The sequence below is a fragment of the Morganella morganii H1r genome (assembly GCF_000633515.1).
GTDB classification, from domain to species: Bacteria; Pseudomonadota; Gammaproteobacteria; order Enterobacterales; family Enterobacteriaceae; genus Morganella; species Morganella morganii_B.
Window position 1 is genome coordinate 1 of record NZ_AYMP01000069.1, and the last position, 56,361, is coordinate 56,361.

Consider the following 56,361-nt stretch of genomic DNA (forward strand, 5'->3'; position numbering starts at 1 on the left):
AAAAATTTTTTAAAAATTATAAAATATTTTTATTTTTTATTTTTTATTTAATTAAAGTAAAAAATAAGGTTAATTTGTCGGGTTTGTGTTACTTAAAACGAACAAATTAACCTAATATTTACGTTTATGGCTGTTTATGATGATTAAAACGCATTTTTATCTTTTTGCCAAAAATGCGTTTTTGCTTTTTGCAATTTTTCATAAGCCGCCAGCAGTGCCTGATGCGCAGGAAATGCGGTTAAATTATTATCTGATGCGCATAACCCGAAGAAACAGTTTTTGTCGTTCAGGGCATCCAGGGCCGCATTCAGGGTTTCCTGACCATACATACGGGCAAACGCCGGCAGGTACTGTTCTGTGTTGCGCTCCGGCTCCTGCGTCAGTAATAACAGGGTATGCAGGCAGCGGTAATAATTTGCCCGCTCAGCACTGAGGACACTGGCGTTGAAGTCCTGTGTCCACTCCACCCAGGCCAGCGCCTGATCGGTATCGCCGCCTGCCAGTGCCAGCATGGATTTCAGTTCACCGATGCGCAGGGTGGACCAGCCGTTATCTTTCCCGGCGGCAATGCCCAGCAATTCACGGACACGGGTAAAGTCGTCATGGCCTTCTTCATCCAGCTGTGCCAGCAGAGAGAGATAATCTTCCGCGCTGTAACGGCTTTCCGGCAGTGCGAGAATGGTTTCACGCAGATGAATACCCATGGCGTTATTCGCCATATGCAAATCTTCCGCCGGATAGATATCTGACATGCCCGGCACCAGAATACGGCAGGCATATACACCGAGATGTTCATAATCGGCGATATACACTTCATGGCCGGATGCCGCGAACTGTCCCATCAGTGTGGTGAATTCTTCTTCGGTGGTGCCGCGGAACTGCCAGTCAGCGAAATCATAATCCGCATCCTGTTTAAACAGATCCCAGCTGATCAGACCGCTTGAATCGATAAAGTGGGTTTCCAGGTTGGTCTGATCCGCCACTTCTTCATCATCAAAGGTCGGTGCGGTGAAGACGTCGAGGTCTTTCAGGCTGCGTCCCTGTAACAGCTCAGTGACAGTCCGCTCCAGAGCAACACCGAAATCAGGATGAGCACCGAAAGAGGCGAAACAGGTACCGTTGGCCGGGTTAAACAGCACCACACAGATGACCGGGTACTGACCGCCGAGTGAGGCATCAAAGCAGAAGATCGGGAAGCCTTCGCTTTCCAGGGTGCGGATTGACTCAACAACCTGCGGATAACGCGCCAGCACCGCTTCCGGGATCGCCGGTAAGCTGATGCGCTCAGCAATAATGCGGTTTTTCACATAACGTTCAAAGACTTCTGATAATCCCTGCACGCGGGCTTCATTGCGGGTGTTCCCGGCGGACATGCCGTTGGACACATACAGGTTGGCGACGATATTCATCGGAATATAAACCGTTTTGCCGTCAGACTGCCGGGTAAACGGCAGGGCGCAGATACCGCGCTCCTCATTGGAGGATTGCAGATCAATCAGCTGGCTGCCCTGCAAATCATTTTCCGGATCGTAATAGTCGCGCAGATACTGATCGAGAATACCGTCCGGCAGCGAGTCATCTTCTGTCAGCGGGAACCACTTCTCATCCGGATAGTGAACAAACTCCCCGCTGGCAATGGTTTCGCCCAGCCAGAAATCGGCAAAAAAGTAGTTGGTGGACAGACGCTCAAAATACTCGCCCAGCGCGGAGGCCAGCGCGGCTTTTTTCGTGGCGCCTTTACCGTTGGTAAAACAGAGCGGACAATCAGTATCACGGATATGCACAGACCAGACGTTTGGTACCGGGTTGAGCCACGAGGCTTCTTCAATATTGAAACCCAGCTGCTGCAATTTCTGCTGAAAACGGCTGATGGAATCTTCAAGGGCGGCATCTTTGCCGGGAATAAAAGTATGTGTTTGCGTCATGGGATCCACAATTGCTGTAACGGCCCGCTGTACGCGGACTCAGGAATACCGGGGAAGAAAGGCGCACATAATACGGATTTTTCGTGTCAGCGGCTACCTTTGTGAATGTAAAGTTACCGCCGGGTTATTCCGCTGTATTTCCGTTGTCCGTCATGTATCGCCGGAAATGCATTATATAATATTCCGGTCTGCGGGTCAGATGTGGTCAGATATTCTGCCGGACGATAAAAAGGGTTTAGCGCCCATCATGCAATAAGCATTGCAGCGAAGGGTGGGGAGTGATAAAACCGACAGACAAGGCATATTCATACGATGGATATACAGGGCGTTAATTTACAGATAGGGTGAGGTCAATGAGTCAGGTATACAACTTTAGTGCCGGTCCGGCTATGCTGCCGGTTGAAGTGCTGCGCCGTGCTGAGCAGGAACTGTGCAACTGGCGCGGGCTCGGCACCTCAATCATGGAAATCAGCCACCGCAGCAAAGAGTTTATGTCGGTGGCAAAGGAAGCGGAAAATAATCTGCGCCAGATCCTCGCGGTGCCGGATAACTATAAAGTGCTGTTTTGTCACGGCGGCGCACGCGGACATTTTGCCGCACTGCCGATGAACCTGCTGGGTGAGAAAACCAAAGCGGATTATGTGGTGGGCGGATACTGGGCGGAATGTGCGGCAGAAGAAGCAAAAAAATACTGCACACCGAACATTATTAATGTCAGAACCGAATCGGAAGACGGCATCGGCGTGAAGCCGATGAGCGAATGGCAGCTCAGTGATGATGCAGCCTATGTTCACTACTGCCCGAATGAAACCATTGATGGTATTGCCATTCATGAAGAGCCGGACTTCGGCGATAAAATCGTGATTGCGGATTACTCCTCTGCCATTCTGTCAAAACCGCTGGATGTCAGCCGTTTCGGGGTGATTTATGCGGGCGCGCAGAAAAATATCGGCCCGGCCGGGCTGACCCTGGTGATTATCCGTGAGGATCTGCTGGGCAAAGCGCGCAGAGAAACCCCGTCCATCCTCGATTATACCGTGCTGAGCGGTTGTGATTCCATGTTCAATACCCCGCCGACCTTTGCCTGGTATCTCTCCGGCATGGTCTTTAAATGGCTGATTGAACAGGGTGGTTTACAGGAAATCGCCCGGATCAACTATGACAAAGCACAACTGCTTTATTCTGCGGTGGATCACAGTGATTTCTATATTAACCGTGTGGCGGCAGCCAACCGTTCACTGATGAACGTACCGTTCCAGATGTCTGATCCGTCACTGGACAGCAAATTCCTCGCCGAAGCACAGGCACAGGGACTGGTCTCCCTGAAAGGGCACAAAGTCGCCGGCGGGATGCGCGCCTCCATTTATAATGCGATGCCGTATGAAGGCGTGCGCGCACTGGCTGAGTTTATGGCGGAGTTTGAAAGCCGTCACAGCTGATTTGTTGCAGATACTTTTCCGGGACCGGGTAAGCATCCGGCCCCGTTTTTCGTTTTTATGTTTACACACCGGAGAATAACTTCGTATGGATTCCCTGACGTTACAACCCATCGCCCGCATTAACGGGACGATTAACCTGCCCGGCTCCAAGAGTGTCTCCAACCGGGCACTGCTGCTGGCGGCACAGGCAGCGGGCACAACACGCCTTATCAACCTGCTCGACAGTGATGATATCCGCCATATGCTCAGTGCACTGCGGGAACTGGGGATCCGTTATCAGCTTTCTGACGATAAAACTGAATGCATTGTGGAAGGTCAGGGCAAACCGATCAGCGGGTTTAAAGGTATTGAATTGTTCCTGGGCAATGCCGGAACGGCGATGCGCCCGCTGACGGCGGCACTGTGTCTCGGGGATAATGACATTATCCTGACCGGCGAACCGCGTATGAAAGAGCGTCCGATTGGCCATCTGACCGATGCACTGCGTCAGGGCGGCGCACAGATTGATTTCCCTGAGAATGACGGTTATCCGCCGTTGCGGATCCGCGGTGGTTTTACCGGCGGGCGTATCAGTGTGGACGGTTCCGTATCCAGCCAGTTCCTGACTGCGCTGCTGATGGCAGCACCACCGGCGGAGAATGACACCGAAATTACCATCTCCGGCGAGCTGGTCTCCAAACCGTATATCGATATCACGCTGGCAATGATGTCCGTGTTTGGTATCACGGTGGTGAATGAAGATTACCGGCGTTTCCTGATCAAAGGAAAACAGCAGTATCAGTCCCCGGGAGAATATCTGGTGGAGGGGGATGCCTCATCCGCCTCCTATTTCCTTGCAGCGGCAGCCATTAAAGGCGGCACGGTGCGGGTTACCGGTATCGGGCGTAACAGTCTGCAGGGGGACACCCAATTTGCCGCAGTGCTGGAAAAAATGGGTGCGAAAGTGACGTTTGCGGACACGTACATTGAATGCACCCGCGATACTCTGCACGGCATCGATATGGACATGAACGCTATCCCGGATGCGGCGATGACGATTGCCACCACCGCGCTGTTCGCCGAAGGGACAACCACTATCCGCAATATCTATAACTGGCGGGTGAAAGAGACGGATCGTCTCAGCGCAATGGCCACTGAACTGCGTAAAGTCGGTGCACAGGTGGAAGAAGGACATGATTACATTCAGGTCACCCCGCCGGCAAAATTGCAGCATGCGGACATTGAAACCTATAACGATCACCGTATCGCCATGTGTTTCTCGCTGGTGGCACTGTCAGACACCCCGGTCACGATCCTCGATCCGGGCTGTACGGCAAAAACCTTCCCCGGCTACTTCAGTGAGCTGGCGGCACTGTCAGAATAAAAAAACGCCGTTCTGCGTGCAGGGCGTTTCCTCTGCTGTCACAGATGCGTATAATACGGGCATCTTTTTTCAGGCGGCCGTTGTCACGGCCGCCGGACTGCGACAGGAGAGCGCGCATGGCAGTATATGTTCCGATCATTACCATTGACGGCCCGAGCGGCGCGGGCAAAGGCACCCTTTGTCACGCACTGGCAAACGAAATGGGATGGCATTTACTGGACTCCGGCGCAATTTACCGCGTTCTGGCACTGGCGGCACTGCATCATCATGTGGATATCACCTCGGAAGATGCACTGGTTCCGCTGGCGGCTAATCTGGATGTGAAATTCCTGGCAAAAGACACCGGCCCTGAGACCATTCTGGAAGGTGAGGATGTCAGCCGGGCTATCCGTCAGGAAGAAGTGGGGATGACGGCCTCACAAATCGCGGCATTTCCGCGTGTCCGTGAAGCGCTGCTGCGCCGCCAGCGCGCATTCCGTGTGGCGCCGGGCCTGATTGCCGACGGCCGCGACATGGGCACGGTGGTGTTCCCGGATGCTCCGGTGAAAATTTTTCTTGACGCGAGTGCGCAGGAGCGCGCCCACCGCCGGATGAAGCAGTTGCAGGACAAAGGCTTTAGTGTTAATTTTGACCGCCTTCTTGCTGAGATAGAAGAGCGCGATTTCCGCGACCGCAACCGTGCGGTTGCCCCGCTGGTGGCTGCCGGTGATGCGCTGATTCTGGACTCAACAACCATGTCAATTGATGACGTTATTGCCGAAGCCCTCCGGTATACGAAGGCAAAACTGGCAGAAACGGCGGAATGATAAACAATATTTGCGGAAAATCTGACTGAAAACGTGTTTTTTAGTAGGTTTCTGTATTCGTTTTTGTTTATAATGTTAAGTTGAAGTTTTTTACCGGCAGAGAACAAGGCAAAGAAGCAGTTTTCTGCCACCCCTTTGTGACAAGGAATGTTGCAAGGTATGTGAAACAACCCCATTCGGCCGGATGCTAAATGGACGTTAATACTTAAACACTTGAAGATCAAACATGACTGAATCTTTTGCTCAACTCTTTGAAGAATCCCTGCAGGCTATCGAAACCCGTCCGGGCGCTATCGTCCGTGGTACTGTTGTCGCTATCGATAAAGACGTAGTTCTGGTTGACGCAGGTCTGAAATCAGAATCTGCTATCCCGGTAGAACAGTTCAAAAATGCTCAGGGCGAGCTGGAAATCCAGGTTGGCGACGAAGTTGATGTTGCTCTGGACGCAGTAGAAGACGGTTTCGGTGAAACTGTTCTGTCCCGCGAGAAAGCAAAACGCCACGAAGCATGGCTGATGCTGGAAAAAGCATACGAAGAAGCTGAGACTGTTACCGGTGTTATCAACGGTAAAGTTAAAGGCGGTTTCACTGTCGAACTGAACGGCATCCGTGCGTTCCTGCCGGGTTCACTGGTTGATGTGCGTCCTGTTCGTGACACCACGCATCTGGAAGGCAAAGAGCTTGAGTTCAAAGTAATCAAGCTGGATCAGAAACGCAACAACGTGGTTGTTTCCCGTCGTGCAGTTATCGAGTCAGAAAACAGCGCAGAGCGCGATCAGCTGCTGGAAAACCTGCAGGAAGGCATGGAAGTTAAAGGTATCGTTAAGAACCTCACTGACTACGGTGCATTCGTTGATCTGGGCGGCGTTGATGGTCTGCTGCATATCACTGATATGGCGTGGAAACGTGTTAAACACCCAAGCGAAATCGTGAATGTCGGCGACGAAATCACTGTTAAGGTGCTGAAATTCGACCGCGAACGTACCCGCGTATCTCTGGGCCTGAAACAGCTGGGCGAAGATCCTTGGGTCGCAATCGCTAAGCGTTACCCTGAGAACACCCGTCTGACCGGTCGCGTGACCAACCTGACTGACTACGGCTGCTTCGTTGAAATCGAAGAAGGCGTTGAAGGTCTGGTACACGTTTCTGAAATGGACTGGACCAACAAAAACATCCACCCATCTAAAGTTGTAAACGTGGGCGACGTTGTTGAAGTTATGGTTCTGGACATCGACGAAGAACGCCGTCGTATCTCCCTGGGCCTGAAGCAGTGCAAATCTAACCCATGGCAGCAGTTCGCGGAAACCCATAACAAAGGTGACCGCGTTGAAGGTAAAATCAAGTCAATCACTGACTTCGGTATCTTCATTGGTTTAGATGGCGGCATCGACGGTCTGGTTCACCTGTCTGACATCTCCTGGAACGTTGCAGGCGAAGAAGCAGTACGTGAATACAAAAAAGGCGACGAAATCGCAGCTGTTGTTCTGCAGGTTGATGCAGAGCGCGAGCGTATCTCTCTGGGCGTTAAGCAGTTAGCTGAAGATCCGTTCAACAACTACACCGCTGTTACCAAGAAAGGTGCTATCGTCACCGGTAAAGTAACTGCAGTAGACGCTAAAGGCGCAACTGTTGAGCTGATGGATGGCGTTGAAGGTTACCTGCGTGCATCAGAAGCTTCACGCGATCGCGTTGAAGATGCTACTCTGGTTCTGAGCGTTGGTGATGAAGTTGAAGCTAAATACACCGGTGTTGATCGTAAAAACCGTGTAATCAATCTGTCTGTACGTGCAAAAGACGAAGCGGATGAGAAAGACGCTATCGCGACTGTGAACAAGCAGGAAGAAGCCGGCTTCTCTAACAACGCAATGGCAGAAGCTTTCAAAGCAGCTAAAGGCGAGTAATTAAGCAACGGCAGGCCGCGCAAGCGGTCTGCTTTTATGATAACCAGGGTAGTCCAGGAGGTTATATGACCAAATCTGAACTGATTGAGAAGCTGGCAGGCCAACAATCTCATCTTCCGGCTAAAGTTGTTGAAGAAGCAGTAAAAGAGATCCTTGAGCATATGGCGGATACGCTCGCTGACGGCGAACGTATTGAAATCCGTGGATTCGGCAGTTTTTCTCTGCACTACCGTGCACCGCGGGTAGGTCGTAACCCAAAAACCGGCGAACAGGTGGAACTGGAAGGTAAACACGTTCCTCACTTCAAACCGGGCAAAGAGTTACGCGACCGCGCAAATATCTATGCTTGATTATTGACAGAGATAAATAAAAATGACGCCACCGGCGTCATTTTTTTTGCAGTAAATATTCAATTATCATTATCATAAAAATGTTAACATCGTATTAATGAATTGCGGTTGTATAAGGTTCTGGTGTTGGCAAGCTGAATTTGTTTATTAATAATAGGTTACGGAAGACATCATATTCAGTTCGTCATAAAATACTATTGGAAAGTAGACTGTATTTATAATTAAGCAAATAATTGTGAGTTGACTCGCATAAAATAATTGATCATTTGTATGATTGAAATATAAATTCGTGACGACACGCATTTTTCTATTATCGTAATAACACGCTATACCCGTCATAACATAATACCGGTCTGTTTACCCTTCCGGTGAGTAATATGACTGTTATGGCTGTGCTGAACTATTTGTTTCCCCGTCCGTTACCGCTCTGGCTGGCTGCGACGGCTGTTGTGGCCGGAAACCTGCCGCTGTTGCTGATACCGCGACTGTTGTTACCGGCAGAAAGTCTGCTGTTATTCATTGGTATTTGTTTGCTTTTTCTTATCCGCAACCGGCTGAGTTTTTTTATCCGCATTGTTGTCGGCACTTTTCTCGCAGTAAATATTCATATCAGTAATACATTATCACTCTTTTCCTCTGAACCACCCGATAATATCGATATTATGATCCATGATGTTATGATTAATTCATCTGATTATTATTCCGTCAGAGGCCGGATTATTAATATAGATAGTCAGGCGTATAATGATACTGTTTTTATTAATATAAAAATAAAAGGTTCATTTAAACCGGCGTGTGCCGGTGAAATCTGGCGTATATTTCGTCCTGTATTGAGGCCGGTACACGGTCAGCTAAATGAAGGACAGTCAAACCGGCAGCAATATTTGCTGTCAGAACGGGTTCTGTTTTCTCTGACCCCGGGGCGCAGCAAAAAATTATCGTCAGACTGCAACCAGCGTCAGAAGATGATTGCGGCATACCTTCCTGCAATGGATAACCTGCCGCACAGCGGACTGATGGCGGCGCTGTTGTTTGGCGAGCGGCGCGGTATTACGGCAGAGCAGCGCAGACTGGTGCAGGAAACCGGCGTAGCGCATGTGGTGGCTATTTCCGGGCTGCATATCGGGCTGGCGGCGTTATGGGGCTGGTGGGGCGGACGGTTATTGCTGCTGCTGTTACCGCTGCGTGTGATGACTCATTTAATCCCCTCTCTGCTGTCAGTCTGTGCCGCGATTGCTTATGTCTGGCTGGCCGGGTTTGCGGTTCCGGCCTGCCGGGCACTGTCTGCACTGCTGTTATGGCATCTGCTGCGCTGGCGGCATTACCACCTGCCAGCGTATCAGTTTGTTGTGATCAGTGCGGCACTGTTACTGCTGATCGATCCGCTGACGATTTTATCAGCCGGATTCTGGCTGTCTTATACTGCGGTTACCGCATTGCTGTTCTGGCATCACACCAGTGCTTTCTCCCGCCGTCATGTCTTTACCCCGCTGACACTCTTTATCCGCCTGTGGCGCAATATCAGGCTGTTCCTTTCTTATCAGTGCGGATTATTTTTACTGCTGTTACCGGTTCAGGGCTATTTCTTCGGTGGCGTGAATGTGTTGTCGTTTCTGAGTAATTTGTGGGTCGTCCCGGTGATTTCCTTTCTGACGGTGCCGCTGCTGTTTGCCGGGTTATTGATCGGACCTGCGCTGTCGCTGGCTGATTATTCTCTGGCGCTGGCATTATGGCCGCTGCCGTTTCTGGCGCAGGGCTGGGTGATGACCGGACATGTCGCCCTGATATGGACACCACTGATGTGGCTGGCGGTTTATATTATCCGGCTGGATATGTGGCGGCAGCACCCGCTGCTGCTGCCGGGAATGGTGTTCAGTTGCTGTCTGTATCTGCGGAAAACACCGCTGCCGGCATGGTCGGTCACTGTGCTGGATATCGGGCACGGACTGGCGGCGGTGGTGATAAAGGATGGCAGGGCTGTGGTGTATGATACCGGCAACCGCTTCGGGTCACGGGATGACGGGCTGCGCACGGTGCTGCCTTATCTGCATTATCACCGCCTGACCCCGGACTGGATTATGATCAGCCATGACCACCGTGACCACACCGGCGGGCTGGGCTCCCTGCGCCGTGCTTATCCTGCCGCTGTGGTTAAAGGCAACATTCCGCAGGCCGATACACCCTGTCGCCGCGGGGAGCGCTGGCGATGGCAGTCATTGTCTTTTGAGGTGTTATGGCCGGATGAAAACTATCAGCTGAGCAAAAATGACGGCTCCTGTGTTATCCGCATCAGTGACGGGAAATATCAGATTTTACTGACCGGGGATATCGAAAAACAGGCAGAGAAACAGCTGATCAGGTATAAAGATGAACTCTCTGCCACAGTACTGCAAGTTCCGCACCATGGCAGCAAAACCTCATCATCAGAATTTTTTATTCGTGCGGTAAATCCCGCTTTCGCACTGGTTTCTGTTGCACGCTATAGCCCGTGGCGTCTGCCTTCTGATAAAGTACGCCGTCGCTATCATGATCTCGGCGTGCAGTGGCATGATACTGCGCACAGCGGCCAGATTTCTGTGTCCTTTTTTGCTGATGAAATATCCGTCGCGACTTACCGTACCCATCTCTCCGCCCGCTGGTTCAGCGCATGGTTTGGAGATCAGCCGGTAAACGGGTAATATAGGCAGCTAATTTTTGGTATTGGTAAACGCAATAATGAAAGATATTGATATTTCAACCCGGCAAACATTCCGCCGGTTATGGCCGACAATCGCACCGTTTAAAACAGGTATCATCGTGGCGGCTATTGCGTTAGTCATCAATGCGGGCGGCGATGCATTTATGCTGTCGCTGCTGAAACCGCTGCTTGATGAAGGTTTCGGCACTGCCGACAATGATTTTCTCCGTATCATGCCGTTGATTATCCTCGGGCTGATGCTGTTACGCGGTATCTCCAGTTTTGTCTCAGGTTACTGCCTCTCGTGGGTGTCCGGTAAAGTGGTTATGACCATGCGCCGTAACCTGTTCCGGCATATGATGGGTATGCCGGTTTCCTTCTTTGATCAGCAATCCACCGGGACACTGCTCTCCCGTATTACCTATGATTCCGAACAGGTGGCTTCGTCTTCTTCCGGCGCACTGGTAACGGTCGTCCGTGAAGGCGCTTATATTATTGCGCTGTTCGGCCTTATGTTTTACAACAGCTGGCAGCTGTCGCTGATTCTGATTGTTATTGCCCCGATTGTGGCCTTTGTTATCCGCAAAGTCTCTGTGCGCTTCCGCGAAATCAGTAAAAACATGCAGAGTGGAATGGGGCAGGTCAGCGCCAGTGCTGAACAGATGCTGAAAGGGCATAAAGAAGTGCTGATTTTCGGCGGTCAGAAAGTGGAAAATGATCGCTTTGATAAAGTCAGCAACCATATGCGCCGCCAGGGCATGAAACTGGTGACCGCATCATCTATTGCTGACCCGATTATTCAGATCATTGCCTCCTTTGCGCTGGCATTTGTTCTGTTTGCCGCCAGTTTCCCTGAAATTAAAGAAGCGCTGAGTGCCGGTTCCATTACGGTTGTCTTCTCCTCCATGATTGCCCTGATGCGCCCGCTGAAATCCCTGACCAACGTGAACGCCCAGTTCCAGCGCGGGATGGCAGCGTGTCAGACACTGTTTGTTCTGCTTGATATGGAGCAGGAAAAAGACACCGGCACCAAAGTGCTGAAAGATGCCAAAGGTGATGTGACGTTTGAGAATGTCACTTTCCGTTATCACGGGAAAGAGAACCCGGCGCTGAAAAATGTGTCGTTCACAATTCCGTCAGGCAAAACGGTGGCGCTGGTCGGGCGTTCCGGCTCCGGGAAATCCACTATTGCCAATCTGATCACCCGCTTTTATGAAATTGAAAGCGGACATATTACGATCGACGGCAACGATATCCGTGACTACACACTGGCATCACTGCGCAGCCAGGTGGCACTGGTGTCGCAGAATGTTCACCTCTTCAATGATACGGTCGCGAATAATATCGCCTATGCCACTGAAGGGAAGTACACCCGTGAGCAGATTGAAAAAGCCGCTGAAATGGCTTACGCCATGGACTTTATCAATAAGATGGATAAGGGGCTGGATACGGAAATCGGTGAAAACGGTGTCCTGCTGTCCGGTGGCCAGCGTCAGCGTATTGCGATTGCCCGCGCACTGCTGCGTGACGCACCGATCCTGATCCTCGATGAAGCAACCTCGGCACTGGATACTGAATCTGAACGTGCGATTCAGGCCGCGCTGGATGAGTTACAGAAAAACCGTACCTGTCTGGTGATCGCACACCGCTTATCCACCATTGAGAAAGCCGATGAAATTCTCGTGGTACAGGACGGTGAAGTGCAGGAGCGTGGTACGCATGATGAACTGGTGAAACAGCCTGGTATCTATGCGCAGCTCTATAATATGCAGTTTGGTCACTAAGCGGCACCGCTGATGATCGATAAGATTTGGTCCGGCCGCTCAAAGCTTTACTGGCTGCTTCTGCCGCTCTCGTTTCTGTACGGGGCGGTCAGTGGTCTGCGGCGTCTGCTGTTCCGCTGCGGGCTGAAAAAATCCCGCCGTATGCCGGTGCCGGTGGTGGTGGTCGGTAATCTGACCGCCGGCGGTAACGGCAAAACACCGGTGGTTATCTGGCTGACAGAGCAACTGCTGGCCCGTGGCTACCGTCCCGGGGTGGTTTCCCGGGGGTATGGCGGGAAATCGGATCATTACCCGCTGCTTATCACGCAAGACACGACGACAGCACAGGCCGGTGATGAGCCGGTTCTGATTGCCCGCCGTACCGGTGTGCCGGTTGCGGTCGCACCTGACAGAGCGGCTGCGGTAGAGGCCATTTTGCAGCATGCACCGGTGGATGTGATCATCACCGATGATGGTTTACAACATTATGCGCTGCAGCGCGATATGGAAATCGTGGTGGTTGACGGTGAACGCCGTTTCGGTAACGGCTGGTGGCTGCCTGCCGGGCCGATGCGCGAACGGGCCGGACGTCTGAAACAGGTGGATGCGGTGATCGTCAATGGCGGTACCGCGCAACCCGGGGAAACCGCGATGCAGCTGGTGCCGGGAGAGGCTGTTAATCTGTCTGACGGCACCCGTAAACCGGCGGCTGAAATCGGTGAATGTGTGGCGATGGCCGGTATCGGGCACCCGCCGCGCTTTTTTGCCACGCTGAACGCCCTCGGGGTGATACCGGTACAGTGTGTTGCGTTTCCGGATCATCAGCCGTACAGCCCTGAACAGCTTTCCGCACTGATAAAACCCGGGCAGTCACTCCTGATGACAGAGAAGGATGCAGTGAAATGTTTTACCTTTTCTGCAACTGACTGGTGGTATTTACCGGTCAGTGCCGCCATTCCCGCAAAATCCGCCGATTTAATTCTGGATAAAGTCATATCTCACATAAAAAATGCATAAAGGGGCTTGCGCTTTTTATCTGAATATGGCTTAATCAAAAAGTTGTATTTCTGTGATGTATTTCATATCTCACTGTGCAACCAATCCGCGAGTTAACACATATTCTGATCCCGCTGTCATAATTTTTTCACACCACCTTGTTAATCTTGTGGTGCGGATGACCGGATCCCGCGGATAAACGGTATGTTTTGCAGCCGGTGTCTGACCGGCTGCAAATCAGAATAAAAAATAATAACTATAATGTTTTGCTCATTACCGGGTGGCTGTTCGCAAAGAGAGCACCCGTGTTGCCCGGCCGGAGCAGACATAACCAGCGATGGGGTGTATACCATTTCTGGTGATATAAAAGGAGTTAATACTATGTCTAAACAATTACAACTTGGCCGCGTTAAATGGTATGACGCGAAAGAAGGTTACGGTTTCATCTCCCCGGTTAACGGCGGCGACGATATCTGGGTAACCCGTAACGGGATCGCCAATTCCCGTAACAAATTACTGTGCGAAGGGCAGGAAGTGGAATTTTCACTGACCCGCGGCAGTTATGGTATTGCTGCGAACGATGTGATCGCGCTGTAATATGGGTAAAAACGCGACTATCTCTGTGATATCGCAACAACAGAGTTAACGGTGAGACCGGGCTTATGTTATTCTGAGCCAACGTTTTTATCTCATTGGGGGACGTATGGATCACCGTTTACTCGAAATCGTGGCCTGCCCTGTTTGCCACGGCAAACTCAGCTACGACAAACAAAATCTTGAACTCATCTGCAAAGGCTGCCGTCTGGCCTATCCCGTCCGTGACGATATCCCTGTCTTATTAGAGAATGAAGCCCGCGAATTGCCGGTCTCAGAAGGATAATCGCCATGTTTACCGTTATCATTCCCGCGCGTTATGCCTCCACACGTCTGCCCGGTAAACCGCTGGCGGATATCTGCGGCAAGCCGATGATTGTCCGTGTGATGGAGCAGGCAAAACGTTCCGGCGCTGCGAGAGTCATTGTCGCCACTGATACACAGGCGGTATTTGACGCCGTGATCGCAGAGGGCGGTGAAGCCTGCATGACGCGCGAAGATCATCAGTCCGGGACCGAGCGCCTGGCGGAAGTGATTGATCACTATCAGTTTGCTGATGATGAGATTATCGTGAATGTTCAGGGGGATGAGCCGTTAATCCCCGACAGTATTATTGCGCAGGTTGCTGAAAATCTGGCAGCCAGCGAAGCCGGTATGGCCACCCTGGCGGTAAAAATCACTTCAGCGGAAGAAGCCTTTAACCCGAATGCGGTGAAAGTGGTGATGGATAAACAGGGCTACGCGCTCTATTTCTCCCGTGCCACCATTCCGTGGGATCGCGAGCGTTTTATGCACAGCCGTGACAGCGCCGGTGATAATTTCCTGCGTCATATCGGCATTTACGCTTACCGTGCCGGGTTTATCCGCCGTTATATTCAGTGGGAAACCAGCCCGCTGGAGAAAATCGAGATGCTCGAGCAGCTGCGTGTACTCTGGTACGGTGAAAAAATTCATGTCGCGGAGGCATCCGAAGCACCGGGCACCGGTGTTGATACCCCGGAAGATCTTGAAACTGTGCGCAGATTGTTTGCCGCCCGCTGAGCGATAACAGTTATAAACAAAAACGCGGGTCACTTCTGAACCCGCGTTTTTGTTGTCTTCTATTCCTGTTCTTCATTATCTGACGTTTTCACTGACTGCCAGAGCCGCCCCAGCCCTTCATACCAGACCCGTTCACTGTGTGATAAATAGTACGCGGAAGGAATGGTTTTCTCCCAGCTGTGCAGCGGGGTGGTGACCGCCAGCTGATTGGCCGGTGCCGGGATCGGATGCAGGCCGCGCGCATCGAAGAAGGCTTTGGCGCGGGTCATATGGTTAGCGGAGGTCACCAGCAGGAACGGCGCATCACCCACCACTTTTTTCACTTCAGCGGCTTCCTCTTCAGTATCTTTCGGCAGTATCAGCGGCAGCGTGCGTTCAGCCGGGATCCCCAGTGACTGCGCAACTTGCGCTGCAGCCTCTGCGCTGCTGATACTGTTTGCGCCCGGCCCGCCGGTGAAAATCAGCGTCGCCTGCGGGTAACGCAGCGCGAGACGTACACCTTCCGTGACGCGCGGCAGACTGTTACTGATCAGGTTGGCGGACGGTGACCATTCCGGGTTATAGGTAAAGCCGCCGCCGAGCACCACGATATAACGCAGATCCTGTTGCTGAACCTCTGCCGGGGTGATGAGCTCATAGCGCTTTTCATACGGTTTTTCTGTTGTCAGCAGCAGGGCATCCGCCACCGGCTGCAGGCTGAGCAGCACCAGCCCGAGCCAGCTCACGGTGATCAGGGTTTTGCCGGTTTTCTGCCGGGGGGTAAACCACAGCAGCAGTAATCCGGCTAAAATCAGCAGGAGCATAAACGGCAGCGGCATCAGAAAACCGCCGAGGTATTTTTTCAGGGCAAACAGCATGAGCGCACCTTAAATATGATTGATTTATCACCGGTTAACGGCAGGAGTCTGCACAAATCGGGTGACATTAGACACGTCTGTGACACAATAGTTACCGACTTTGCATATTGCACTGCTCTGCCCGGCAATACAATTGAAGATAGCCGGATCGCGCGGGAAACCGCCGCAGACTGACCCGAAATATCCCCCGGAACTGAACACAGGTTTTCATGGTTGATCGTAATTTTGACGATATCGCGGAGAAATTCACCCGCAATATCTATGGCACAACAAAAGGGCAAATCCGCGAAGCGGTGGTCTGGCAGGATCTGGACGCCTTACTGACCCGGCTGAAACCGGGCCCGCTGCGTATTCTGGATGCGGGCGGCGGTGACGGTTTCTTCTCCCGCCGTCTGGCTGCACTGGGGCATCAGGTGGTATTGTGCGACCTGTCAGAAGAGATGATCGCCCGCGCACAACAGGCCGCGCTGGATGACGGTGTGGCAGAAAATATGTCCTTTATTCATTGTGCGGCACAGGATATCGCACTTCATACTGAAGGGACGTTTGATCTGGTATTATTTCATGCCGTTTTGGAGTGGATCACAGATCAAAAAGGTGCAATTGAGGCACTGACCGCTATAATAGCGGGCGGTGGTGCATTATCGTTAATGTTCTACAATGCGAACGGCCTTGTGATGCGCAATGCGATATTAGGCAACTTTCATCTGGCAACCCCGGAAATTCAGCGCCGCCGCAAGCGTTCGTTATCGCCGCAGAATCCCCTTATGCCGGAACAGGTTTATCAGTGGCTGGATGATTGCCGTCTGACGATTGAGGCAAAAACCGGCGTGCGGGTTTTCCATGATTATCTGCAGAGCCGCCAGTTACAAAACCGTGATTTTCCGGCGCTGCTGGCACTGGAGCAACGCTATTGCCGTCAGGAGCCTTATATCAGCTTAGGCCGCTATATTCACGTTATGGCACGAAAACCGATCAGAAGGATGGACAATGAGTGAGTTTACCCAAACAGTCCCGGAACTCGTGGCATGGGCGCGAAAGAATGATTTCTCCATCGCGCTGCCACCGGAACGGCTGGCTTTTTTACTGTCTGTCGCGGTGCTTAACAGTGAGCGCATCGACGGTGAAATGAGCGAGGGGGAACTGGTGGATGCCTTCCGCGAAGTCTGCAAAGGCTTTGAACAGACAACGGAATCTGTCGCGGTCCGTGCGAACAATGCCATCAATGATATGGTGCGCCAGAAAATATTTAACCGCTTTACCAGTGATATCTTTGAGGGTAATGCGATTTACCGGCTGACCCCGCTCGGGATCGGCATCAGCGATTATTATATCCGTCAGCGTGAATTTTCCTCACTGCGTTTATCCATGCAGCTCTCGATTGTGGCCGGTGAACTGAGCCGCGCGGCAGATGCCGCCGAAGAGGGCGGGGATGAATTTCACTGGCACCGTAATGTATTTGCCCCGCTGAAATATTCCGTGGCGGAGATTTTCGACAGTATTGATATGTCGCAGCGCATTATGGACGAGCAGCAAAACGGGGTAAAAGACGATATCGCCAAACTGCTGAATCAGGACTGGCAGGCCGCCATTGCCAACTGTGAGCAGTTGTTGTCCGAAACGTCTCTCACACTGCGGGAATTGCAGGATACCCTCGAAGCCGCCGGTGACAAATTACAGGCGAATCTGCTGCGCATTCAGGATGCCAATATGAGCGCAACGACCGGCTCTGAGCTGGTGGATAAACTGATTTTTGATTTGCAGGCCAAACTCGACCGTATTATCAGCTGGGGCCAGCAGTCTATCGATTTATGGATTGGTTATGACCGCCATGTCCATAAATTTATCCGTACCGCTATCGATATGGATAAAAACCGTATTTTCTCGCAGCGTCTGCGTCATTCTGTTCAGCACTATTTTGACTCGCCGTGGGCCCTTAATGTCGCCAATGCGGATCGCCTGCTGGATATGCGTGATGAAGAGATGGCACTGCGTGATGACGAAGTGACCGGGGAATTACCGCCGGATCTGGAATATGAAGAATTCAGCGAGGTCAACGAAGAGCTTGCCGTTATGATGGAAAGCGCGCTGGCCGTGTATAAAGCACAGGCGAAGCCGCTGGATCTGGGCGCTGTTCTGCGCGATTACCTCGCGAAATATCCGCGCAGCCGCCAGTTCGATGTGGCACGGATTATCGTGGATCAGGCTGTCCGCCTCGGGGTGGCTGATGCTGATTTCTCAGGCATCCCGGCGGAATGGTCAGCAATTAATGAATACGGAGCGAAGGTGCAGGCACATGTCATCGACACATATTGAACACTTTATGTCAGCAAAGCTGGCTCAGGCACTTGCCAACAACCTTTTTCCGGAACTTGACAGCCAGTTGCGCTCAGGCCGCCATATCGGCGTGGATGATCTGGATAATCATGCCTTTCTGATGGATTTCCAGGATGAACTGGAAGGCTTTTACGCCCGTTATAACGTGGAACTGGTCCGTGCCCCGGAAGGGTTCTTCTATCTGCGCCCGCGTTCCACCACGCTGATCCCGCGCTCGGTGTTATCCGAACTGGAAATGCTGGTCGGCAAAGTGCTGTGCTATCTGTATCTCAGCCCGGAACGTCTGGTCAACCAGGGCATTTTCTCCACGGCAGAACTCTATGAGGAACTGCTGTCACTGGCGGATGAAGCCAAATTACTGAAAGTGGTGAATAACCGCTCCACCGGCTCGGACCTGGACAAACAGAAATTACTGGAAAAAACCCGTGGTGCGCTGAACCGCCTGCGCCGCCTGGGCATGATCACATTTGTTGCTGCGGATAACAGCCAGTTTGTGATTGCCGAATCTGTTTTCCGCTTCGGGGCGGATGTCCGCAGCGGGGATGATCCGCGTGAGGCGCAGCTGCGTCTTATCCGCGATGGTGAGGCTCAGTCTCTTGCGGAAGAAGAAAAACACCTGCGCCCTGAGGATCAGGACGATGATAATGAAGAATCTGATAATGACAACGCGACGGATGAAGCGGAGGATGAAGAATGATTGAACGTGGTAAATTCCGCTCGCTCACGTTAGTCAACTGGAACGGCTTTTTTGCGCGCACCTTTGATCTGGATGAGCTGGTCACCACCTTATCCGGTGGTAACGGTGCCGGTAAATCCACCACCATGGCGGCCTTTATTACCGCCATGATCCCGGATTTAACCCTGCTGCACTTCCGTAACACCACTGAAGCCGGGGCAACATCCGGTTCCCGTGATAAAGGTCTGCACGGTAAACTGCGTCCGGGCGTGTGCTACGCCATGCTGGATGTGGTGAACTCCCGCCATCAGCGCGTGCTGGTGGGTGTGCGTCTTCAGCAGATTGCCGGACGTGATAAAAAAGTCGATATCAAATCCTTTATGATTCAGGGATTACCGACACAGTACTCCCCGACACAAATTGTCAGCGAACAGCTGAGTGAACGTCAGGTGCGGGTTCTGCCGCTGAATGACCTGAAAGCCCGCCTGGATGATATCGAAGGTGTGCATTTCAAACAGTTTAACTCGATTACCGATTACCACTCGGTGCTGTTCGAGCTGGGGGTTATCCCGAAACGTCTGCGTTCTGCAGGCGACCGCAGCAAATTCTACCGCCTGATCGAAGCGTCACTTTACGGTGGTATCTCCAGCGCCATCACCCGTTCCCTGCGTGACTATTTACTGCCGGAGAACAGCGGGGTACGCAAAGCCTTCCAGGATATGGAAGGGGCACTGCGTGAAAACCGTATCACACTGGAAGCTATCCGCGTTACCCAGTCTGACCGCGATCTGTTCAAACACCTGATCACCGAAGCAACCGCGTATGTTTCTGCGGATTACATGCGTCACGCCAATGAACGCCGTGTGCATATCGACCAGGCACTCTCTGTGCGCCGGGAGCTGCTCGGCAGCCGCAGGCAGCTTATCAGCGAACAGCTCCGTCAGGTGGAAATGTCCCGCGAGCTGGCGGAGCAGACGGCCTCATCCGCCGATCTGGAAACGGATTACCAGGCGGCCAGTGATCATCTGACACTGGTGCAGACGGCCATGCGTCAGCAGGAAAAAATTGACCGCTATCAGGCTGATGTCGAAGAGCTGACATTCCGCCTGGAAGAACAGACCGAAGTGGCGGAAGAAGCCGCAGAGCAGCTGGCGGAATATGAAGAACGCAACCATGTTGCGGAAGAGGAAGTGGATGAGCTGAAAAGCCAGCTGGCCGATTACCAGCAGGCACTGGACGTTCAGCAGACCCGCGCCATTCAGTATCAGCAGGCATTACAGGCACTGGAACGCGCCAAAGCGGTGTGTCAGCTGCCGCAGCTGGATATTGATTCACTGGATGAATGGCTGGAAACCTTCCGCGCCCGCGAAGAGCAGGCAACCGAATCCCTGTTAGTGCTTGAGCAGAAAATGAGTGTGGCACAGGCCGCACACAGTCAGTTCTCTCAGGCCTATGAGCTGGTGAAATCGGTGGTCGGCGAAGTCAGCCGCAGCGACGCTTACCAGACTGCCCGTGAATTACTGCGTGACCTGCCGTCACAACAGATGATGGCTGACCGCGTACAACCGCTGCGTCAGCAGTTATCCGAACTGGAACAGCGCCTGCACAGTCAGCACAATGCACAGAAATCGCTGGATGATTTCTGCAAACGCATCGGGCAGCAGATTGAGGCGGACGGGCTGGATGAGATGCTGATGACCCTTGAGGCGCAGCAGGAAAGCCTGAGTGTCAGTGTCAGCGAAAGCGGCGAACGCCGCATGGAAATGCGTCAGCAGACTGAACAGCTGAAACAGCAGATCCAGTCCCTGACCGTCAAAGCCCCGGCATGGCTGGCGGCGCAGGAAGCCCTGACGCAACTGTGTGAGCAGTCTCATGAGACGTTCACCAGCGCCAATGATGTCACGGAATACATGCAGCAGTTGCTGGAGCGTGAGCGCGAAGTGACTGTTGAGCGTGATGAAATCGCGCTGAAAAAAGCACAGCTGGAAAAAGATATTGAACGGCTCAGTCAGCCGAGCGGCGCGGAAGACAGCCGTATGCTGGGGCTGGCAGAGCGTTTCGGCGGTATATTGCTGTCGGAAATCTATGACGACATTACGATTGATGACGCACCGTATTTCTCTGCCTTATACGGCCCGGCGCGTCATGCGATTGTGGTGCCGGATCTCAGCGCCGTGCGGCCGATGCTGGATGCCCTCGATGATTGTCCGGAAGACCTCTATCTGATTGAAGGGGATCCGCAATCCTTTGATGACAGCGTCTTTACCACCGAAGAACTGGAGCGTGCGGTACTGGTGCGCAGCACCGATCGCCAGTGGCGTTACTCCCGCTTCCCGTCTGTGCCGCTGTTCGGCCGCGCGGCGCGTGAGAATCAGCTGGCAGTGCTGGAACATGAACGGGATGAGCTGGCAGAACGCCTGGCGACACTCTCTTTCGATGTCCAGAAAATGCAGCGTGCCCATCAGGCATTCAGCCGTTTTGTCGGTAAAAATATCTCGGTGGCCTTTGAGGCTGACCCGGAAGCGGAAATCCGCACACTGAATCAGCGCCGTAATGAGCTGGAGCGCGAGCTGGCACAGTTTGAGGATCAGACTGCTGTTGCCCGTCAGCAGTACGCGCAGATCAAAGAAAACCTGAGCATCCTTAACCGTCTGATCCCGAATACCGCTCTGCTGCTTGATGAAACGCTGGCAGATCGCGCGGATGAGATCCGTGACGCGCTGACCGATGCACAGGGATCCGCCCGTCATATTCAGCAGTACGGTGCGGCGCTGCGCAAACTGGAGCCGATGGTTACTGTTCTCCAGAGTGATCCGGAGCAGCACGAAGCCCTGATCCGCGATTACGAAAACGCGAAACAGGTGCAGCAGCAGGCCCGTCAGCAGGCGTTTGCCCTTGAAGAAGTCGCACAGCGCCGTCAGCACTTTAATTACGGCGAATCCGCCGGCATGCTGACAGAAAATGCCGATCTTAATGACAAACTGCGTCAGCGTCTGGAGCATGCGGAATCGGATCGTAGCCGTACACGTGAGATGCTGCGCCAGCAGCAGACCAAATGCGCGGAGTTCAATCAGGTTCTGGCCTCACTGCGCAGCTCGTATGAAACCAAATCGGACATGCTGCGTGAACTTGAGCGCGAAATGAGCGAGATTGGTGTTCAGGCGGATGCCAATGCGGAAGAGCGCGCCCGTGTGCGCCGTGATGAACTGTACAACCAGGTCAGCCATAACCGCGCCCGTATCAATCAGCTGGAAAAACAGCTGGGGATCGGTGAGTCGGAAATGGATAACCTGCAAAAACGTCTGCGCAAAGCGGAGCGCGATTACCAGCAGATCCGTGAGCAGGTCGTGACCGCCAAAGCGGGCTGGTGTGCGGTAATGCGTATGGTGAAAGAGAGTGGTGTTGAGCGCCGCCTCCACCGCCGTGAACTGGCTTATGAAGATGCGGACACACTGCGTTCCATGTCGGATAAAGCCCTCGGGGCGTTGCGCCAGGCCGTGGCAGATAACGAACATCTGCGTGATGCACTGCGTCTGTCCGAAGATCCGAAGCGTCCGGAACGCAAAGTACAGTTCTTTATCGAAGTGTACCGCCACCTGCGCGAACGTATCCGCCAGGATATTATCAAAACCGATGATCCGATCGACGCCATCGAACAGATGGAAATCGAACTGGCGCGCCTGACCGATGAACTGACCGCCCGTGAACAGAAACTGGCGATCAGCTCGAAAAGTGTGGCCAATATCATCCGCAAAACGATTCAGCGCGAACAGAACCGTATCCGCATGCTTAACCAGGGCCTGCAGGCAGTGGCATTCGGTCAGGTCAAAGGGGTGCGTCTGAATGTGAATATCCGCGAAAGCCACGCGATACTGCTGGATGTGCTGTCCGAAGAGCACGAGCAGCATCAGGACTTGTTCGCCAGTCAGCGTCTGACCTTCTCCGAAGCGATGGCGAAACTCTATCAGCGCCTGAACCCGCAGGTGGATATGGGGCAGCGTCTGCCGCAGACCATCGGTGAGGAACTGCTGGATTACCGTAATTACCTCGAACTGGAAGTGGAAGTCAACCGTGGTTCAGACGGCTGGCTGAAAGCCGAGAGCGGGGCGTTATCCACCGGTGAGGCGATTGGTACCGGGATGTCCATTCTGGTGATGGTGGTGCAGAGCTGGGAAGAAGAATCCCGCCGCCTGCGCAGCAAAGATATTTCACCGTGCCGTCTGCTGTTCCTGGATGAAGCCGCCCGTCTGGATGCGAAATCTATCGCCACCCTGTTTGAGCTGTGCGACCGCTTACAGATGCAGCTGATTATCGCGGCACCGGAAAATATCAGTCCGGAGAAAGGCACAACGTATAAACTGGTGCGTAAAGTCTTCAATAATCAGGAACATGTGCATGTGGTGGGACTGCGTGGTTTCGGCCAGCCGGAACCAGTGCCGGCACCGGAGGCATTGTCTGAGCCGGTGACGGAAGAGGAGAATGACGGGGAAGAAGAGCAGGATTGATTTCTCTCTCCCGTTTTTTCGCTGAAACAGATGAGCGCAGCAGTGCGCTCATCTGTTTTTATATGGGGGGTTGTCAGTTATACCGGGGTCAGTGACATGCAGGCAGGTCAGCTGGTTAAAATCCATTTATCCCCCAGATAGTTGCCCGGCATATTGTTCACCAGAGGGCGGACTGGATGCAGAAAAAGGAAAATATGATAACAATCTCTCTGAACTGGTATCCGCAGGGCGTGAAATGTTCCGGCTGGAGAAGCTGGAACTGATTGCCCGCAATAAGATCCGTACACTGCGTGAAGTTAATAAAATAGCTGAAGTTGATGAAATAGAAGTTTATCTGGGCTACCAGAATAAACTGAAGAAACCGCTTGAGCTGAGCAGTGTAACAGCAGAAATGCAGTACTTTGATGTTTCAGATATTACAGAGCCAGACCTGCGGGACGCCGAAATCCGGGTGAAAATTGACGAAAACCTCCGGTTCAGGGAGTGGATACTGCCGTGGGCACCGTTACACAGCGTGCTCAAGCGTACAAACCCGGAAGACTGGGAAACACTCTGTGAGAAGAAAACCTTGGATTATGAAAACACATTCCGGATGCTGTCTGACACGGAGCTACCGAATGAACTGGTTGGCGATGACGATGCTGAACGGGCTGTCGGAGTATGAGCGTTGAAGAGTGCGGAGCGGACATTCCTGAATGGACTCCGGTAAGGAGGTGAGTCCAAGGTAGCTCAGATTGAGTTCTGTCCCGTCATTATGCAGGCAGTCACGCATCATCTGTACCGCAGCAGCCCGGTCGGGAGCCTTTCCTGCCGGTGCGGTTTTTTCCCACGCAGACCAGGACGCTTCATAATCCTGTGTAGTCCGGGGTGCTGCTGTGGTGGTGAGATGGTGAGTTTCACCGCCCTCCTTATCAACGGTGACTGACAGCATCTCATCACCGTTTTCGTCCAGAATACAGGCGTGATTTTCCCCGTCCCGGCCGACCTGAACTCTTTCCTTAAATCCGCCATACGTGAGCGTTTTGAGTTGTTCAAATTTTCCGGTCACCGTCTCCCATTCTGTTCTGTCCGGCGGATGACAAATCTGCCGGATGAGTGCCTGCGCTTCAGGCTTGTTCGCTGAGCAGAAAAATGCCTTAATTTTTTCCCACAGACCCGCCTCCGGCGGGGTATCAGAACGGGCTATTGCGTTGTTCCGGCTGTTGCTGATTTCATCAGAAAAAAATCTGTTTCCGATTTGAAATGGCATAATAAATCTCTCCTTAAACTGATATGCCGGGATCGTCCGGCATATCAAAGCCCTGATGGGCGTTGGTATCGTAGCTGCCCGGCGCTTTATGTCACAATACGGCCATTGACTGATTAGGGCTCGCTGCTGATAATGAAGCAGCGAATTTTTTAATCAGGGTTCATTCATTATTTGCAACAAGCCCTTTTGTATCTTCAGTCATCGGCATATCCCGGCAATCCGGAACAATCCGCTCTGATGATCGATTAACAACATCAGTGCATCATCAGGATTAATAACAGGACGCTGACCATTAAAGTTTGCCGGATTACTTATTTTAAGACCCTCACTTATGATAATTTGATGGTGATTTTTGTTTAAACAGTCTGTTTCTCAGAAACGTGCTGTTGTGCGGATTAAAATTAATTCATAAGCGAAAAGCTGAGTAGTGCGGATATTGATAAACAATGTTCTGAATTCAGAACAATCAGGCGAAAGTCAGCCGGTATAACGCGGCGGGATTCCTCACAGTGTGATCTGAATAACGTTAATATGAAACCGGAATGGTTAGATTTTCACTCCGCGTGATCGACACAGAAAATTAAGGATATACAATGCGTAAACTGACCCTTGCCCTGAGTGCCCTGGCACTCGCGCTGAGCCTCAGCAGTGTGGCTGATGCCAACGTGTACATGCCGGAAAAAGTCAGTGACGGCGTGACCGCAGCTCAGCTGGCAGAACAGCATGCCATTCACTGGATTTCGGTTGAACAAATTGAAGAAAGCCTGAAAGGACAGCCGCCGATGGCAGTGGGCTTTGATATTGACGACACCGTCTTATTCTCAAGCCCGGGCTTTTACCGCGGTAAACTGGAATACTCCCCGGACGACTACAGTTATCTGAAAAACCCGGAGTTCTGGGAAAAAATGAATAATGAGTGGGATAAATTCAGTATGCCGAAAAAATCCGGTACGGAACTGGTTCAGATGCACCTGAAACGTGGTGATACCGTTTATTTCATTACCGGGCGCAGCAAAACCAAAACAGAAACGGTCACTCAATATGTACAGGAAGGGCTGCGTATTCCGGCGGATAAAATGAACCCGGTTATTTTTGCCGGTGATGAGGAAGGGCAGAATAATAAAGTCAGTTGGATGCGTGATCACAAACTGAAAATTTATTACGGTGATGCGGATGCTGATATTGCGGCTGCACGCGAACTGAATATCCGGGGTATCCGCGTATTACGCGCATCAAACTCCTCGTATCAGCCGCTGCCGAAAGCCGGTCAGTTCGGTGAGGAAGTGGTGATTAATTCCGAATATTAATGATAATCTGTCAGTCATATAAAAACTCCGCTGCATAGCGGAGTTTTTTGTCTGTATTACCGGCAGCGGGTTGTTTATCCGGATAAAACGCAGAGAATGAGATGTATTTCATAACAGGAAATACCGGTATTTGCGCAATTAATGCGGTGTATTCATCTTAAAAAGATGTATTTACGCCTTTTTTCTGCAATATTTTTGTTATCCTATTTTCAATTATTCTCTGGCAGGTAAAATCAGCAGGGAAGTCATTTAAACGAAGTATTTACTATACTGACCATAAGCATTAACAATTGGCCGGAACAGACATAATAAAAAAATAAGAGAGGGATGTTATGGTGACGGGAGTTAAAAAAGTTGTTCCCATTTCCGCCATGATAGGAACACTGTTACTGACGCCTGTTTCGTGGGCCTCAACAGCACCGGTAACGCATCTGACTGAAGCAGATGCCAAAGTGGAAAATCTGAAAGCATTTTCACAATCACCTGAAAATACAGAAACGCAGCCCGCAGAACCGGTGCCCGGTGTGACTGCACTGCCCCTGAACGATGTCGCTGACCGTATCCGCCGTGAAGTCCCGGCGGCAACCCCATTACTGTATACCGATACACTGACAAACATTTATGCGGAACATCAGCTGAAACCGCTGTGGACCGATGAAAAAGCACGCCTGTCTCTGGAAAATCAGCTGGCGGAAGCCGCACTTGCCGGATTCCAGCCGCAGTTTTCGGCCTGGCTGAATGCCCTGGCACAAGCGGATCTGTCCCCGCTGGCACGGGATATGATTTTAACGGATGCGGCGCTGGGTTATCTCTATTACCTCGACAACGTGAGCAGCAAAGGCGATAAATGGCTGTACGGTGCCCGTCCGTTCACGTTTGCGGCGGTCAGTGCCCCGTCACTGGCGCGGCTGAATACAGCGGTACATAACGGCACACTGGCGGCATTTACAGACGCACTGTTACCGGCGAATAAGATGTATCAGCCGATGCGCAAAGCGATGCTGACAGAACTGGCGGACACCGCGCCGTGGCCGGAAATGGTGATTAACCGCACATTACGTCCGGGGGAAAGTCATGAATCCGTCGGGGCACTGCGTGAGATCCTGCACCGCTTTAATCTGATCTCTGCCAATGACATGATGAGCGCCGGTGCTGCTTACGATAAAACGCTGGTGGCGGCGGTTAAACAGTTTCAGTTACAGCATGGCCTGGAAGCCGATGGTATCATCGGCAAACAGACCCGCGAGTGGCTGAATAAGACACCACAGATGCGGGCTGCCATTATGGCGGTGAATATTCAGCGCCTGCGTATTACGCCGGACAATGAGCCGACCGCTATTCTGGTTAATATTCCGGATTTTTCCCTGTATTTCTATGTGGATAATAATCTGATCCTGGAATCCAGAACCATTGTCGGCCGCGCTGAGCGTAAAACACCGATTATGTCCAGCGCCCTGAATAATGTGGTGATTAACCCGCCGTGGACGGTTCCGCCGACCATGAGCCGTCAGGATGTTGTGCCGCGCGGCAGGGCTGATCCAAGTTACTTCAGCAGTCGTGGTTACACCATCTATAACGGCTGGAGTAACAACGCCTCTGTGGTTGATCCGTACAGCATTGACTGGAGCGTTATCACGCCGTCAAACTTCCCGTACCGGATAACCCAGGCACCGGGCCCGTCCAACTCGCTGGGACGTTATAAATTCAATATGCCGAACTCAGAGGCGATTTATCTGCACGATACCCCGAACCACAGCCTGTTTAATAAAAACATGCGGGCTATCAGTTCCGGCTGTGTGCGGGTGAACAAAGCCAAAGATCTCGCGGCAATACTCCTTGGTGATGCGGGCTGGAACGAAAGCCGTGTGGATGGAGCACTGAAAGCGGGCAGTACCCGTTATGTCTCTATCCCGAACCGTATTCCGGTTTATCTCTATTATCAGACTGCCTGGGTAAATGCGGAGAATATCCCGCAATATCGCGCGGATATTTACCGTTACGATGACAGCAGCCTGAAAGGTATTGATAAATTAACGGATATCACGCCTTTCCTGATAAAAAGCTGATCGCAAGAAGCCGTTTATTTATTAAGAATAAACGGCTTTTTTCTGTTGAAATATAATTAACCGGAAAACGATGTCCGTATAAAAATAATGGACGGCACAATATTATATCCGGTCATTCCGTTAATTAACTAAAAGTGATTAATTTTGCCGTATTGCCGTACCCGGCAAAGGCTCAGCGGATGCGGCATCGGACCGGCTGTACACCGGATGTTCACGAAAATGTCGGCGGAGTTTACTTTCTGCGTAAAAATGTGTTTTTTTATTTGACTCCGGGGGATTGAATCGGTAAAAAATAGACGGTCAGTTTTGTTTATTGCTGTTTTCTTCATATTGACGTTAATATTGAAATAACCTGACAAAAATTTACAGAAATAGACAAAACCGATCCGCTGCGGGTCTGAACGGTGAACACTATTATCGCTGTCCGGCCATGTAATATTTAATCAGATAAAGAGTGATTACCGTCAATGGATATAATTGATAATAACCGCCGTAAATGGCTGGGTTTTGGTGCGGCGGCGCTGGGGTTGGCTTTATTACCGAATCACGCATTTGCGTCCCTGACCACACCCCGGCCGAAAATTTTGCGGTTTGAAAACCTCAATACCGGTGAATTTTTAAAAGCAGAATTTTTTGACGGTAAACGTTACAACCGCTCTGAACTGGCCCGCCTGAACAAGCTGTTCCGCGACCACCGCAGTAATAAAGTCAAAACTATTGACCCGCACCTGTTTGACCAGATGTATCTGTTACAGGTGATGATGAACATCAATAAACCTATTCAGCTGGTGTCCGGTTACCGTTCTCTGGTTACCAATAATGAACTGCGCAGAACCACTTCCGGTGTGGCAAAGAAAAGTTATCACACCCGCGGCCAGGCAATGGATTTCCGTATTCCGGGCATCCAGTTAAGTCAGGTGCGCAAAGCCGCTCTGAAAATGCGGGCGGGCGGTGTGGGCTATTATCCGTCCAGTAATTTCGTTCATATGGATACAGGACCGGTCAGAACGTGGTAATCTGTTGTTATTACCCGCTTTAACCGGAGTTTTGTGTCATGCAATATCATATTATTCCTGTCACCGGCTTTATGCAGAACTGCACCCTGATCTGGTGTGATGAAACAAAAGCCGCTGCCATTGTCGATCCCGGCGGTGAAGCACCGCGTCTTATCCGTGAAATTGAACAACGCGGCCTGAAACTGGAAAAAATTCTTCTGACTCATGGTCACTTTGACCATGTCGGCGCAACCGCTGACGTGGCAGAACACTTTAATGTGCCGATCATCGGCCCGCAAAAGGAAGATGCATTCTGGATTGACGGACTGACTCAGCAGAGCCGGATGTTTGGTGTGGAGCCGTGCCGTGCATTTACCCCGGATCAGTGGCTGGAAGAGGGCGACAAGGTCACCGTCGGCAATCTTGAGCTGGATGTGCTGCATTGCCCCGGCCATACACCGGGTCATGTTATTTTTGTGGATAAGCAGGACAAACTGATTTCAATGGGTGATGTGCTGTTCAGAGGGGGCGTCGGCCGCAGTGACTTCCCGCGCGGTAATCATCAGGATCTGATCTGTTCAATTAAAGAAAAAGTGCTGCCGCTGGGGGATGAGTACCGTTTTATCCCGGGTCATGGCCCGATGTCCACACTCGGGGAAGAGCGCCGCACCAATCCGTTCTTACAGGACGAGCAGCCGGTCTGGTAAGCAATATTATTGCAGAAATAAAAATGCCTGACACCGTCAGGCATTTTTTATGGTCAAAACGAAATTACAGCACTGCGACGATGGCTTCGCACAGCGGAACCATATTTTCCAGGGTCAGGCCGGCAACGTTAATACGGCCGGAGCTGACAGCATATACCGCATATTCATCACGCAGACGCGCAACCTGTTCTTTGGTCAGGCCACTGAAAGAGAACATACCGTTCTGGCGGATAATAAAGCTGAAGTCCTGCTTCGCGCCTTTTTCCTGCAGGGTGTTCACAAAGAGCTGACGCATACGCTTGATACGCTCACGCATGGTGGTCAGTTCCTGAATCCATTCTTCTTTCAGTTCCGGATCAGACAATACTGTCGTTACCACAGCACCACCGTGTGACGGCGGGTTAGAGTAGTTAGTACGGATCACGATCTTGATCTGGCTGAACGCGCGATCGGCAGTGTCCGGATCGGCGGCAACCAGGGTGCAGGCACCGACACGTTCGTTGTACATGCCGAAGTTTTTAGAATAAGAACTGGCGACCAGCATCTCAGGATGGGATTTTGCGAAAATACGCAGCCCCTGAGCATCTTCATTCAGACCGGCGGCAAAGCCCTGATAAGCGAAGTCGAAGACCGGCAGCAGACCTTTTTCTTTTACCAGAACAGATAACTGTGCCCATTGTTCAGTTGTCGGGTCAATACCGGTCGGGTTATGGCAGCAGCCGTGCAGCAGGATCACATCACCGGCTTGTGCCGCTTCCAGGCTTGCCAGCATGCCATTGAAATCCAGGGCATGATTTTCGGCATCATAGTAATTGTATGTGCAGATTTCCAGACCGGCACCGGCAAAGATACCGTTATGGTTAGGCCAGGTCGGGTTGCTGATCCAGACACGTTTTGCGCTGGTTTGTTTAGCAATAAAATCAGCCGCGATACGCAGCGCACCGGTGCCGCCCGGTGCCTGTGCGGTACGGGCACGTTTGGCGGTGATGATATCGCTGTTATCACCGAACAGCAGTGCCTGAGTCACTGTCCCGAACTCAGGGATCCCGGTAATCGGCAGGTAGTTTTTCGTGGTTTCATTATCCAGCAGATACTTTTCCGCTTTTTTAACGCAGCTCAGTACCGGTGTTTTACCGGTTTCATCCTTGTAAACACCAATACCTAAATTGATCTTATTTTCACGGGGGTCCTGACGGAAGCTGTCAGCCAGACCTAAGATCGGGTCGGCAGGCGCGGCAGTAATATTCTCAAACATAGTTGTTGATCCCAATAGTATCTGATAATGCGGATAAGAGGACAGTCACAAGGCTATCAGGTTAACTCCCTGTAAATCATTTGCCAACTGTTTACAGAAAAAAGACGAAGATCTTGTGAAGTGGATGACGTCCTGTTGAGGTTTGTATGAAAATGCATCACAAAACGGGTTATATATCCAACGTCATTCAAGTTACAGGAAGGCGGCAAAGGAAGACAGATGGGGAGCATACATTAGTATGTGACCCAGCTGGCTGAGTGCAGCCAACGAACCTGTAGTTTGAATGAATAAGGATATACAGATAACAAAAAACCCACGGCATACCGTGGGTTTTGTATTCATATTCAGCGTAAAAGCTAAATCAGAACTGGTAGGTCAGACCTAAACCAACAACGTCACCGGTGTTGATTTGAGCACCACGGGTGAAGTCATTGTTGTCCAGCAGGTTGATTTTGTAATCAACGACTGCAGACATGTTTTTGTTGAAGTAGTAGTAAGCACCCAGGTCGATGTATTTAACCAGGTCTTCGCTGCCTTTAGTACCGTTGTTCAGGTCTTTACCTTTAGACTGCAGGTAAGCGATGGATGGACGCAGACCGAAGTCGAACTGATACTGTGCCACTAATTCGATGTTCTGAGTTTTGTTAGCGATCAGGCTATCTTCACCGTATTTGGTCATGTTACGGGTTTCACCGTACATAGCAGCCAGGTACAGGTTGTTAGCGTCGTATTTAGCACCAACGTTCCATGCTTCAGCACGTTTGCCTTCAGCAGTAGAGTTGTACTGCTGGCCTAAAGTACGGGCAGAGTTAGAGTAACCAGCACCCAGAGTCACACCCCAGCCCAGATCGTAGGCAGAAGATAAACCGAAACCGTCGCCGTTTGCTTTAGCATCAGCGGTATAATCAACTTCACCAGTTACTGGATCTTTGATTGCTTCGCCGCGGTTTGCGATAGAGTTATCGTCGTTAGCACCCTGATACTGCAGAGCGAAGCTCAGGCCATCAACATAACCGAAGAAATCGCTGTTACGGTAAGTCAGCAGGTTAGCGTTACGACCGGTCATGTAAACGTCGGTCTGAGCCATGGTGTCGCCACCGAACAGTGGCAGAACGTCGGTCCATGCTGCAGTGTCATATACCACACCGTAGTTACGGCCGTAGTCGATTGAACCGAATTCAGCGAATTTGAAACCAGCGTAAGCTAAACGTACTTTGTTTTTGTTGTCGCCTTCAACGCCGTTGGTTTTGATTTCGTTTTCGAAACGACCGAAACCGGTCAGCTGGTCAGTGATCTGAGTTTCACCTTTGATGCCGAAACGAACGCGTGAATCGTCGCCATCTTCTTTAGCGCCGTTGTCATCAGACTTAGCGAACATGTGACGAACGTCAACTTTACCGTACAGGTCTACTTTGTTGCCGTCTTTGTTGTAGATTTCAGCTGCGTTTGCTGCACCAGCAACTAACAGAGCCGGGATAACCACTGCAAGAATATTGCGTTTCATTATTATTACCCTCATTGGTGTTATTCGGACACCTGCCACTGCCAGAAATAGTTCTGAAAAAATTTGGAACTATTTATGAGAGTTTAGTGTCGTCTGTGTCGGCGACCAGTGTTCCATTGGTAAAATATTTTATCTACCCTGAAAGTGCTACAAAAACGAAGAATCTGTAACAAATAGCAAAAAAGTATTTCAAAATGTAAATAATTGGGAACTTTTTGAACAGTAAGATCACCAGACATAAAAAAAGCCGGCCTGAAGGCCGGCTTTTTACATTCAATATTTTTGATGGAAATCAGAATGTGGCGCTGCGCGGGGTGCGCGGGAACGGGATGGTTTCACGGATATTTGAGACACCCGTCACATATGAGACCAAACGTTCAAAACCCAGACCGAAACCGGCATGCGGTACAGTGCCGTAGCGGCGCAGATCACGGTACCACCAGTAATCTTCTTTATTCATACCCAGTTCATCAAAGCGGGCATCGAGTTTGTCCAGACGCTCTTCACGCTGGGAACCCCCGATAATTTCACCGATCCCCGGTGCCAGCACGTCCATCGCTGCCACGGTTTTGCCATCTTCGTTTTCACGCATATAGAAGGCTTTGATGGCTTTCGGGTAGTTTTTAACGACAACCGGGGCTTTGAAGTGTTCTTCCGCCAGGTAACGCTCGTGCTCAGAGGACATATCCACGCCCCAGTACACCTCGTTTTCAAAGGTTTTGCCGCAGTTTTCCAGGATTTTGATCGCATCGGTGTAATCAACCTGCGCGAAATCGGAAGTGACAAAACGCTCCAGGCGTTCGATGGCTTCTTTATTAATACGCTCAGCAAAGAATTCGAGATCGTCACGGCGCTCTTCCAGAACCGCTTTGAAAACATATTTCAGCATGGCTTCAGCCAGACCGGCGACATCATCCAGGTTGGCAAACGCCACTTCCGGCTCGACCATCCAGAATTCCGCCAGGTGGCGGCTGGTGTTGGAGTTTTCAGCACGGAATGTCGGCCCGAAGGTGTAGATTTTGCTCAGCGCAGAGGCATAAGCTTCACCGTTCAGCTGACCGGAGACGGTCAGGAATGCTTCCCGGCCGAAAAAGTCTTCGCTGAAATCCACTTCGCCTTTGTCGTTACGCGGCAGGTTGTGGAAATCCAGCGTGGAGACGCGGAACATTTCACCGGCACCTTCGGTATCAGAGGTGGTGATCAGCGGGGTGGATACCCAGAAGAAACCCTGCTCATCAAAGAAACGGTGTAATGCCTGGGATAAGGTATGACGGACACGGGCAACCGCGCCAATCAGGTTAGTGCGCGGACGCAGGTGTGCCACTTCACGCAGATACTCAACAGAATGACGTTTTGCCGCCATCGGGTAGGTATCGGGATCATCAACCATACCGACCACACGAACCTGTGAGGCATGGATTTCAAAGCTTTGTCCCTGGCCCGGGGATGCAACCACTTTCCCGGTGACTTCGACAGAACAGCCCGCCGTTAAATGAAGCACTTCATCATTATAATTAGGTAAATTACTTTCGATGACGGCCTGTACCGGATTAAAGCAGGAACCGTCGTAGACGGCGAGGAATGAGATCCCGGCTTTTGAATCTCTCCTTGTACGGACCCAACCCTGTACTGTGACTTCGCTGTCAACAGGTACACGGCCTTGCAGTACATCGACCACAGGCGCTATGCTCATAGTGGAAACTCTCTCTTCTTATATAGGTCTGTTACACGCGTTACCCGCCATCCTCTGAGATGTGAGTAACAGAATAGTCATCAGTTGCCGTCAAACGGGCAATCTCACTATGTTACTTGCTCACTCTCAGGAAACAAGCAGAAATTGGGGATTAACCGCCCGAAAAACAGAAAAAATAACCGTCTTTTTCTGTTCTCCGGGGGATGGCGTATAAAAGGCAGGATCAGCAGGCGCGCTGAACGTGGGGAATATCAAATGCGCGGCGCAGTTTATCGACAAATTCATCATCTTCACAGATGGTTTTGCCGGGGCTGTCAGAGAGCTTGGCAACCGGTTTGCCGTTGCATTCCACCAGCTTGATAACAATATTGAGCGGCTCAACATCCGGGATATTGCAGGTCAGGCGGGTGCCGATACCAAATACCAGGTTTATCCGGTCACAGAAATGGGCATAAAGCGCGAGGGCTTTGCGGAAATCCAGATTGTCTGAAAAAACCAGCGTTTTGCTCATCGGGTCGATACCCAGCTTTTCATAGTGAGCAATCGCTTTTTCGCCCCATTCCACCGGATCCCCGGAATCGTGGCGCAGACCCTGGTAGGCGCGGGCAAACGGGGCATCGAAATCGCGCAGGAAAGCATCCATGGTGATGCAGTCTGTTAAGGCGACACCGAGCTGATCCGGATATTCATCGAGCCAGGTCTGGAGAGCGGCGCGCTGGCTGTTGGCCAGTTCCGCGCTGATTTGCTGATGTGCCTGGAACCATTCGTGTGCCTGGGTGCCGACCGGCTCCAGATCGAGTTCTTTCGCCAGCAGGTAATTGCTGGTGCCGACCAGATACGGGAAATGTTGTTTCAGTTCCGTGACAATCGCCTTCTGAACATCAAAAGAGAAACGGCGGCGGGTGCCGAAATCCATCAGTTTAAAACGGCTGAGGTCGATCCCTGCCTGCTCTGCATCCTGATAAAAACGGGCTACCAGCTCACGCAGACGGATAACGGCATCTTCCGGCGTGACCTGCGGTGATTCATGGAGGTGAACGAGTTCACTGATCAGCGCCAGCAGCGGTACTTCCCACAGGATAACGTCCACCCACGGGCCGCTGATACGGATAGACAGCTGACCGTTGCTGTCACAGCGGATATTCACCTGTGACGGGTCAAACCGGAACTGACGGAACCAGGCGAGATAGTCCGCCGAAAAGAACGGCAGGCGGGCCAGATAGTTGTACTCGTCATCACTGACTGACAGCTCTGACATCATTGCCACCCTGTGGCGCAGTTCATCTGCGTACTGCCCCAGCCGTTTGCTGCTCCGGCAGCGGAATTCCGCGACCACCGGAATTGAGCGGTAATGATGGAACACTGCCTGCTGCATATGCAGCTTATACGCATCGGTATCCAGCAGTGATGTGATAATCGGGGTTGCTTCTGAATTCATGGCGCTTTCAGCATCCTCACGGAGCAATCAACCTAAACAGGTTATAGCTTACTATTGTCTGCGTATAGTAACACGTTATTTTCCCTGTGCGTGATGTTCAGCGTGCAATCACATTATTTGTTAACATTTTATTCATATCTGATGCGGTACCGCACCGTCAGGAAATCAGGGCGTATCACAAACTGCTAAAATTTCGTTTACCACGGCGCCTGAATTATGAGAGCCTAATAACAGCGTAATTGTAATCATTTAATAAAACAGTGAAGAGAAAACCATGACACAACAGCGGCAGGCGAAGTATCGTCAGGACTATCAGGCTCCTGATTATACCATTACCCATATTGATCTTGATTTTGCGCTCGACCCGCAGACGACAGTGGTGACTGCCGTCAGTCAGGTGAAGCGCCTGAATGACAGCGCCTCTGAACTGGTACTTGCCGGTGAGGGGCTGACGCTGAAGCAGCTGACCATTGATGGCAAAGTCTGGTCAGATTACCGCGAAGAATCCGGTTCACTGCGCATTCAGAATGTGCCTGAACAATTCACCCTGCAAATTATTAATGAAATCAGCCCGGCGGAAAATACTGCACTTGAAGGGCTGTATGTGTCCGGTGATGCACTCTGCACACAGTGTGAGGCGGAAGGCTTCCGTCATATCACGTATTACCTTGATCGCCCGGATGTGCTGGCGCGTTACACCACCCGGATCACGGCGGACAAAGCCCGTTATCCGTATCTGTTATCCAACGGTAACCGGATTGATGCCGGGGAATCCGGGGATAAACACTGGGTGAAATGGGAAGATCCGTTCCCGAAACCAAGTTACCTGTTTGCTCTGGTGGCCGGTGATTTTGATGTGCTGCGCGATACTTTCACCACCCGCAGCGGCCGTAATGTGGCGCTGGAGCTGTTTGTCGACAAAGGCAACCTCGACCGTGCCGGCTGGGCGATGACCTCTCTGAAAAATGCCATGAAATGGGATGAGGAGCGCTTTGGTTTCGAGTATGACCTCGACATCTATATGATTGTGGCGGTTGATTTCTTCAATATGGGCGCAATGGAGAACAAAGGACTGAATGTCTTTAACTCAAAATATGTGCTGGCGAAGAATGAAACCGCGACGGATAAAGATTATCTCGGGATTGAATCTGTTATCGGTCATGAATATTTCCATAACTGGACCGGTAACCGTATCACCTGCCGTGACTGGTTCCAGCTCAGCCTGAAAGAAGGGCTGACCGTTTTTCGTGACCAGGAATTCAGCTCCGACCTCGGCTCCCGCCCGGTCAACCGTATCAATAATGTCCGCGTGATGCGTGCCGCTCAGTTTGCCGAGGACGCCGGTCCGATGGCACACCCGATCCGTCCGGATAAAGTCATTGAAATGAATAACTTCTATACACTGACCGTGTATGAGAAGGGCTCTGAAGTGATCCGCATGATCCACACGCTGCTCGGCGAAGAGCAGTTCCAGGCGGGGATGCAGCTTTATGTTCACCGCCATGACGGCAGCGCCGCGACCTGTGATGATTTTGTGCAGGCGATGGAAGATGCGTCAAATGTCGATCTCACCCTGTTCCGCCGCTGGTACAGCCAGTCCGGCACGCCGCTGGTGACCGTACGTGACAGCTATGATGCGGATAAAAAACAGTATCAGCTGCATGTGACCCAGATGACCCCGCCGACACCGGATCAGCAGGACAAACAGCCGCTGCATATCCCGTTTGATATCGAACTGTACGGCAGTAACGGCGACGTGCTTCCGCTGCGCCATGAAGGGGAACCGGTTCATCCGGTACTGAATATTACCCGTGATGAACAGACCTTCGTCTTTGATGATGTCAGTGAAAAGCCGGTACCGTCACTGTTCCGTGAGTTCTCCGCGCCGGTAAAAGTGGATTATCCGTATACCGATGCACAGCTGGCATTCCTGATGCAGCACGCCCGTAATGAATTTGCCCGCTGGGATGCCGCGCAGTCTCTGCTGGCATTACATATAAAGGAAAACATCCGCCGCTATCAGGCCGGTGAAGATTTACAGTTACCGGAAGGGGTAACCGACGCTTTCCGTGCGGTGCTGCTTGATGAGCAGATCGATCCGGCGCTGGCGGCTCAGATTCTGACCCTGCCGTCAGAAACCGAGGTTGCGGAATGGTTCCCGGTGGTGGATCCGGATGCGATCAATGCGGTCATGACCTTTATTGCCGGTACATTTGCCCGTGAACTGGCAGATGAGTTGTATGCGGTGTATGTCAGCATGAAAACCGGGGCATACCAAATCGATCATGCGGATATTGCAAAACGCGATCTGCGCAATGTCTGTCTGGGCTATCTGGCGCTGGATGAGGATAGAGCACAGGCAGATAAGCGTGTGTCGCAGCAGTATGCGCAGGCCGACAATATGACCGATTCCCTGGCGGCGCTGACGGCGGCGGTGAAAGCCGCACTGCCGTGCCGTGATAAACTGCTGACGGATTACGACAACAAATGGCATCAGGATGGTCTGGTGATGGACAAGTGGTTTATGCTTCAGGCCACACGTCCGGATGCGGATGTGCTGGATAATGTGAAATCACTGCTCACTCACCGTTCCTTCACCATGGCAAACCCGAACCGGGTACGCTCGCTGGTCGGTGCGTTTGTGATGAATAACCCGAAAGCGTTTCATGATAAGTCCGGTAAAGGCTATGAATTCCTGGCAGAGATCCTCTGTGACCTGAACAGCCGTAACCCGCAGGTGGCCTCACGTCTGATCGAGCCGCTGATCCGCCTGAAACGCTATGATGACAGCCGTCAGAGCAAAATGCGTGATGCGCTGCTGCGTCTGAAAGGGCTGGACAATCTCTCCGGTGATCTGTTTGAGAAAATCACCAAGGCACTGGATGAGAACTGATCGGTGAGAGTTCTCCGGATGATTGCATCCGCATTGTTACAGACAAAACACCTCCCCGGAGGTGTTTTTTTTTTTTTGCACTGCAATACATTGTCACAGTAACAGAACGTTATTTTTAACCGGATACGGTAAACTCAGGCCAATGACGAGCTGTATATAAAAGAAAGGATTTCGTGATGAGAAATGAAATAAACCGGTGCAGTCGCTGGTTACAGGGGATATTTTCCCTGTTTTTACTGCTTTTTGCTGTGACGGCATTTGCTCAGACGGAGACATTTCCCCGTATGCAGGGGGCGGTGACTGATACCGCCGGATTACTGACCGATGCTGAGCGCAGCAGTATTGAGCAGAAACTGAATACATTGCGGGCCCGGACCGGCGCACAGATTGCGGTACTGACCGTGAAAACGACCGGAACACGTGATATTGAAAGTTATGCGGAAAAAGTCTTTAACAAATGGCGGCTGGGGCGTATCAGTATCGATGATGGTATTTTGCTGCTGGTGGCGGTGGATGACCGTGCGATGCGGATTGAAGTCGGATACGGGCTGGAAGGGGCGGTCAGTGATGTAACGGCAAAACGTATTCTCAATGATTATTTTATTCCGCATTTTCAAATAAGGGATTATGCCGGGGGTATTGATGATACCGTCGATGCGCTGATTGCCGCAGTCCGTAATGAACCGCTGCCGCCTGTCAACATGCCGGCATTCTTTATCATCAAACAGGCAGAGCCTGTGGGCTGGATCGATATTCTCCTCGGTGCGGTTCTGGCGATGAGTGCCTGGATGTGGGCCGCATTTCTGTATAGCATGGTGAAACGGTTTAAACTGAAAGCCGCGATCCCGGTTGCCATCATTATTTATCTGATCTGGTACGCCGACAGCTTCAATAACCCTGACGGAAACGGCTTCCGTTTCGGGGAACATTTTCTCTACGAGGAATTACCGCGCTGGAGCCAGTTCCTGTTTCTGCAGATTCTGCCGTCCTGGATGGTGATTATACTGATATTCACCATGTTTTTTGCGTTCTTTTTCTTATTTCTGCTCTGCCTCGGCGGACTGTACTGGATACTGACGAAAATTGTCCGGCCTCAGAAAGTGCGGGTTTCAATCTGTGTCGGCTTTTTATTCGGCGGATTTGCGTTTATCTTCGGATTGCTGGTTTCCGGGGGGAGCCCGGCCTTTGGTGTGTTGACCGGAGCGGGATTCGGGCTGTTTATCGGTATCGGACATTATCTCGGTTTTGTCACTGTCGGCAGCGGTGGTGGTGGCTCAGGGAAAGGCGGGAAAGGCGGAAGAGGCGGCAGAGGCGGAAGAGGCGGCGGCGGTTACAGCGGCGGCAGCCGGAGCAGCAGCCGATCCTCATCCGGCGGTGGTGGCCGCAGCGGGGGCGGCGGAGCATCCGGCCGCTGGTAATCTGACAGTATATGGCGCACAAAAAGTGTGCGTCATATACTGCGTAAAAAAGCCGTGCAGAACGGATGCATTTCACCTATTATAGCCGCCTGAGATAGGCTCCCGCTGTTTCAGCTATGATTCACGACCTATTTTGTTACAGAGAAATTGCCCGGTACGGCGTGTTGTGCCGAAAACACATATCTATAGCAAAAGGTATTTAAGATGTATTATCCGCTAGTCAGGAAGGCTCTGTTCCGCCTTGATCCGGAACGTGCCCACGAATTCACCTTTCACCAGCTTAAACGTCTTTCCCGCTCTCCTTTCCGTTTTCTTATTCAGCAGCATGTCGCTACCAAACCCGTTCAGTGCATGGGGCTCTCTTTTAAAAACCCGCTCGGATTAGCCGCCGGTCTTGATAAAGACGGTGAATGTATTGAAGCGTTTGACGCCATGGGTTTTGGTTTTGTTGAGGTCGGTACGGTCACACCGAAACCACAGCCGGGAAATGATAAGCCGCGTCTGTTCCGTATTGTCGAAGCAGAAGGGCTGATTAACCGGATGGGATTTAATAATCTCGGGGTGGATAACCTGGTTGAAAATATTAAACAGGCTCGTTTCGGTGGTATTCTGGGAATTAATATCGGAAAAAATAAAGATACGCCGGTTGAGCAGGGGAAAGATGACTATCTGATTTGTATGGATAAAGTGTATACCCATGCCGGATATATCGCTGTTAATATTTCCTCACCGAATACCCCGGGATTACGGACACTGCAATACGGCGATATGCTGGATGACCTGCTGTCAGCAATAAAAATAAAGCAGCAGGAACTGCATCAGAAACACGGAAAATATGTCCCTGTCGCGGTGAAAATTGCCCCGGATTTAACAGCGGAAGAATTAATTCAGGTCGCTGACAGTCTGATTCGCCATAATATTGATGGTGTGATTGCCACCAATACCACATTAGACCGCTCATTAGTGCAGGGATTAAATCACTGCAATGAAACCGGCGGATTAAGTGGCCGTCCGGTGCAGAGTAAGAGCACAGAAATTATCCGTTTATTATCGAAAGAGCTGAACGGAAAATTACCGATCATCGGTGTCGGCGGAATAGATTCCCTCATTGCCGCCCGGGAAAAAATGGAAGCAGGTGCATCATTGATCCAAATTTATTCAGGATTTATCTACCACGGACCAAAATTAATAAAAAATATTGTAAATAGCCTGTAATTTTCACTATTATTCCTGTCAGGGGGTTTATTTTTCCCCCTGTTTCTTCTATATTTTCAGATGTTGCCTGAAAAATTGTTACTGACAGGCAATGCACGTTAAAGTAAACAATCACTTTTAATTATTTTATTTAATGTGTAGTAGAAATATAAATTGCTAATCAGGTATTAGCCGGGAATGTGATCAGATGAAAATAAAACCTGACGATCAATGGCAGTGGTATTACGATGATACGCATGAGCGTATTATGCTGGATCTTGCCAACGGAATGGTATTCCGCTCCCATTTTGCACCACGCCTGCTGGCACCGTATGCACGGTGTCACAGCCCGTTTTCTGTTGATGATGCCGCGTTATTTTTTATCTTTGAAGAACAGATTAAAAAATTAGATATTCCGGCACAACAGTGTGCTGAATTAACATTGAATGCGTTAATTGCATCGCGTTTTTTAAAGCCGCAAATGCCGAAGAGCTGGTATTTTTCATTGTTTTGCGCAATGACAAAACCGGAGCAGGGGCAGCTGGTTGAAGTGGTGGCGGGTAACAACCGTCAGCGCAGCAACTTTATTGTGGCGGAAGCAGGGGAAAGTGCCAGTTTATGTCTGCTGGTTGATCCGGTACTTGAATTACACGATCGGAGCATGTGTTTTTGTGATCCGATCAAGATCATGAATGATCGTTTATTGCCAAGAACCCCGGTAACACGGCGTTTATTAATGGACAGAGCTGTCTGAGGCTGTCCGGTAAACGATCATTATCAGGATCGGGTAATGTTATATGATCCACAATGGATCCTTATTATTAATAAGTGATCCATTCAGCTGAAATACCCCCGGCGGTTTATCTGCCGGGGGTATTTTTTCAGTTATCCGTGGCGGATCGTAATATTGGTTTTCGGAATACAGCTGCACGCCAGAATATCACCGTTCTCTTTTATCGCCCCGGCTTTCAGCGGAGTGACGTCACCGGAGACCAGTGTGACTCTGCAGCAGCCGCAGACGCCGGCCCGGCAGGAGTACGGAATATTGACCTGATGGCTTTCCAGCTGCTCCAGTAAGACATGCTGATTGTTCACCGGGTAGCGTTTACCGTTGAATGTCAGTTCCAGAGCTGTTTCCGGCTGTGCGGGGGCGGTCTGCACTTTCTCAACGGTTTGTTCCTGATACTGACGCGGTTCGCGGGTTTCCAGCACAGTGACGGTATCACCGGCCTGAATCACGCCGGTATTGCGGGCAATGGCATTCATGCCGAAATCCACATCATCATTATCTGCGGCTTTCCGGAAGGTCTGCAGGGTATGGAACGGCTCCATTTCCGGGTGTTTAATGCCTTTATCCGTACTGACGGTCGTAAGGATACAACGGCTGCACGGTTTTTTCAGATCAAACACCACATCACCGACCTGAATGGTTTTCCAGCGGTCTTCCGCAAACAGCTCCGCACCGGTGACAATAATATTGCCGCGGAACTGCTCAATTTTAATACCGGCACCGCAGCGGCGCTGCACCTCACGGAAAGAGGCTTCGTTTACCACCAGATAAGGATAACCATCGGCAAACGACACGGCGGTATCCGGGAATTTTTTTACCCGGCGGGTGGATTGCGGGCTGAGCCAGCGCAGCTGTACCGGGATATCAAAGAACTGACACAGCCACTGATTGATTTTTTCCGGTGCAAGCAGCGAGGTGAAATGATTTCCCCAGACTTCGCACGGCAGGTGATCGGGACGGAAATCCTCAAACAGGATCGTGGCACCGCTGCCTTCCGGGCTGCGCAGGTAAATCCCGTTACTCAGCAGCACCGGGGTAAACAGCACCATCTGCGGATAACGGCGGGCGGTGATAAATTTTCCGGTCTCATCTGTTATCATAAAATTGCGGTCAAAGCTCAGTCCGGTTTCGCCGGCATGGCTTTGTGACTGGCGGATGCCCTTCATTGACTTCACAGGAAAGGTATATAAACGGGAGAGTGTGATGGGTGTTGTCGTCATTGTTATCCGTTCTTTTCGTTATTATCAGTAATACCACAATGGCATCCCGGTTTATCCGGAAAAAGGTGAACGTCAATTTTATGATTTACCGCCCGGATCCGCTATAATGCGCTCCAATTTTTTATTTCAACGGTAAACCATGATGAACGTGTATTTTGCCAGCACCGCCCGCGGGCTCGAAGAACTCTTAAAAAATGAATTAGCGACACTGGGCGCTGAGGATCTCAGTATTACGCAGGGTGGCGTTCACTTCCGGGCGCAGCCGCGTACGATGTACACATGTCTGATGTGGAGTCGTCTGGCATCCCGTATTTTATTACCGCTGAATGAGTTTAATGTCTATAGCGACATGGATCTTTATCTCGCGGTGCAATCCATTGACTGGCCATCGGTGTTCTCCGCTGACAAGACATTTGCCGTGCATTTCAACGGGACTAATGATGAGATCCGCAACAGTCAGTACGGCGCACTGAAAGTCAAAGATGCTATCGTTGACAGCTTCACCCGCAAAACCGGTACGCGCCCGGATGTGGCGAAACAGCAGCCGGATATCCGCATCAATGTTTATCTCAATAAGGAAAAAGCCTCGCTGGCGATAGACCTGAGCGGGGATTCCCTGCATATCCGCGGCTACCGCGAACTGGCCGGTCAGGCGCCGCTGAAAGAGAATCTGGCGGCGGCGATTATTCTGCGTTCCGGCTGGCAGAAAGAGACCCCGATGGTGGATCCGATGTGCGGTTCCGGTACTCTGCTGATTGAAGCGGCAATGATTGCCTCCGATTGTGCGCCGGGTCTGAACCGCCTTCACTGGGGTTTTGAAGCCTGGGGTGCCCATGACAAAGCGGTCTGGGAATCGGTCCGTGCTGAAGCGCGTGAACGTGCCAATGCCGGTCTGGTCAGTACAGCCGCCCGTTTCTTCGGTTCTGATACTGATAAACGTGTGCTGGACATGGCCCGTGCCAACGCCCGCCGCGCCGGGGTGGATAAATTGATCACTTTCCAGCAGAAAGATGCCACCAAGCTGGAAAATCCGCTGCCGGATGGCCCGAAAGGTACTATTATTTCCAACCCGCCGTACGGTGAGCGGCTGGAAAGCGAACCGGCGCTGATTGCCCTGCACAGTGTGTTTGGCCGTGTGGTCAAAACCCGTTTCCCGGGCTGGCGCCTGTCATTATTCAGCGCTTCCCCGGAACTGCTCAGCAGCCTGCAATTGCGTGCAGAGCGTGAATTCAAGGCGAAAAACGGCCCGCTGGATTGTGTGCAGAAAAACTATCAGTTAAGTGACACACCACCGGCAACGGCGCAGGATATCGGGGCAGATTTTGCTAACCGTCTGCGTAAGAACGAAAAGAAATTAGCAAAATGGGCGAAACAGGAAGGCGTTGAATGTTATCGCCTTTATGATGCGGATCTGCCTGAGTATAATGTCGCGGTTGACCGTTATGCGGATTATGTGGTGGTGCAGGAATATGCACCGCCGAAAACCGTGGATCCGAACAAAGCGCGTCAGCGCCTGTTCGATGTGATCAGCGCGACACTGGCCGTGCTGGAGTTACCGGCGCACAAGCTGATCCTGAAAACCCGTCAGCGCCAGAAAGGCAAACAGCAGTATGAAAAACTGGCGGAGAAACAGAACAGTTTCCCGGTGAAAGAGTATAACGCACAGTTATGGGTTAACCTGACTGATTACCTGGATACCGGCCTGTTCCTTGATCACCGTCTTGCCCGCAAAATGCTGGGACAGATGAGCAAAGGCAAAGACTTCCTCAATCTGTTTGCCTACACCGGCTCGGCAACGGTTCACGCCGGTCTCGGCGGCGCGCGCAGCACCACGTCTGTGGATATGTCACGCACCTACCTGGAGTGGGCGGAGCGCAATCTGCAGAGCAACGGCCTGAGCGGCAGACAGCACCGTCTGATCCAGGCGGATTGCCTGAGCTGGCTGGCGCAGACTCCGGAACAGTTTGATCTGATCTTTATCGATCCGCCGACATTCTCCAACTCGAAACGAATGGAGGATACCTTTGATGTCCAGCGTGATCACATCAGCCTGATGAAACATCTGAAACGTATGCTGCGCCGCGGCGGTACGCTGATGTTCTCCAACAACAAACGCGGTTTTAAATTAGATCAGGACGGTATGGATGCACTGGGGCTGGTTGCTCAGGATATTACCGCCAAAACACAGTCACAGGATTTTGTCCGTAACCGTCAGATCCATAACTGCTGGCTTATCCGCCACGCAGGCGAGGAATAACAGAAATTATGTCGTTGATTAATATGGCGGGCGCCTGGCTCGCATTCAGTGATGCTCCGCTGCTGGAAAATGCGGAGATGCATATCGAAGAAAATGAGCGTGTTTGTCTGGTCGGGCGCAACGGGGCGGGAAAATCCACTCTGATGCGTGTGCTGACCAAAGAGCAGCCACTGGATGACGGTACGGTTATCTATGAACAGGATCTGATTGTTGCCCGTCTGCAGCAGGATCCGCCGCGTGATGTGGAAGGCACGGTGTTTGACTTTGTTGCCGAAGGGGTGGCGGAGCAGGCACAGCATATCAAGGCGTTCCATCAGATCTCAAAATTAGTGGAAAGTGATCCATGTGATAAAAATCTGTCAAAAATGGCGGAACTGCAGGAGATCTTAGACACTCAGAACTTATGGCTGCTCGACAGCCGGATTGCGGATGTGATTGCGCATCTGGAATTACCGGCGGATGAAAAATTATCCGCACTGTCCGGTGGCTGGCTGCGCAAAGCAGCACTCGGACGTGCGCTGGTCAGCGGGCCGAAAGTGTTGTTTCTGGACGAACCGACCAACCACCTGGATATCGAAACCATCCAGTGGCTGGAAGGCTTCCTGAAAAACTTCAGCGGCAGCATTGTCTTTATTTCCCATGACCGTTCTTTTATCCGCAATATGGCGACACGGATTATCGACCTGGATCGCGGAAAACTGGCCTCCTGGCCGGGCAGTTATGATGATTATCTGGTGGCCAAGGAAGAGGCTCTGCGTGTCGAAGAGATGCAGAATGCGGAATTTGACCGTAAACTGGCACAGGAAGAAGTCTGGATCCGTCAGGGCATCAAAGCCCGCCGCACCCGTAATGAAGGGCGTGTCCGTGCGCTGAAAGCCCTGCGCAGCGAACGCGCGGAACGCCGCGAAGTGATGGGCAAAGCAAAAATGCAGGTGGAAGAGGCGACCCGTTCCGGCAAAATCGTCTTTGAAATCGATGATATCAGTTATGGTATTGACGGTAAGAATCTGGTCAGTCATTTCAGTGCTCAGGTAAACCGGGGGGACAAAATTGCCCTCGTCGGCCCGAACGGCTGCGGTAAAACCACGCTGCTGAAACTGATGCTCGGCGATTTACAGCCGGACGACGGCAGTGTGCATATCGGCACCAAGCTGGAAGTGGCTTATTTCGACCAGCACCGTGCAGCGCTGGACCCGGACAAAACCGTGATGGATAACCTGGCGGAAGGCAAACAGGAAGTGCTGGTCAACGGAAAACCACGCCATGTACTCGGCTATCTGCAGGAATTCCTGTTTCATCCGAAACGGGCGAGAACTCCGGTGCGGGCACTGTCCGGCGGGGAGCGCAACCGTCTGCTGCTGGCAAGATTATTCCTGAAACCGAGCAATCTGCTGATCCTCGATGAACCGACCAACGACCTTGATGTCGAAACACTGGAACTGCTGGAAGAGCTGGTGGATAACTATCAGGGCACTGTCCTGCTGGTCAGCCATGACCGCCAGTTTGTTGATAACTGCGTGACCGAATGCTGGATTTTTGAAGGCGATGGTACTATCGGGCGTTTTGTCGGCGGTTACTTTGATGCACAGCAGCAGCGGGCGCAGGTTCAGTCGCTGAAAGCCCCGGCGGCGAAAGCGGCGAAACCGGAAGCGGCGGAAGAAAAACGTAAAGATAACATTAAAAAAGCAAATACATCTGCAAAATTAAGTTATAAATTACAGCGGGAACTTGAACAGTTGCCGTCATTGCTGGAATCCCTCGACGAGGAAATTCAGCAACTGCAAAGTCAGGTCAGCGCGCCTGAATTCTTTAACCAGCCGCATGATGAAACAGATAACGTGCTGAAACTGCTGGCAGAGAAAGAGCATGCGCTGGAAGAGGCGTTTGAGCGCTGGCAGACGCTGGAAGCAATGCAGAGCGGGAACTGATCCCGCCTGTAATTTTGGAGAAATAACGAAACAGTGTGTGCTCATCATTCACATGAATCAGTCACGGTGCTGTGTCCGCAGTGCGACCTGGTGGTGGAAATCCCTGAACTGGAACGGGGAACCAAAGCCGGGTGTCCGCGCTGCCACACCCATCTGGCCGCCCGCTGGCGTGAACCGCGCCGTCAGCCGCTGATGTATGCCCTCAGCGGCCTGGTGATGTTTGTGCTCGCCGGGATGTTTCCGTTTGTCTCGATGAAAGTGGCGGGTATTGAAAGCGAAATTACGCTTTATCAGATACCGTCGGTGATGTTCGGGGATAACTACGGTGAGCTGGCACTGTTCTTTATGGGATTTGTGCTGGCGGTACCTGCCTTCTGCCTGTTTGCTATTACCTTACTGTGCAGCGGGATCCGTCTGCCGCCTCCGCTGGCCATTCCGGTCACGCGGCTGCTGTTCGGGCTGCGGGCCTGGTGTATGGCGGAAATTTTCCTCGCCGGTGTGCTGGTCAGTTTCGTGAAACTGATGGCGTACGGGGATATCGGGCTGGGCGTGAGTTTTCTGCCTTATTGCCTGTTCTGTGTGATGCAGGTGCGGGCATTCCAGTGCCTGGATAAACACTGGGTCTGGCAGCGGATTGCACCGCGTCCGCCGCTGCCGGTGGCACTGGAGGCAGGAAAAGGCGGTTTGTGTCAGGGGGTGCGGCTGTGCGGTACCTGCCAGGCGATTCTGCCGGCAGATATGCATGAGTGTCCGCGCTGCAGCAGCCGGGGTTATGCGCGGCGGCCGAACAGTTTACAACTGACCATGGCGCTGCTGTTTACCTCGCTCATTTTATATATCCCGGCAAACCTGCTGCCGATTATGATCACCGAATCCCTCGGCAGTGATTTTGGCTCGACTATTATGGCCGGGGTGATTCTGCTGTGGGGGGATGGCTCTTATCCGGTGGCGATGGTGATCTTTATTGCCAGTATCATGGTGCCGAGCCTGAAAATGCTGGCCATCGGCTGGCTGTGTCTGGATGCGAAAGGCCACGGCTGGCGTGATCCCGGCCGGATGCACTTTATTTATGAAATCGTGGAGTTTGTCGGACGCTGGTCCATGATTGATGTGTTTGTGATAGCCGTACTGGCGGCACTGGTGCGGATGGGGCGTCTGATGAGCATCTATCCGGATATCGGTGTGATTTTATTTGCGATGGTGGTCATTCTGACAATGATTGCCGCCGAAATGTTCGACCCGCGCCTGACGTGGGATCGGCTTGAAAAAAAACGGGCGGAGAGTGCTAAGGAGCCTCAGGTTGAACGATAAAACTGATGATTTGACAGAAGCGAAGGTCAGCAAACTGAAAAGCTGGTCACCGGTCTGGATAATTCCCATCGTCACGGTACTGATTGGTGCCTGGATCCTTATCAGCCATTTTCGCGGGCAGGGACCGGAGATCACCCTGATCACCTATAACGCGGAAGGGGTTGAAGCCGGTAAAACCAAAATCAAAAGCCGCAGCGTGGATGTCGGCGTGGTTGAAAGCGTCATGCTGGATCAGAGCTACAGCCGCGTGATCATCAAAGCCCGCCTGAACGCAGAGATGAAAGACGTTCTGCGCAAAGATACCGTTTTCTGGGTGGTGAAACCGACAGTCGGCCGTGAAGGGGTTTCCGGGCTGGGTACTCTGCTGTCCGGGGCGTATATTCAGGTGCAGCCGGCCAATACCGGCGGCGAACGTCATGAATTTGAATTGCTCGATTCACCGCCTCTGGCCTCTCCGGATGCCAAAGGGATCCGCGTGATATTAACCAGTCAGCAGGCCGGGCAGCTGAATCCGGGGGATGCGGTGCTGTTCCGCGGTTACCGTGTCGGCTCTGTGGAAACGGCAGAGTTTAATCTCGACGAGCGCGAGATGCAGTATGAGCTCTTTATCAACGCGCCTTATGACAAACTGGTCACCACCAATGCCCGCTTCTGGAAGGACAGCGGCATTGCCTTTGACATGTCCTCACAGGGCGTAAGTGTGCAGGTCGGTTCGCTCTCCACACTGTTCAGCGGCGGCGTCAGTTTTGATGTGCCGGATGGCTGGCAGCCGGGTGAGGAAGTCAATCCGAAAACCCTGTTTAAGCTGTTTGATAATCAGAAGAGCACACAAAACTCACTGTATACCCAGTATAAAAGTTACCTGCTGTTCTTCTCTGACTCCGTGCGGGGTCTGTCTCCGGGGGCACCGGTGGAATTCCGTGGTATCCGTCTCGGGACCGTGGCACAGGTTCCGTTTTATGCCAAAGGACTGGGACAGACATTTGATCAGGATTTCCGTATCCCGGTTCTGATCCATATCGAGCCCGAGCGTTTCGAGAAAGATGTGGGTAAAGATTTCAAACTGGCACAGGAACTGGAAACCGCATTACAGCAGGGGCTGCGGGCCTCTCTGAAATCCGGTAACTTACTGACCGGTGCACTGTATGTCGATCTTGATTTCTATCCGGATCAGCCGGCCTGGAAAGCGCCGATGACGATTGCCGATTATGACATTCTGCCGACCACCAGCGGCGGCCTGGTGCAGCTGCAACAGAAAGTGCTGGCGGCACTGGATAAAATCAACGGTATGCCGATTGAGCCGATGATGAAACAGGCAACAGAAACACTGCGTGCCAGCGAAAAAACCATTGCGGAAGCACAGAAAACCCTGTCTGAGCTGAATGTGTTACTCAGCAGCAAAGAGTTCAAAGCGCTGCCGAAAGACATGCAGGCCACACTGCGTGAACTGAACCGCAGTATGCAGGGGATCCAGCCGGGCTCACCGGCGTACAACAAACTGGTTGATGATATGCAGCGTCTGGATCAGGTTCTGCGTGAATTACAGCCGGTATTACGCACCCTGAATAACAAGAGTAATGCTCTGGTCTTTGAAGCCGCGCCGCAGGCGGATCCGCAACCTAAGAAGGCGAAGAATTAAGATGAAAAAACTGACAAAAGCACTGGCATTCCTGGGCGTTTTTGTACTGGCGGGGTGCAGCAGCACTCCGGTCAAACAGTATTATCAGTTGCCGGTGGTGGCTGCAGACAGCAGTAGTGAGCAGACCAGCTTCCGCAGTACCGACGCTGATAACCGTCATCCGCAGTTATGGATCCAGCGTATCACGCTCGGGGACGTGCTGGGGAATGCCGGTATTGTCTATCAGACCAGTGATGTGGAATACAATATCGGCAGCACCAATTTATGGGCCGGTCCGCTGGAGCAGCAGTTGCTGGAGGTGATGACGACGGAACTCAGTCAGGCACTGCCGGACAGACTGGTTTCAGTGCAGCCGCTGGAAAACAAACCGGATACCCTGACTGTCACGGTCACCGGTTTCCACGGTCGTTATGACGGCAAAGTGATTGTGGCGGGCAGCTGGATTTACACCCACGGTGACGCGGTTATCCGCCATCCGTTTAATCTGGTACTGGAACAGGCGGAAAACGGCTATCCTGCGCTGGTACGCACACTGGGTGAAGGCTGGGCACAGGTATCAAAATCGGTGGCTGACGAGCTGCGTAAGTAATGACAGATTCACTCTCTGTACACCGGTGCAGAGAGTGAATTGTCATTAAAATGACAAATTTGTGAAACACGCCACATTAATCCGCTTAATCTGCTGATCGCTAAAACGATTCTTATTCCGCCTGATATATCCTTCTGACTGTCTTTACTGTGCCCTGAAAACTAATAATCTGATTACGCAGGCAAAATAACAGCCCTGTTTTTATTGTGTATTTTTATGAAAAGCGGGACTGACACACCCTGAATCTTCTTTACTTGCAAACTCTGCCCCGAAAGCGTATTTCTATTATGGGTTGAATAAAAATCAACCTGTTTTCAGCACTGAATAACATGAGGGAAGTAACGGCATGAAAAGACAAAAGCGTGATCGTTTAGCCAGAGCATTAACCAAAGGTTATCAGGCGGGTATTTTAGGACGTTCTAAAGAGAGTTGCCCGTATCTTAAAATTGACGAACGTTCTCATTGGTTGGGAGGCTGGCGCGAGGCCATCGATAAAAGGGCGGTCATTGCGTAACCCGGTTTGAAGGATAAAAAACCTCCGCGTGCGGAGGTTTTTTACGGATAACACCACAGCAGGAAAGATTAAAACGCGCTGGTGTCTTTGAACAGACCCACTTTCAGATCGGTTGCGGTGTAAATCAGTTTATCATCAACAAAGACTTCGCCGTCACCGATACCCATGATCAGCTTGCGGTTGATCACACGCTTGAGGTGGATGCGGTAGGTGACCTTTTTCGAGGTCGGCAGTACCTGGCCGGTAAATTTCACTTCACCCACACCCAGAGCACGGCCTTTTCCTTCGCCGCCCAGCCAGCCGAGATAAAAACCGACTAACTGCCACATGGCATCCAGACCCAGACAGCCCGGCATCACCGGGTCGTTGACGAAATGGCAACCGAAAAACCACAGCTCAGGTTTGATATCCAGCTCAGCTTCGATATAGCCTTTATCAAAATGACCACCGGTTTCGCTCATTTTAATGACGCGATCCATCATCAGCATGTTGCCGGATGGCAGCGGTGGCCCGTTTTCACCAAAGAGTTCGCCCCGTCCTGAGGCTTCAAGTTCTTGCTTTGTGTAGGATTCTTGTTTTGCGACCATAACTCAATCTTTGCCTTGTTTATCAGATAGGCTACACAATAGCTTACACTTGTACGCTGAACAAGTCCGATCAGATAAAAATTGTGTTATTTCCACCAGCGGGAAAACCACGAATTTCTTGGTTTATCCTGATTATTTGCCAGAAAAATCCGATCCTGAATTATAGCTAACAAGTGTTCTCCGGACGGATTACCTTCTTCTTCATAATACGGCATATTCATCAGGCGTGAGGCTGCCTGTGAGACATGGCCTGCCGTCCATATGTGGAATTCACCCTGACGTACGGCTTCAACCACGTCATCCGCCAGCACCAGATGACGCTCGTTGGCGGAGGGGATAATTACCCCTTGTTTGCCGGTCAGCCCTCTGGCCTGACACAGCCGGAAGAAGCCTTCGATTTTTCCATTCACGCCGCCGATAGCCTGCACAAACCCGAACTGATCGACAGAGCCGGTCACGGCAATCTGCTGGTCAACCGGCTGCCAGGAGAGGGCGCTGATAAGGGCGCACAGCTCAGCCAGTGAGGCGCTGTCACCGTCCACTTCACCGTAGGACTGTTCAAAGACCACGGAGGTGGAGAACGGGAACGGCTGCTCCAGTTTGAGCTCCGCAATCAGGTAAGCCTGCATAATCATCATACCCTTGGCGTGAATATTACCGCCAAGTTCGGATTTACGCTCAACATCGACAAACTCACCGTCACCGATATGTGCCACACAGGTAATACGGGAAGGTTCTCCGGTCGCTTCAGGGTGCCCCGGATACTGGAGAACGGACAATCCGTTGATCTGGCCGACAACGCTGCCCTGAGTCTGGATATACACCTGACCCTGAAGAATCTCATCCAGCCCGCGGTCGGCCAGATAGCCGTGCCGCCAGCTGCGGTTATCTTTGATTTTGCGCAGTGCTTCTGCCGTAATCGTATCCGCCGGCAGCAGGGTGGCGGCATCGCGCAGCAGGGTGGTCAGCCATGTCAGGTCGAGCGGCAGGGTCTTTTTATCTTCCTGAAAACGCATGCCCTGACGGATCAGTTCATACCAGCCGTCAGCACTGAGCGGCGGCAGCTGATTCTGTTTCAGCAGCCCGTTGACAAACTGACACCAGACGGTCAGCTGTTCTGTTTCTTCCGGCTGGTAATCAAATTCATATTCACCGTACAGCGCTTCTTCACTCAGTTCCGGCTCAGAGAGCATAAACTCATCCAGGCTCAGGCGATCGCCCACCACAATGACCCGCAGGTCAAGCGGCATGCTGTCAACCGGGAACGGCAGCGGATGTTGTTCGGTGTGTGCCAGCCAGTCAAAGCGCTGTGCGCAGACCATCTGCTTTAAGCGCAGCCACATCAGCGGTTGTGCGAGCAGGCTGCGCAGTGACATGATCAGAAAGCCGCCATTGACCTGATGAATGATGCCGGGCTGCAACTGCACGTGCTGATGATGGGTATAGACCTGACCGAACAGTTGCTCCGGTTCTGTCCAGTCACAGACCGCGAACGGCTGTACAGCACTGAAGTGACCGTTATCCGCCGGTGTAAAGACAAACCTGTGATTATCGAAGTGGTACTCTCCGCCCATGATGCGCTTTTGCCGGACTCTGATTTCCGGCGGCAGTAATTGCGCTATCGTATTCAGATAACACTCACTTTCGTCACTTTTGACCAGCATAAAGCGGCGTTTTGCCGCCGGATGGCTGAAAAGTGACAGGCTTTCCTGCAAACGCGGCTGTACGATACCGGCCTGCTGAGCAGGCAGTTCAGACGCGGTTTGCAGGATGGTGCGGTAACTGTTTTCATCAGGCAGTAATGCCTGCCAGGTCAGCTGTTTAATATTCACTCGGTATTGTCTGCTTTTGATAATGTCGGATTTAATCGTTGCGGCAGGATCTGGCGCTCTCCGCAGTGTGCGGTTATCAGCACCGCCTTTGAATAGTAACGAAAATAGCGGGACATTGTAGCGCGTAAGCAGGCCGGATAGCTATCCTCGAAGCGTTTATTTTTACCCGTACTGACAGGAAAGAATTGTGCCGGGGGGGCGGTTTTTTGCGGCGAATATTGCTATGCTTATGTCTGTGTTACCCTGTCACTGAGAAAAATCATGAAATATCAGCAACTAGAGAATCTTGAATGTGGCTGGAAGTGGGCCTATCTGGTCAAAAAATACCGTGAAGGTGAGGCGATCACCCGTTATACGGAAAAAAGCCGGGCAGAAGAGGCGGTGGTGCAGTTACTGAAACTGGAATCACACCCGGTAAAAGTGACCGCCTGGATACAAAAACACATGGCGCCGGGACTGGCAGACCGGATGAGCCAGACTATCCGCGCACGGCGTAAGCGTCATTTTAATGCCGAGCAGCAGCATACCCGCAAGAAATCGGTTGATCTGGAGTTTCTGGTGTGGCAGCGGTTGTCTGCGTTATCACAGCGGCGCGGCAGTACCTTATCAGACACGATTGTGCAGTTACTGGAAGATGCGGAACGCAAAGAAAAGTACGCGACGAAGATAACGTCACTGAAGGAAGATCTGCAAAGCCTGCTGGGAACAGACAAAAAATAAACCCCATCCGGAGATGGGGTTTATACAATTCATTGCATCATGCAACCGAATCAGAACTTACTGAGCAGCCTGAGTGACTTGTTCAGTTACGCCCTGGATTTCGATTTCAACACGACGATCCGGAGCCAGACATTCGATCAGAGCAGCGCGCTGTTTGATGTTGTCACATTTGTTACCAGTGACAGGATCTTCTTTACCGCGGCCTTCTGCACGGATGCTGCCGGCAGGGATGCCTTTAGCGACCAGGTAATCTACAACGCTCTGTGCACGTTTCTGAGACAGTGGCAGGTTGTAGTTCTGGGAACCGATGCGGTCAGTGTAACCGATAACCAGGACGTTGCCCTGAGTCGGATCGATTGACGCCAGTTCGTTGAACAGCTGGTTCAGAGCTTCCTGACCTTCAGCTTTCAGAGTAGATTTGTTGAAGTTAAACAGAACGTCTGAACGCAGGGTGAAACGTTTGTTTTCAACAACTGGTGCAACAACCGGAGCTGGTTCTGCAACTGGTGCAGCAACTTCATCCTGGCCGAAACGGTAAGCAACACCAACACTCAGCATGCCGTTATCAGGACGAGCTAAAGTAGTTTCTTTATCGCCGATGTTGTTGATCCACTGATATTCTACACGAGCTGCGATATCACGGGTGATTGCGTACTCAGTACCCAGTGCGAACAGAGGTGAAACACCAGTGTCGTTATTGGTGGTTTGTGTACGGTTAGCTGGTGTGGAGTAGCTGGAATCAGCACGCCATACCATTGCACCCAGACGGGTATAGACATCTAAGTCATCCATTACCGGATAGCTCAGTTTGGTAGTCAGCTGAACGCCCTGTGCTTTGAATGCGCCGTTGTTTTCGTCGCCTTTGTAAGGCATACGACCTAACCAGTCATAACCTAATTCAAAGCCCATGTACTGGTTGTGCTGATAACCAGCATAGATACCAGCGCCGACCTGATCTTTATGAGTAGGACCGGTGTTACCGATAGTGCTACCGGTATTCTGATACTGAGACCAACCTAATTTACCACCGGTATACCAGGTATTGTCTTTTGGAGCTGCCTGCGCAACGCTTGCGAAAGCTGCCACTGCCACTGCTACTGCGATAGCTGTCTTTTTCATTTTACGCCTCGTTATCATCCAAATTGGCTCTGGCTTAAATAGCCTTATTTTCGCCTTTGGTTTTTAAAAATAGTCAGGGATTATGTGCGCCATTTAGCAAATAGCTCCCAACAGGGAATTTTAAGCACTACCTTAACGGTGTAAAGTCTACAGCGAACTTTAAAAGTTACAAGCCTGTCCTGCGGAATTCGACTAAAAAAATGTAAAAAACTGTACTGATTCATAAACATACAAAATAGTCAATTTCTTTGGATATTTAACTTAACACGTTGAAATAGTGTAATTTTATTAATTAAGCAGAGCAAATGATACGGGCATGTAAAAAAAGCTGAGAATATTCTTAATTTTCCTCAATGATAAGGGAACGAGTGAATTTGTAATGTATTCAGTTGTCGTTCAACAGGCACACTGTCATGATGCCATTCCTGCGGGCGCATAATAAAGCCGAGGCAGCCTCCCTGTTCTGCAGCGCGCTGTAACCGGGCGTTCTCCTGCTCAGTCAGTGCCGGCAGCCAGCCGAGAACCACACTGTAGTTACCGCTGGTCAGTGCTTTCTCCATAGCGGCAATACTGTTGATTGCCGGAATGCGGGACAACTGCATGACTTTATCGCCCGGCAGCTGATTCTGCGATAACCAGGTGCGGTTAAGTTTTGCTCCCGGAGAGAGCCATAACAGCCAGCGGGATTCCCCGGCAAGCTGACGTAATAAAGGAAGCAGAATATGGCTCAGGACGATATCATTATTGCGATAAACCAGTTCGCTGACCATTCCGGCCGGACGGCAGTCCCCCGCGAGGGTGGATGACACAGATGCCGGTGTTACAGGGATGTATTCCCGGGTTGCCTGCTGGCGCATAGTTAACCTCACATAGTAATACTGTATATGTATGGGTCTTCCCTTGTTGT

The 56,361-nt window shown here is 51.5% G+C and carries 42 protein-coding genes and 1 pseudogene; 31 read left to right on the top strand and 12 right to left on the bottom strand.

What is annotated here, in order from left to right:
• Positions 1 to 143 precede the first annotated feature (143 nt).
• Positions 144 to 1,925, bottom strand: coding sequence for a 30S ribosomal protein S12 methylthiotransferase accessory factor YcaO (ycaO, locus tag U868_RS0121970; protein ID WP_029991527.1), 1,782 nt, complete (start codon positions 1,923 to 1,925; stop codon positions 144 to 146).
• Between the two features lie 353 nt (positions 1,926 to 2,278).
• Here ycaO and serC point away from each other — a divergent pair, with 353 nt between their 5' ends.
• The 11 genes from serC (at position 2,279) to kdsB (ending at position 14,854) form a co-directional block, all read left to right on the top strand.
• The gene (gene serC / locus U868_RS0121975; protein ID WP_025155161.1) at positions 2,279 to 3,364 is read left to right on the top strand and encodes a 3-phosphoserine/phosphohydroxythreonine transaminase; all 1,086 of its coding nucleotides are present in this window, start codon (positions 2,279 to 2,281) and stop codon (positions 3,362 to 3,364) included.
• A gap of 85 nt (positions 3,365 to 3,449) precedes the next feature.
• A complete protein-coding gene (gene aroA / locus U868_RS0121980) occupies positions 3,450 to 4,727 on the top strand; it encodes a 3-phosphoshikimate 1-carboxyvinyltransferase (RefSeq protein ID WP_025155162.1) in 1,278 nt (425 codons plus the stop codon).
• A 116-nt stretch (positions 4,728 to 4,843) separates the two neighbouring features.
• Positions 4,844 to 5,533, top strand: a complete 690-nt coding sequence (gene cmk, locus U868_RS0121990; protein WP_025155163.1) for a (d)CMP kinase — start codon at positions 4,844 to 4,846, stop codon at positions 5,531 to 5,533.
• A gap of 226 nt (positions 5,534 to 5,759) precedes the next feature.
• Positions 5,760 to 7,433, top strand: coding sequence for a 30S ribosomal protein S1 (gene rpsA, locus U868_RS0121995; protein WP_004235822.1), 1,674 nt, complete (start codon positions 5,760 to 5,762; stop codon positions 7,431 to 7,433).
• 65 nt (positions 7,434 to 7,498) lie between these two features.
• Positions 7,499 to 7,783, top strand: a complete 285-nt coding sequence (ihfB, locus tag U868_RS0122000; protein ID WP_025155164.1) for an integration host factor subunit beta — start codon at positions 7,499 to 7,501, stop codon at positions 7,781 to 7,783.
• 377 nt (positions 7,784 to 8,160) lie between these two features.
• Entirely contained in the window at positions 8,161 to 10,461 is a 2,301-nt protein-coding gene (locus U868_RS0122005; protein WP_025155165.1) for a DNA internalization-related competence protein ComEC/Rec2, read from the top strand.
• A gap of 37 nt (positions 10,462 to 10,498) precedes the next feature.
• A complete protein-coding gene (gene msbA, locus U868_RS0122010; protein WP_029991531.1) occupies positions 10,499 to 12,244 on the top strand; it encodes a lipid A ABC transporter ATP-binding protein/permease MsbA in 1,746 nt (581 codons plus the stop codon).
• Positions 12,245 to 12,256: 12 nt separating this feature from the next.
• Positions 12,257 to 13,240, top strand: coding sequence for a tetraacyldisaccharide 4'-kinase (lpxK, locus tag U868_RS0122015; protein ID WP_025155167.1), 984 nt, complete (start codon positions 12,257 to 12,259; stop codon positions 13,238 to 13,240).
• Between the two features lie 360 nt (positions 13,241 to 13,600).
• Positions 13,601 to 13,816 (top strand): cold-shock protein, encoded by a 216-nt coding sequence (locus U868_RS0122020; protein WP_004241772.1) that lies wholly within the window; start codon positions 13,601 to 13,603, stop codon positions 13,814 to 13,816.
• A 106-nt stretch (positions 13,817 to 13,922) separates the two neighbouring features.
• On the top strand, positions 13,923 to 14,099 hold the full coding sequence (locus U868_RS24870; RefSeq protein ID WP_004235830.1) for a Trm112 family protein: 177 nt from the start codon (positions 13,923 to 13,925) through the stop codon (positions 14,097 to 14,099).
• A 5-nt stretch (positions 14,100 to 14,104) separates the two neighbouring features.
• Positions 14,105 to 14,854, top strand: a complete 750-nt coding sequence (gene kdsB, locus U868_RS0122025; RefSeq protein WP_025155168.1) for a 3-deoxy-manno-octulosonate cytidylyltransferase — start codon at positions 14,105 to 14,107, stop codon at positions 14,852 to 14,854.
• Positions 14,855 to 14,913: 59 nt separating this feature from the next.
• Here kdsB and elyC read toward each other — a convergent pair whose 3' ends face one another.
• The gene (gene elyC, locus U868_RS0122030; RefSeq protein WP_025155169.1) at positions 14,914 to 15,711 is read right to left on the bottom strand and encodes an envelope biogenesis factor ElyC; all 798 of its coding nucleotides are present in this window, start codon (positions 15,709 to 15,711) and stop codon (positions 14,914 to 14,916) included.
• 209 nt (positions 15,712 to 15,920) lie between these two features.
• Between elyC and cmoM the strand changes: the two genes are divergently transcribed.
• From cmoM to U868_RS0122060, 5 genes and pseudogenes are all read left to right on the top strand, one after another.
• Positions 15,921 to 16,709, top strand: coding sequence for a tRNA uridine 5-oxyacetic acid(34) methyltransferase CmoM (gene cmoM, locus U868_RS0122035; RefSeq protein ID WP_025155170.1), 789 nt, complete (start codon positions 15,921 to 15,923; stop codon positions 16,707 to 16,709).
• A complete protein-coding gene (gene mukF, locus U868_RS0122040; protein ID WP_025155171.1) occupies positions 16,702 to 18,027 on the top strand; it encodes a chromosome partition protein MukF in 1,326 nt (441 codons plus the stop codon). The genes cmoM and mukF overlap by 8 nt, the downstream gene beginning before the upstream one ends.
• Positions 18,008 to 18,745, top strand: coding sequence for a chromosome partition protein MukE (mukE, locus tag U868_RS0122045; protein WP_025155172.1), 738 nt, complete (start codon positions 18,008 to 18,010; stop codon positions 18,743 to 18,745). The genes mukF and mukE overlap by 20 nt, the downstream gene beginning before the upstream one ends.
• On the top strand, positions 18,742 to 23,229 hold the full coding sequence (gene mukB, locus U868_RS0122050; protein WP_025155173.1) for a chromosome partition protein MukB: 4,488 nt from the start codon (positions 18,742 to 18,744) through the stop codon (positions 23,227 to 23,229). The genes mukE and mukB overlap by 4 nt, the downstream gene beginning before the upstream one ends.
• Before the next feature lie 175 nt (positions 23,230 to 23,404).
• Positions 23,405 to 23,890 (top strand): annotated as a pseudogene (locus tag U868_RS0122060) (NEL-type E3 ubiquitin ligase domain-containing protein); the annotation flags it as partial.
• On the opposite strand, the gene U868_RS0122065 reads toward U868_RS0122060, so the two are convergent.
• Positions 23,840 to 24,478: a leucine-rich repeat domain-containing protein gene (locus tag U868_RS0122065; protein ID WP_025155175.1), complete on the bottom strand. Its 639-nt coding sequence runs from the start codon at positions 24,476 to 24,478 to the stop codon at positions 23,840 to 23,842. The pseudogene U868_RS0122060 and the gene U868_RS0122065 sit on opposite strands and share 51 nt — an antisense overlap.
• A 593-nt stretch (positions 24,479 to 25,071) precedes the next feature.
• On the opposite strand from U868_RS0122065, the gene aphA reads away from it, so the two are divergent.
• The 4 genes from aphA to U868_RS0122095 all read left to right on the top strand — a co-directional run bounded on the left by aphA (position 25,072) and on the right by U868_RS0122095 (position 29,553).
• The gene (gene aphA, locus U868_RS0122070; protein WP_025155176.1) at positions 25,072 to 25,785 is read left to right on the top strand and encodes an acid phosphatase AphA; all 714 of its coding nucleotides are present in this window, start codon (positions 25,072 to 25,074) and stop codon (positions 25,783 to 25,785) included.
• A gap of 332 nt (positions 25,786 to 26,117) precedes the next feature.
• Positions 26,118 to 27,851, top strand: coding sequence for a L,D-transpeptidase (gene ldtD, locus U868_RS0122080; protein ID WP_025155177.1), 1,734 nt, complete (start codon positions 26,118 to 26,120; stop codon positions 27,849 to 27,851).
• Between the two features lie 467 nt (positions 27,852 to 28,318).
• Positions 28,319 to 28,867 (top strand): YcbK family protein, encoded by a 549-nt coding sequence (locus U868_RS0122090; RefSeq protein ID WP_025155178.1) that lies wholly within the window; start codon positions 28,319 to 28,321, stop codon positions 28,865 to 28,867.
• A gap of 38 nt (positions 28,868 to 28,905) precedes the next feature.
• The gene (locus U868_RS0122095) at positions 28,906 to 29,553 is read left to right on the top strand and encodes an MBL fold metallo-hydrolase (RefSeq protein WP_025155179.1); all 648 of its coding nucleotides are present in this window, start codon (positions 28,906 to 28,908) and stop codon (positions 29,551 to 29,553) included.
• 64 nt (positions 29,554 to 29,617) lie between these two features.
• Here the strand turns inward: U868_RS0122095 and U868_RS0122100 are convergent, their stop codons facing one another.
• The 4 genes from U868_RS0122100 to pncB all read right to left on the bottom strand — a co-directional run bounded on the left by U868_RS0122100 (position 29,618) and on the right by pncB (position 35,443).
• Positions 29,618 to 30,808, bottom strand: coding sequence for an amino acid aminotransferase (locus U868_RS0122100; protein WP_025155180.1), 1,191 nt, complete (start codon positions 30,806 to 30,808; stop codon positions 29,618 to 29,620).
• Positions 30,809 to 31,169: 361 nt separating this feature from the next.
• Complete coding sequence (locus U868_RS0122105) at positions 31,170 to 32,312, bottom strand: porin (protein WP_025155181.1); 1,143 nt, start codon at positions 32,310 to 32,312, stop codon at positions 31,170 to 31,172.
• 292 nt (positions 32,313 to 32,604) lie between these two features.
• A complete protein-coding gene (asnS, locus tag U868_RS0122110) occupies positions 32,605 to 34,005 on the bottom strand; it encodes an asparagine--tRNA ligase (RefSeq protein WP_025155182.1) in 1,401 nt (466 codons plus the stop codon).
• A gap of 223 nt (positions 34,006 to 34,228) precedes the next feature.
• Positions 34,229 to 35,443, bottom strand: a complete 1,215-nt coding sequence (gene pncB, locus U868_RS0122115) for a nicotinate phosphoribosyltransferase (RefSeq protein WP_025155183.1) — start codon at positions 35,441 to 35,443, stop codon at positions 34,229 to 34,231.
• Positions 35,444 to 35,717: 274 nt separating this feature from the next.
• On the opposite strand from pncB, the gene pepN reads away from it, so the two are divergent.
• The 4 genes from pepN (at position 35,718) to U868_RS0122135 (ending at position 41,702) form a co-directional block, all read left to right on the top strand.
• A complete protein-coding gene (pepN, locus tag U868_RS0122120) occupies positions 35,718 to 38,336 on the top strand; it encodes an aminopeptidase N (protein WP_025155184.1) in 2,619 nt (872 codons plus the stop codon).
• 176 nt (positions 38,337 to 38,512) lie between these two features.
• The gene (locus U868_RS0122125; RefSeq protein ID WP_025155185.1) at positions 38,513 to 39,754 is read left to right on the top strand and encodes a TPM domain-containing protein; all 1,242 of its coding nucleotides are present in this window, start codon (positions 38,513 to 38,515) and stop codon (positions 39,752 to 39,754) included.
• Between the two features lie 204 nt (positions 39,755 to 39,958).
• Positions 39,959 to 40,969: a quinone-dependent dihydroorotate dehydrogenase gene (gene pyrD, locus U868_RS0122130; protein WP_025155186.1), complete on the top strand. Its 1,011-nt coding sequence runs from the start codon at positions 39,959 to 39,961 to the stop codon at positions 40,967 to 40,969.
• 187 nt (positions 40,970 to 41,156) lie between these two features.
• Complete coding sequence (locus tag U868_RS0122135; protein WP_025155187.1) at positions 41,157 to 41,702, top strand: cell division protein ZapC; 546 nt, start codon at positions 41,157 to 41,159, stop codon at positions 41,700 to 41,702.
• A 131-nt stretch (positions 41,703 to 41,833) separates the two neighbouring features.
• On the opposite strand, the gene U868_RS0122140 is transcribed toward U868_RS0122135, so the two are convergent.
• Positions 41,834 to 42,904 carry an MOSC domain-containing protein gene (locus U868_RS0122140; protein ID WP_025155188.1) on the bottom strand — a complete coding sequence of 357 codons (1,071 nt, stop codon included), beginning with the start codon at positions 42,902 to 42,904 and terminating at the stop codon, positions 41,834 to 41,836.
• Positions 42,905 to 43,100: 196 nt separating this feature from the next.
• Between U868_RS0122140 and rlmKL the strand changes: the two genes are divergently transcribed.
• The 6 genes from rlmKL (at position 43,101) to rmf (ending at position 51,196) form a co-directional block, all read left to right on the top strand.
• The gene (gene rlmKL / locus U868_RS0122145) at positions 43,101 to 45,215 is read left to right on the top strand and encodes a bifunctional 23S rRNA (guanine(2069)-N(7))-methyltransferase RlmK/23S rRNA (guanine(2445)-N(2))-methyltransferase RlmL (protein WP_025155189.1); all 2,115 of its coding nucleotides are present in this window, start codon (positions 43,101 to 43,103) and stop codon (positions 45,213 to 45,215) included.
• Positions 45,216 to 45,223: 8 nt separating this feature from the next.
• Positions 45,224 to 47,143 carry an ABC transporter ATP-binding protein gene (locus U868_RS0122150; protein ID WP_025155190.1) on the top strand — a complete coding sequence of 640 codons (1,920 nt, stop codon included), beginning with the start codon at positions 45,224 to 45,226 and terminating at the stop codon, positions 47,141 to 47,143.
• Between the two features lie 33 nt (positions 47,144 to 47,176).
• Complete coding sequence (gene pqiA, locus U868_RS0122155; protein WP_036412362.1) at positions 47,177 to 48,454, top strand: membrane integrity-associated transporter subunit PqiA; 1,278 nt, start codon at positions 47,177 to 47,179, stop codon at positions 48,452 to 48,454.
• The gene (gene pqiB / locus U868_RS0122160; RefSeq protein WP_025155192.1) at positions 48,444 to 50,093 is read left to right on the top strand and encodes an intermembrane transport protein PqiB; all 1,650 of its coding nucleotides are present in this window, start codon (positions 48,444 to 48,446) and stop codon (positions 50,091 to 50,093) included. The genes pqiA and pqiB overlap by 11 nt, the downstream gene beginning before the upstream one ends.
• Before the next feature lies 1 nt (position 50,094).
• The gene (pqiC, locus tag U868_RS0122165) at positions 50,095 to 50,682 is read left to right on the top strand and encodes a membrane integrity-associated transporter subunit PqiC (RefSeq protein ID WP_029991534.1); all 588 of its coding nucleotides are present in this window, start codon (positions 50,095 to 50,097) and stop codon (positions 50,680 to 50,682) included.
• Between the two features lie 346 nt (positions 50,683 to 51,028).
• Positions 51,029 to 51,196 (top strand): ribosome modulation factor, encoded by a 168-nt coding sequence (gene rmf / locus U868_RS24880; RefSeq protein ID WP_015422581.1) that lies wholly within the window; start codon positions 51,029 to 51,031, stop codon positions 51,194 to 51,196.
• Between the two features lie 68 nt (positions 51,197 to 51,264).
• Here the strand turns inward: rmf and fabA are convergent, their stop codons facing one another.
• Together fabA and U868_RS0122175 are read right to left on the bottom strand one after the other, a co-directional pair.
• On the bottom strand, positions 51,265 to 51,783 hold the full coding sequence (fabA, locus tag U868_RS0122170; protein ID WP_025155194.1) for a bifunctional 3-hydroxydecanoyl-ACP dehydratase/trans-2-decenoyl-ACP isomerase: 519 nt from the start codon (positions 51,781 to 51,783) through the stop codon (positions 51,265 to 51,267).
• Positions 51,784 to 51,869: 86 nt separating this feature from the next.
• Positions 51,870 to 53,615: an AAA family ATPase gene (locus U868_RS0122175; RefSeq protein ID WP_025155195.1), complete on the bottom strand. Its 1,746-nt coding sequence runs from the start codon at positions 53,613 to 53,615 to the stop codon at positions 51,870 to 51,872.
• A 261-nt stretch (positions 53,616 to 53,876) separates the two neighbouring features.
• On the opposite strand from U868_RS0122175, the gene matP reads away from it, so the two are divergent.
• Positions 53,877 to 54,335 carry a macrodomain Ter protein MatP gene (gene matP / locus U868_RS0122180; RefSeq protein ID WP_025155196.1) on the top strand — a complete coding sequence of 153 codons (459 nt, stop codon included), beginning with the start codon at positions 53,877 to 53,879 and terminating at the stop codon, positions 54,333 to 54,335.
• 57 nt (positions 54,336 to 54,392) lie between these two features.
• Here matP and ompA read toward each other — a convergent pair whose 3' ends face one another.
• Both ompA and sulA read right to left on the bottom strand, forming a co-directional pair.
• Positions 54,393 to 55,454, bottom strand: coding sequence for a porin OmpA (gene ompA, locus U868_RS0122185; protein ID WP_025155197.1), 1,062 nt, complete (start codon positions 55,452 to 55,454; stop codon positions 54,393 to 54,395).
• A 350-nt stretch (positions 55,455 to 55,804) separates the two neighbouring features.
• The gene (gene sulA, locus U868_RS0122190; protein WP_025155198.1) at positions 55,805 to 56,311 is read right to left on the bottom strand and encodes an SOS-induced cell division inhibitor SulA; all 507 of its coding nucleotides are present in this window, start codon (positions 56,309 to 56,311) and stop codon (positions 55,805 to 55,807) included.
• Positions 56,312 to 56,361: the final 50 nt, after the last annotated feature.

Excerpts from the sequence above, each read along its gene's own strand:
- ycaO (WP_029991527.1), bottom strand. The coding sequence starts at position 1,925 with ATGACGCAAACACATACTTTTATTCCCGGCAAAGATGCCGCCCTTGAA.
- serC (WP_025155161.1), top strand. The coding sequence starts at position 2,279 with ATGAGTCAGGTATACAACTTTAGTGCCGGTCCGGCTATGCTGCCGGTT.
- aroA (WP_025155162.1), top strand. The coding sequence starts at position 3,450 with ATGGATTCCCTGACGTTACAACCCATCGCCCGCATTAACGGGACGATT.
- cmk (WP_025155163.1), top strand. The coding sequence starts at position 4,844 with ATGGCAGTATATGTTCCGATCATTACCATTGACGGCCCGAGCGGCGCG.
- rpsA (WP_004235822.1), top strand. The coding sequence starts at position 5,760 with ATGACTGAATCTTTTGCTCAACTCTTTGAAGAATCCCTGCAGGCTATC.
- ihfB (WP_025155164.1), top strand. The coding sequence starts at position 7,499 with ATGACCAAATCTGAACTGATTGAGAAGCTGGCAGGCCAACAATCTCAT.
- U868_RS0122005 (WP_025155165.1), top strand. The coding sequence starts at position 8,161 with ATGACTGTTATGGCTGTGCTGAACTATTTGTTTCCCCGTCCGTTACCG.
- msbA (WP_029991531.1), top strand. The coding sequence starts at position 10,499 with ATGAAAGATATTGATATTTCAACCCGGCAAACATTCCGCCGGTTATGG.
- lpxK (WP_025155167.1), top strand. The coding sequence starts at position 12,257 with ATGATCGATAAGATTTGGTCCGGCCGCTCAAAGCTTTACTGGCTGCTT.
- U868_RS0122020 (WP_004241772.1), top strand. The coding sequence starts at position 13,601 with ATGTCTAAACAATTACAACTTGGCCGCGTTAAATGGTATGACGCGAAA.
- U868_RS24870 (WP_004235830.1), top strand. The coding sequence starts at position 13,923 with ATGGATCACCGTTTACTCGAAATCGTGGCCTGCCCTGTTTGCCACGGC.
- kdsB (WP_025155168.1), top strand. The coding sequence starts at position 14,105 with ATGTTTACCGTTATCATTCCCGCGCGTTATGCCTCCACACGTCTGCCC.
- elyC (WP_025155169.1), bottom strand. The coding sequence starts at position 15,711 with ATGCTGTTTGCCCTGAAAAAATACCTCGGCGGTTTTCTGATGCCGCTG.
- cmoM (WP_025155170.1), top strand. The coding sequence starts at position 15,921 with ATGGTTGATCGTAATTTTGACGATATCGCGGAGAAATTCACCCGCAAT.
- mukF (WP_025155171.1), top strand. The coding sequence starts at position 16,702 with ATGAGTGAGTTTACCCAAACAGTCCCGGAACTCGTGGCATGGGCGCGA.
- mukE (WP_025155172.1), top strand. The coding sequence starts at position 18,008 with ATGTCATCGACACATATTGAACACTTTATGTCAGCAAAGCTGGCTCAG.
- mukB (WP_025155173.1), top strand. The coding sequence starts at position 18,742 with ATGATTGAACGTGGTAAATTCCGCTCGCTCACGTTAGTCAACTGGAAC.
- U868_RS0122065 (WP_025155175.1), bottom strand. The coding sequence starts at position 24,478 with ATGCCATTTCAAATCGGAAACAGATTTTTTTCTGATGAAATCAGCAAC.
- aphA (WP_025155176.1), top strand. The coding sequence starts at position 25,072 with ATGCGTAAACTGACCCTTGCCCTGAGTGCCCTGGCACTCGCGCTGAGC.
- ldtD (WP_025155177.1), top strand. The coding sequence starts at position 26,118 with ATGGTGACGGGAGTTAAAAAAGTTGTTCCCATTTCCGCCATGATAGGA.
- U868_RS0122090 (WP_025155178.1), top strand. The coding sequence starts at position 28,319 with ATGGATATAATTGATAATAACCGCCGTAAATGGCTGGGTTTTGGTGCG.
- U868_RS0122095 (WP_025155179.1), top strand. The coding sequence starts at position 28,906 with ATGCAATATCATATTATTCCTGTCACCGGCTTTATGCAGAACTGCACC.
- U868_RS0122100 (WP_025155180.1), bottom strand. The coding sequence starts at position 30,808 with ATGTTTGAGAATATTACTGCCGCGCCTGCCGACCCGATCTTAGGTCTG.
- U868_RS0122105 (WP_025155181.1), bottom strand. The coding sequence starts at position 32,312 with ATGAAACGCAATATTCTTGCAGTGGTTATCCCGGCTCTGTTAGTTGCT.
- asnS (WP_025155182.1), bottom strand. The coding sequence starts at position 34,005 with ATGAGCATAGCGCCTGTGGTCGATGTACTGCAAGGCCGTGTACCTGTT.
- pncB (WP_025155183.1), bottom strand. The coding sequence starts at position 35,443 with ATGAATTCAGAAGCAACCCCGATTATCACATCACTGCTGGATACCGAT.
- pepN (WP_025155184.1), top strand. The coding sequence starts at position 35,718 with ATGACACAACAGCGGCAGGCGAAGTATCGTCAGGACTATCAGGCTCCT.
- U868_RS0122125 (WP_025155185.1), top strand. The coding sequence starts at position 38,513 with ATGAGAAATGAAATAAACCGGTGCAGTCGCTGGTTACAGGGGATATTT.
- pyrD (WP_025155186.1), top strand. The coding sequence starts at position 39,959 with ATGTATTATCCGCTAGTCAGGAAGGCTCTGTTCCGCCTTGATCCGGAA.
- U868_RS0122135 (WP_025155187.1), top strand. The coding sequence starts at position 41,157 with ATGAAAATAAAACCTGACGATCAATGGCAGTGGTATTACGATGATACG.
- U868_RS0122140 (WP_025155188.1), bottom strand. The coding sequence starts at position 42,904 with ATGAAGGGCATCCGCCAGTCACAAAGCCATGCCGGCGAAACCGGACTG.
- rlmKL (WP_025155189.1), top strand. The coding sequence starts at position 43,101 with ATGAACGTGTATTTTGCCAGCACCGCCCGCGGGCTCGAAGAACTCTTA.
- U868_RS0122150 (WP_025155190.1), top strand. The coding sequence starts at position 45,224 with ATGTCGTTGATTAATATGGCGGGCGCCTGGCTCGCATTCAGTGATGCT.
- pqiC (WP_029991534.1), top strand. The coding sequence starts at position 50,095 with ATGAAAAAACTGACAAAAGCACTGGCATTCCTGGGCGTTTTTGTACTG.
- rmf (WP_015422581.1), top strand. The coding sequence starts at position 51,029 with ATGAAAAGACAAAAGCGTGATCGTTTAGCCAGAGCATTAACCAAAGGT.
- fabA (WP_025155194.1), bottom strand. The coding sequence starts at position 51,783 with ATGGTCGCAAAACAAGAATCCTACACAAAGCAAGAACTTGAAGCCTCA.
- matP (WP_025155196.1), top strand. The coding sequence starts at position 53,877 with ATGAAATATCAGCAACTAGAGAATCTTGAATGTGGCTGGAAGTGGGCC.
- ompA (WP_025155197.1), bottom strand. The coding sequence starts at position 55,454 with ATGAAAAAGACAGCTATCGCAGTAGCAGTGGCAGTGGCAGCTTTCGCA.
- sulA (WP_025155198.1), bottom strand. The coding sequence starts at position 56,311 with ATGCGCCAGCAGGCAACCCGGGAATACATCCCTGTAACACCGGCATCT.